This window comes from Bacillus sp. CPT56D-587-MTF (assembly GCF_058792335.1).
In genome coordinates, this window is sequence record NZ_JBYTEF010000001.1 from 658,489 (window position 1) to 716,159 (window position 57,671).

57 protein-coding genes, 1 tRNA gene and 8 pseudogenes (2 of these 66 only partly in view) are annotated in these 57,671 nt (G+C 35.1%); 44 read left to right on the plus strand and 22 right to left on the minus strand.

The window, feature by feature from the left end; genetic code table 11:
* On the plus strand, positions 1-203 hold the end of the coding sequence (gene yhaM / locus AC3WVZ_RS03475; RefSeq protein WP_000726636.1) for a 3'-5' exoribonuclease YhaM. The gene continues 754 nt to the left of window position 1, outside the view; only the last 203 of its 957 coding nucleotides appear in the window; the start codon falls outside the window, past its left edge; its stop codon occupies positions 201-203.
* A gap of 19 nt (positions 204-222) precedes the next feature.
* Here the strand turns inward: yhaM and AC3WVZ_RS03480 are convergent, their stop codons facing one another.
* From AC3WVZ_RS03480 to AC3WVZ_RS03490, 3 genes are all read right to left on the minus strand, one after another.
* Positions 223-1,380 (minus strand): site-specific integrase, encoded by a 1,158-nt coding sequence (locus AC3WVZ_RS03480; RefSeq protein ID WP_000135923.1) that lies wholly within the window; start codon positions 1,378-1,380, stop codon positions 223-225.
* Between the two features lie 69 nt (positions 1,381-1,449).
* Complete coding sequence (locus tag AC3WVZ_RS03485; protein ID WP_069355118.1) at positions 1,450-1,875, minus strand: ImmA/IrrE family metallo-endopeptidase; 426 nt, start codon at positions 1,873-1,875, stop codon at positions 1,450-1,452.
* A 15-nt stretch (positions 1,876-1,890) separates the two neighbouring features.
* Positions 1,891-2,313, minus strand: a complete 423-nt coding sequence (locus tag AC3WVZ_RS03490) for a helix-turn-helix domain-containing protein (RefSeq protein WP_233936026.1) — start codon at positions 2,311-2,313, stop codon at positions 1,891-1,893.
* A 269-nt stretch (positions 2,314-2,582) separates the two neighbouring features.
* Between AC3WVZ_RS03490 and AC3WVZ_RS03495 the strand changes: the two genes are divergently transcribed.
* From AC3WVZ_RS03495 to AC3WVZ_RS03560, 14 genes and pseudogenes are all read left to right on the plus strand, one after another.
* A complete protein-coding gene (locus tag AC3WVZ_RS03495) occupies positions 2,583-2,765 on the plus strand; it encodes a helix-turn-helix domain-containing protein (protein ID WP_000361154.1) in 183 nt (60 codons plus the stop codon).
* 2 nt (positions 2,766-2,767) lie between these two features.
* Positions 2,768-3,040: a DUF771 domain-containing protein gene (locus tag AC3WVZ_RS03500; protein WP_000127561.1), complete on the plus strand. Its 273-nt coding sequence runs from the start codon at positions 2,768-2,770 to the stop codon at positions 3,038-3,040.
* Positions 3,041-3,054: 14 nt separating this feature from the next.
* A complete protein-coding gene (locus tag AC3WVZ_RS03505) occupies positions 3,055-3,210 on the plus strand; it encodes a DUF6906 family protein (protein ID WP_233936027.1) in 156 nt (51 codons plus the stop codon).
* Positions 3,211-3,224: 14 nt separating this feature from the next.
* Positions 3,225-3,977: a Rha family transcriptional regulator gene (locus AC3WVZ_RS03510; protein ID WP_233936029.1), complete on the plus strand. Its 753-nt coding sequence runs from the start codon at positions 3,225-3,227 to the stop codon at positions 3,975-3,977.
* Positions 3,978-3,988: 11 nt separating this feature from the next.
* The gene (locus tag AC3WVZ_RS03515; RefSeq protein ID WP_001186272.1) at positions 3,989-4,177 is read left to right on the plus strand and encodes a hypothetical protein; all 189 of its coding nucleotides are present in this window, start codon (positions 3,989-3,991) and stop codon (positions 4,175-4,177) included.
* A gap of 26 nt (positions 4,178-4,203) precedes the next feature.
* The gene (locus tag AC3WVZ_RS03520; protein WP_069355121.1) at positions 4,204-4,638 is read left to right on the plus strand and encodes a replication terminator protein; all 435 of its coding nucleotides are present in this window, start codon (positions 4,204-4,206) and stop codon (positions 4,636-4,638) included.
* Between the two features lie 17 nt (positions 4,639-4,655).
* Positions 4,656-5,369 (plus strand): hypothetical protein, encoded by a 714-nt coding sequence (locus AC3WVZ_RS03525; RefSeq protein WP_113732850.1) that lies wholly within the window; start codon positions 4,656-4,658, stop codon positions 5,367-5,369.
* Positions 5,370-5,516: 147 nt separating this feature from the next.
* Entirely contained in the window at positions 5,517-5,855 is a 339-nt protein-coding gene (locus AC3WVZ_RS03530) for a hypothetical protein (RefSeq protein ID WP_233936031.1), read from the plus strand.
* Between the two features lie 93 nt (positions 5,856-5,948).
* Positions 5,949-6,902 (plus strand): DnaD domain protein, encoded by a 954-nt coding sequence (locus AC3WVZ_RS03535; protein ID WP_086387933.1) that lies wholly within the window; start codon positions 5,949-5,951, stop codon positions 6,900-6,902.
* A gap of 11 nt (positions 6,903-6,913) precedes the next feature.
* Positions 6,914-7,393: a hypothetical protein gene (locus AC3WVZ_RS03540; protein WP_196477848.1), complete on the plus strand. Its 480-nt coding sequence runs from the start codon at positions 6,914-6,916 to the stop codon at positions 7,391-7,393.
* Positions 7,386-7,616, plus strand: a complete 231-nt coding sequence (locus AC3WVZ_RS03545; protein WP_065485659.1) for a hypothetical protein — start codon at positions 7,386-7,388, stop codon at positions 7,614-7,616. The genes AC3WVZ_RS03540 and AC3WVZ_RS03545 overlap by 8 nt, the downstream gene beginning before the upstream one ends.
* A 23-nt stretch (positions 7,617-7,639) precedes the next feature.
* A pseudogene (locus tag AC3WVZ_RS03550) lies at positions 7,640-8,193 on the plus strand (hypothetical protein).
* Positions 8,194-8,232: 39 nt separating this feature from the next.
* On the plus strand, positions 8,233-8,667 hold the full coding sequence (locus AC3WVZ_RS03555; protein ID WP_069355125.1) for a hypothetical protein: 435 nt from the start codon (positions 8,233-8,235) through the stop codon (positions 8,665-8,667).
* 124 nt (positions 8,668-8,791) lie between these two features.
* Complete coding sequence (locus AC3WVZ_RS03560) at positions 8,792-9,328, plus strand: dUTP diphosphatase (RefSeq protein ID WP_065485656.1); 537 nt, start codon at positions 8,792-8,794, stop codon at positions 9,326-9,328.
* A 179-nt stretch (positions 9,329-9,507) separates the two neighbouring features.
* Here AC3WVZ_RS03560 and AC3WVZ_RS03565 read toward each other — a convergent pair whose 3' ends face one another.
* Entirely contained in the window at positions 9,508-9,978 is a 471-nt protein-coding gene (locus AC3WVZ_RS03565; protein WP_069355126.1) for a hypothetical protein, read from the minus strand.
* Between the two features lie 582 nt (positions 9,979-10,560).
* Here AC3WVZ_RS03565 and AC3WVZ_RS03570 point away from each other — a divergent pair.
* The 6 genes and pseudogenes from AC3WVZ_RS03570 to AC3WVZ_RS03595 all read left to right on the plus strand — a co-directional run bounded on the left by AC3WVZ_RS03570 (position 10,561) and on the right by AC3WVZ_RS03595 (position 13,671).
* On the plus strand, positions 10,561-10,743 hold the full coding sequence (locus AC3WVZ_RS03570; RefSeq protein ID WP_419762053.1) for an Acb2/Tad1 domain-containing protein: 183 nt from the start codon (positions 10,561-10,563) through the stop codon (positions 10,741-10,743).
* Positions 10,744-11,305: 562 nt separating this feature from the next.
* Positions 11,306-11,518 carry a hypothetical protein gene (locus AC3WVZ_RS03575; RefSeq protein ID WP_065485654.1) on the plus strand — a complete coding sequence of 71 codons (213 nt, stop codon included), beginning with the start codon at positions 11,306-11,308 and terminating at the stop codon, positions 11,516-11,518.
* 304 nt (positions 11,519-11,822) lie between these two features.
* On the plus strand, positions 11,823-11,921 hold the full coding sequence (locus AC3WVZ_RS03580) for a DUF3983 domain-containing protein (RefSeq protein WP_425594301.1): 99 nt from the start codon (positions 11,823-11,825) through the stop codon (positions 11,919-11,921).
* 305 nt (positions 11,922-12,226) lie between these two features.
* Positions 12,227-12,715, plus strand: coding sequence for an ArpU family phage packaging/lysis transcriptional regulator (locus AC3WVZ_RS03585; RefSeq protein WP_065485652.1), 489 nt, complete (start codon positions 12,227-12,229; stop codon positions 12,713-12,715).
* Positions 12,712-13,202: pseudogene (locus AC3WVZ_RS03590) on the plus strand (tyrosine-type recombinase/integrase). The gene AC3WVZ_RS03585 and the pseudogene AC3WVZ_RS03590 overlap by 4 nt, the downstream one beginning before the upstream one ends.
* A 250-nt stretch (positions 13,203-13,452) precedes the next feature.
* Complete coding sequence (locus AC3WVZ_RS03595; protein ID WP_065485648.1) at positions 13,453-13,671, plus strand: hypothetical protein; 219 nt, start codon at positions 13,453-13,455, stop codon at positions 13,669-13,671.
* Positions 13,672-14,063: 392 nt separating this feature from the next.
* On the opposite strand, the gene AC3WVZ_RS03600 is transcribed toward AC3WVZ_RS03595, so the two are convergent.
* On the minus strand, positions 14,064-14,822 hold the full coding sequence (locus AC3WVZ_RS03600; protein WP_233936032.1) for an anthrax toxin lethal factor-related metalloendopeptidase: 759 nt from the start codon (positions 14,820-14,822) through the stop codon (positions 14,064-14,066).
* A gap of 722 nt (positions 14,823-15,544) precedes the next feature.
* Here AC3WVZ_RS03600 and AC3WVZ_RS03605 point away from each other — a divergent pair.
* The 7 genes and pseudogenes from AC3WVZ_RS03605 to AC3WVZ_RS03635 all read left to right on the plus strand — a co-directional run.
* Positions 15,545-16,753: pseudogene (locus AC3WVZ_RS03605) on the plus strand (hypothetical protein); the annotation flags it as partial.
* Positions 16,754-17,010: 257 nt separating this feature from the next.
* Complete coding sequence (locus AC3WVZ_RS03610; RefSeq protein WP_113733255.1) at positions 17,011-17,268, plus strand: hypothetical protein; 258 nt, start codon at positions 17,011-17,013, stop codon at positions 17,266-17,268.
* Between the two features lie 218 nt (positions 17,269-17,486).
* Entirely contained in the window at positions 17,487-19,853 is a 2,367-nt protein-coding gene (locus AC3WVZ_RS03615; RefSeq protein ID WP_233936034.1) for a phage tail family protein, read from the plus strand.
* 41 nt (positions 19,854-19,894) lie between these two features.
* Positions 19,895-21,370 carry a distal tail protein Dit gene (locus AC3WVZ_RS03620; RefSeq protein WP_233936035.1) on the plus strand — a complete coding sequence of 492 codons (1,476 nt, stop codon included), beginning with the start codon at positions 19,895-19,897 and terminating at the stop codon, positions 21,368-21,370.
* The gene (locus AC3WVZ_RS03625) at positions 21,367-26,859 is read left to right on the plus strand and encodes a phage tail spike protein (RefSeq protein WP_233936036.1); all 5,493 of its coding nucleotides are present in this window, start codon (positions 21,367-21,369) and stop codon (positions 26,857-26,859) included. Before AC3WVZ_RS03620 ends, AC3WVZ_RS03625 begins: the two co-directional genes overlap by 4 nt.
* A gap of 39 nt (positions 26,860-26,898) precedes the next feature.
* Positions 26,899-27,324 carry a phage holin family protein gene (locus tag AC3WVZ_RS03630; RefSeq protein WP_069355143.1) on the plus strand — a complete coding sequence of 142 codons (426 nt, stop codon included), beginning with the start codon at positions 26,899-26,901 and terminating at the stop codon, positions 27,322-27,324.
* Entirely contained in the window at positions 27,324-28,259 is a 936-nt protein-coding gene (locus AC3WVZ_RS03635; protein ID WP_233936037.1) for an N-acetylmuramoyl-L-alanine amidase, read from the plus strand. Before AC3WVZ_RS03630 ends, AC3WVZ_RS03635 begins: the two co-directional genes overlap by 1 nt.
* A 137-nt stretch (positions 28,260-28,396) precedes the next feature.
* On the opposite strand, the gene AC3WVZ_RS03640 is transcribed toward AC3WVZ_RS03635, so the two are convergent.
* From AC3WVZ_RS03640 to AC3WVZ_RS03655, 4 genes are all read right to left on the minus strand, one after another.
* A complete protein-coding gene (locus AC3WVZ_RS03640; RefSeq protein WP_233936038.1) occupies positions 28,397-29,119 on the minus strand; it encodes a geobacillin-26 family protein in 723 nt (240 codons plus the stop codon).
* Positions 29,120-30,648: 1,529 nt separating this feature from the next.
* Positions 30,649-30,722, minus strand: a tRNA-Ile gene (locus AC3WVZ_RS03645).
* A gap of 445 nt (positions 30,723-31,167) precedes the next feature.
* Positions 31,168-32,856 carry a S8 family peptidase gene (locus AC3WVZ_RS03650; RefSeq protein WP_233936039.1) on the minus strand — a complete coding sequence of 563 codons (1,689 nt, stop codon included), beginning with the start codon at positions 32,854-32,856 and terminating at the stop codon, positions 31,168-31,170.
* Positions 32,857-32,938: 82 nt separating this feature from the next.
* A complete protein-coding gene (locus AC3WVZ_RS03655) occupies positions 32,939-33,769 on the minus strand; it encodes a helix-turn-helix domain-containing protein (RefSeq protein WP_425594302.1) in 831 nt (276 codons plus the stop codon).
* A 690-nt stretch (positions 33,770-34,459) separates the two neighbouring features.
* Between AC3WVZ_RS03655 and AC3WVZ_RS03660 the strand changes: the two genes are divergently transcribed.
* The 7 genes and pseudogenes from AC3WVZ_RS03660 to AC3WVZ_RS03690 all read left to right on the plus strand — a co-directional run.
* Positions 34,460-35,404, plus strand: coding sequence for a ring-cleaving dioxygenase (locus AC3WVZ_RS03660; RefSeq protein ID WP_063220311.1), 945 nt, complete (start codon positions 34,460-34,462; stop codon positions 35,402-35,404).
* A 55-nt stretch (positions 35,405-35,459) separates the two neighbouring features.
* Positions 35,460-36,437: a ring-cleaving dioxygenase gene (locus AC3WVZ_RS03665; protein WP_001072550.1), complete on the plus strand. Its 978-nt coding sequence runs from the start codon at positions 35,460-35,462 to the stop codon at positions 36,435-36,437.
* Positions 36,438-36,677: 240 nt separating this feature from the next.
* Positions 36,678-37,771, plus strand: a pseudogene (locus AC3WVZ_RS03670) (response regulator aspartate phosphatase).
* A complete protein-coding gene (locus AC3WVZ_RS03675) occupies positions 37,771-37,950 on the plus strand; it encodes a Phr family secreted Rap phosphatase inhibitor (RefSeq protein ID WP_233936040.1) in 180 nt (59 codons plus the stop codon). The pseudogene AC3WVZ_RS03670 and the gene AC3WVZ_RS03675 overlap by 1 nt, the downstream one beginning before the upstream one ends.
* 249 nt (positions 37,951-38,199) lie before the next feature.
* A complete protein-coding gene (locus AC3WVZ_RS03680) occupies positions 38,200-39,072 on the plus strand; it encodes an alpha/beta fold hydrolase (protein WP_144640219.1) in 873 nt (290 codons plus the stop codon).
* Positions 39,073-39,150: 78 nt separating this feature from the next.
* The gene (locus tag AC3WVZ_RS03685; RefSeq protein ID WP_000449223.1) at positions 39,151-39,351 is read left to right on the plus strand and encodes a sporulation YhaL family protein; all 201 of its coding nucleotides are present in this window, start codon (positions 39,151-39,153) and stop codon (positions 39,349-39,351) included.
* Positions 39,352-39,565: 214 nt separating this feature from the next.
* Positions 39,566-39,778, plus strand: a pseudogene (locus tag AC3WVZ_RS03690) (DUF2935 domain-containing protein); the annotation flags it as partial.
* Here AC3WVZ_RS03690 and AC3WVZ_RS03695 read toward each other — a convergent pair.
* The 7 genes and pseudogenes from AC3WVZ_RS03695 to helD form a co-directional block, all read right to left on the minus strand.
* Complete coding sequence (locus AC3WVZ_RS03695) at positions 39,719-40,045, minus strand: PadR family transcriptional regulator (RefSeq protein ID WP_233936041.1); 327 nt, start codon at positions 40,043-40,045, stop codon at positions 39,719-39,721. The pseudogene AC3WVZ_RS03690 and the gene AC3WVZ_RS03695 sit on opposite strands and share 60 nt — an antisense overlap.
* 114 nt (positions 40,046-40,159) lie before the next feature.
* Positions 40,160-41,842 (minus strand): aerobic glycerol-3-phosphate dehydrogenase, encoded by a 1,683-nt coding sequence (gene glpD, locus AC3WVZ_RS03700; protein ID WP_098772207.1) that lies wholly within the window; start codon positions 41,840-41,842, stop codon positions 40,160-40,162.
* 133 nt (positions 41,843-41,975) lie between these two features.
* Complete coding sequence (gene glpK, locus AC3WVZ_RS03705; protein ID WP_000760011.1) at positions 41,976-43,466, minus strand: glycerol kinase GlpK; 1,491 nt, start codon at positions 43,464-43,466, stop codon at positions 41,976-41,978.
* A gap of 13 nt (positions 43,467-43,479) precedes the next feature.
* Positions 43,480-44,301, minus strand: coding sequence for a glycerol uptake facilitator protein GlpF (glpF, locus tag AC3WVZ_RS03710; RefSeq protein WP_001272200.1), 822 nt, complete (start codon positions 44,299-44,301; stop codon positions 43,480-43,482).
* A gap of 227 nt (positions 44,302-44,528) precedes the next feature.
* Positions 44,529-45,089 carry a glycerol uptake operon antiterminator GlpP gene (glpP, locus tag AC3WVZ_RS03715; protein WP_000394285.1) on the minus strand — a complete coding sequence of 187 codons (561 nt, stop codon included), beginning with the start codon at positions 45,087-45,089 and terminating at the stop codon, positions 44,529-44,531.
* Between the two features lie 97 nt (positions 45,090-45,186).
* A pseudogene (locus tag AC3WVZ_RS03720) lies at positions 45,187-45,387 on the minus strand (helix-turn-helix domain-containing protein); the annotation flags it as partial.
* A 60-nt stretch (positions 45,388-45,447) separates the two neighbouring features.
* Entirely contained in the window at positions 45,448-47,784 is a 2,337-nt protein-coding gene (helD, locus tag AC3WVZ_RS03725; protein WP_167316577.1) for an RNA polymerase recycling motor HelD, read from the minus strand.
* Positions 47,785-48,064: 280 nt separating this feature from the next.
* On the opposite strand from helD, the gene AC3WVZ_RS03730 reads away from it, so the two are divergent.
* On the plus strand, positions 48,065-48,310 hold the full coding sequence (locus AC3WVZ_RS03730) for a hypothetical protein (RefSeq protein ID WP_001174905.1): 246 nt from the start codon (positions 48,065-48,067) through the stop codon (positions 48,308-48,310).
* A gap of 85 nt (positions 48,311-48,395) precedes the next feature.
* On the opposite strand, the gene prsA is transcribed toward AC3WVZ_RS03730, so the two are convergent.
* The gene (gene prsA, locus AC3WVZ_RS03735; RefSeq protein WP_233936042.1) at positions 48,396-49,259 is read right to left on the minus strand and encodes a peptidylprolyl isomerase PrsA; all 864 of its coding nucleotides are present in this window, start codon (positions 49,257-49,259) and stop codon (positions 48,396-48,398) included.
* Positions 49,260-49,682: 423 nt separating this feature from the next.
* Positions 49,683-49,877, minus strand: a complete 195-nt coding sequence (locus AC3WVZ_RS03740; protein WP_000172690.1) for a hypothetical protein — start codon at positions 49,875-49,877, stop codon at positions 49,683-49,685.
* A 115-nt stretch (positions 49,878-49,992) separates the two neighbouring features.
* On the opposite strand from AC3WVZ_RS03740, the gene AC3WVZ_RS03745 reads away from it, so the two are divergent.
* Entirely contained in the window at positions 49,993-50,328 is a 336-nt protein-coding gene (locus tag AC3WVZ_RS03745) for a DUF1878 family protein (protein WP_000383655.1), read from the plus strand.
* A 5-nt stretch (positions 50,329-50,333) separates the two neighbouring features.
* Here the strand turns inward: AC3WVZ_RS03745 and AC3WVZ_RS03750 are convergent, their stop codons facing one another.
* The 3 genes from AC3WVZ_RS03750 to AC3WVZ_RS03760 form a co-directional block, all read right to left on the minus strand.
* The gene (locus AC3WVZ_RS03750) at positions 50,334-50,891 is read right to left on the minus strand and encodes an HTH-type transcriptional regulator Hpr (protein WP_000834924.1); all 558 of its coding nucleotides are present in this window, start codon (positions 50,889-50,891) and stop codon (positions 50,334-50,336) included.
* A gap of 298 nt (positions 50,892-51,189) precedes the next feature.
* A complete protein-coding gene (locus AC3WVZ_RS03755) occupies positions 51,190-51,552 on the minus strand; it encodes a YtxH domain-containing protein (protein WP_000030300.1) in 363 nt (120 codons plus the stop codon).
* Positions 51,553-51,732: 180 nt separating this feature from the next.
* Positions 51,733-52,167 (minus strand): HIT family protein, encoded by a 435-nt coding sequence (locus tag AC3WVZ_RS03760; RefSeq protein WP_001016841.1) that lies wholly within the window; start codon positions 52,165-52,167, stop codon positions 51,733-51,735.
* Positions 52,168-52,729: 562 nt separating this feature from the next.
* On the opposite strand from AC3WVZ_RS03760, the gene ecsA reads away from it, so the two are divergent.
* From ecsA to ecsC, 3 genes and pseudogenes are all read left to right on the plus strand, one after another.
* Positions 52,730-53,473: an ABC transporter ATP-binding protein EcsA gene (gene ecsA / locus AC3WVZ_RS03765; RefSeq protein ID WP_001292603.1), complete on the plus strand. Its 744-nt coding sequence runs from the start codon at positions 52,730-52,732 to the stop codon at positions 53,471-53,473.
* Positions 53,466-54,677, plus strand: a complete 1,212-nt coding sequence (gene ecsB / locus AC3WVZ_RS03770) for an ABC transporter permease EcsB (protein WP_233936044.1) — start codon at positions 53,466-53,468, stop codon at positions 54,675-54,677. Before ecsA ends, ecsB begins: the two co-directional genes overlap by 8 nt.
* 13 nt (positions 54,678-54,690) lie before the next feature.
* Positions 54,691-55,399: pseudogene (ecsC, locus tag AC3WVZ_RS03775) on the plus strand (ecs operon protein EcsC).
* A 40-nt stretch (positions 55,400-55,439) separates the two neighbouring features.
* Here the strand turns inward: ecsC and AC3WVZ_RS03780 are convergent.
* A complete protein-coding gene (locus AC3WVZ_RS03780) occupies positions 55,440-55,583 on the minus strand; it encodes a YjcZ family sporulation protein (protein WP_072769936.1) in 144 nt (47 codons plus the stop codon).
* Positions 55,584-55,738: 155 nt separating this feature from the next.
* On the opposite strand from AC3WVZ_RS03780, the gene AC3WVZ_RS03785 reads away from it, so the two are divergent.
* The 4 genes and pseudogenes from AC3WVZ_RS03785 to AC3WVZ_RS03800 all read left to right on the plus strand — a co-directional run.
* The gene (locus AC3WVZ_RS03785) at positions 55,739-56,320 is read left to right on the plus strand and encodes a TetR/AcrR family transcriptional regulator (RefSeq protein ID WP_000164838.1); all 582 of its coding nucleotides are present in this window, start codon (positions 55,739-55,741) and stop codon (positions 56,318-56,320) included.
* Between the two features lie 2 nt (positions 56,321-56,322).
* Entirely contained in the window at positions 56,323-56,490 is a 168-nt protein-coding gene (locus tag AC3WVZ_RS03790; RefSeq protein ID WP_000783813.1) for a hypothetical protein, read from the plus strand.
* A gap of 79 nt (positions 56,491-56,569) precedes the next feature.
* The gene (locus tag AC3WVZ_RS03795) at positions 56,570-57,046 is read left to right on the plus strand and encodes a PH domain-containing protein (RefSeq protein ID WP_000377670.1); all 477 of its coding nucleotides are present in this window, start codon (positions 56,570-56,572) and stop codon (positions 57,044-57,046) included.
* Positions 57,039-57,671, plus strand: a pseudogene (locus AC3WVZ_RS03800) (PH domain-containing protein) (it continues 807 nt past the right edge of the window). Before AC3WVZ_RS03795 ends, AC3WVZ_RS03800 begins: the two are co-directional and overlap by 8 nt.

Genomic DNA, 57,671 nt, shown 5'->3' on the forward strand with positions numbered 1-57,671 from the left:
GAAAAGCAGAATGGGGTAGTCCAAAACCACCATTAGTAAAAGAAGCAGAAATTCTGCATTACATCGATAACTTAGATGCAAAAATGAACATGATGGACCGCGCATTAGGACGCACAAAACCAGGCGAATATACAGAGCGTGTCTTTGCGCTTGATAATCGTTCGTTCTATAAACCTAAGTTTGAAACCTATCGTGACAAGTGAATTTAGCGTATTGTTAAAGTTACTTGCCCACAATTTGCCCACGAGATTTTAAAAACTCGTCATATTGGTTTACGGCAGTTTCCTCTATAGATTTTGTTATATGAAGATACACATTTGCAGTCATGTCTATAGAGGAATGCCCTAAACGTTCTGAAACATATTTAAGGTTTGCCCCACTTTGTAATAAGTGAACGGCATGTGTATGTCTAAATCCGTGTAAGGTAATGTACTTTAAATTTCCTTTCTTACAAGCTTGCTGTAAGAATTTTAGGGTTGCTGGGTGTAGCATACAAGAATTATCTTCATGTGTAAATACAAAATTATACTCTTTATAATATTTACCGTTCTTCAAAGTGTTTTTATTTTGCTCCATTTTCATTTTTCTTAAATGAGATATGGTAGAAGAATCTAAAGAGATAGTTCGTTTACTACTTCTATTTTTAGGTGGGCCGAATAAGATTTTTTCATTTCTCTTGGTAGTGATTAATGTTTTGTTGATGAATAATTTTTGTTCTTCAAAATCAATATCTTCCCATTGAAGGGCTAAGCATTCACCAATGCGGAGACCTGTGCGAGATAGAAACATGAATAAAGAAAAGTATTTAAAGCCTCCTTTCTCATTAAGGATGTAAGTTAAGAATTGGTGTAGTTCATCTATATCGTAGCATTTTATATCATCATTTTTTGAGGAAACACGAGTTGTTCTTAATTTAATTTTTGTAGTTGGGTTTTTTTCTAAAATCCCAAGTTCGTTAACAGCTGTATCTAACGCATGGTGCATTGTGACATTAATTGTTTCTACCGTTTTTTTACTGTACTTTTCTAATAGGTTATTTATAAATTTTTGATATTTAATTCTTGTTAAATCTTTTAACTTTAATTCTCCAAACACAGGTAAGATGTGAAGTCTAATGTTTTTTTCGTAGACCATGTAAGTTCTTGGAGCTACATTTCCTTTTTTGAAGACATTTAACCATTCGTAAAGGTATTCATTAAAAGTTATTTTACCGTCCTGTATATTGCTCCCATTTACTAATTTTTCTTCTATTTTAGCAGCAGCTAATTGAGCTTCTTTTTTTGTTTTAAATCCACCTTTGGAGGTTTCTTTGTATTTCCCCATTTCTTTATACCTGATCCGATATTCCCACTTATCATTACGTTTTCTAAAACTAGCCATTTTAATCACTCCATTCTATATATAATGAGAATGTTTGTTCTGTTTTTGTGTAAAAATATATAATAGATTTTAAATAAATCTATCCATTTGTTTAGGGATTCCATAATGCTGTAATAATTCTTGCTTTGTTTGTATGTAGTAATCATGATGACTTCCATCGATAAGAAATCTCGTTGCAAAATAGTTTGCTTCAGCTTCTATACGAATTTCAGAACAAAGAGACACCTTGGATAATTTAGGTGTATTTTCATCTGGATGAAATAAAGCATGACCTAATTCATGAAAACAAGTGAAGATTTGATTTTGATATGAAAGTCGTTCGTTAATATGTATAAAAGGGATACGAGACACTTTGTGGTAGTATCCGTAAATATCCCCTAAGGCTTCTGTGATAATGACTATACCTTTTGCTTCAGCGATAAGGAAAGGATCTCTGGTGTTATATCGTCTAAGTAGTTCGTCTATTTTTAAATTGATTTGTTGTTTTGAAACCAACTAGATCCACTCCAATCACTCTTCGTTTCTGTATTTTTTTGGTGTAAATTTCTTTTTAGCCATTTGTTTTCCTAATCTAAGAGAGTTTTCTAATGAGACAATTAATAATTGTTTAGTTTCCTCTGACATAGGTTCAGAGTCTTTAGAAAAAGCAAGAGCATCAGCTTTACTCATATCTTCTATTAACTCTTCTAACTTTTTTTGTATATCTTTTTCATCTTTCTCTGTAAGTTCCCAGTACCCTTTGTTAGTTCTACCTAGTAGGTAATCAACACTTACCTCAAAATAATCTGCTACCAATTGCAGCTTATCAACAGCAGGTTTTTGTGTCTTCCACTTATATAGAGAATTTTCCCCCATGTTTAGTTGTTTTGCTAAATCAGATAACGATATTCCTTTTTTATCCGCAAGACTTTTAATTATGTTGAATGTAGACATTTGAGCCACCCTTAATAAAGCTAAGAACATTTATTATCTGAATGGATAGAAAATTATTGACTTTTATCCGTTTGGATATTAAACTATGTTCATAAGCTAATTATTTAGCCGCAAAACCATTACAAATTAAACCTCTATAGCACGTCCCTCAACGTTTAAAAGGTAATTTAATTTGGTTTATTTAGCTATGCCTTAATTTTATCTAATCGGATAGAAATAGTCAATAGAAAGCTAAAAAATTAGCTGAATGTATAGAAGGAGGTGTGGATATGGATAAAAGGTTTGGTAAGAAAGTGAAAATGTGGCTATTTGTTAATGGGATGAAGCAAGGAGAATTAGCAAAGATGCTTAACGTTTCTGGTCCATATCTCTCTGATATTTTACACGGTAAAAGAGAAGGTAAAAAAGTGAAAGAAAAAATAAATCGAATATTGGAAAGTGAGGAGATCTAGTAATGACGGCAACAGTGCAAGTCATTATCGATGATAACTACTTGCAAAAAGAAGTTTCTCGTCAAGTTAATGAACGTTTAGCTGATATGGGAATTGGTACTTGGTGGGATATGAAAAGACTTCAATATGAAACAAGTAGAAGTTATGACTGGTTAATGGAATATGTTGTTTGTGATCCTAGAGTACAGATCTTTGCTAAACAAAAAAATAATCGTTGGTTATTTAAAGCGAAGGAAATGAAAGAATTTCTTAATAAGTATTTTGATGAATTATAAGGAGGTTAGTATTAATGAAAAATGGTAAAAAGCCGGCAAAAAAAGAAAAAATGCATATTAAATTATACAATCTAAATCCTGATAATTGGTTGATTTTTAAAAAAGTAAATCATGAATTGCATTTGGTACATCGTAATATAAATAAAACTAAAATTATTCCGAGTTTGTAGAGGGGGGAAGTAACATGAATCAATTAACAGTAGCAAACGAACAAGCACTAGTATTTGAAAACAACGGAAAAGTTGTTACAGATAGCTTGAAGATTGCGGAAGTATTCAATAAACGTCATGACAATGTTATGGCTGATATCAGAACTCAAATGGAGTATGCAGGTTATGAATTTTCACTCCTAAATTTTAAGGAGCGAACTTATGAAAATAGAGGGCGTCGTTATCCTAAAATCGATCTGACAGAAGAAGCTTTTACATTAGTTGTAATGAGTTATAACACAAAAGAAGCTGTTCAAATGAAAATCAAGTTTATTGAAGAGTTTAAACGAATGAAGCAACATATACAAAATCAACAAAAAATACCTACAGATCCAATGGGAGTTTTAAAGTTAACGTTTCAAGCTTTAGAAGGACATACCCAGGAAATTCAGGAGATTAAATCCGATGTGAAGGATTTACGAGAAAACGCCCCTTTATATGCTATCGAATGTGATGAGGTATCAAAGGTTGTAAGAAAATTAGGTGTTCTTCTATTAGGTGGTAAGGAATCTAATGCTTATCGGGATGTTAGCCTTAGAAAAAAAGTATATAGCGATATTTATAGTCAATTACATAGAGAGTTTGGGATTAGTAGTTATAAAGCTATTAAACGTCATCATTTAGATAGAGCGATTCAAATCATTAATGAAGAATATTCACTTCCAATCATTTTAGAAGAAGAAATTACAGCTACAAATACACAAATAAATATGGTGGAAGTTCAGTAGGAGGAGCAAGCATGCAACAAAAGATTTTAGTGATTACTAGTAATTTCGCAGGTTTTCCAGGTATCAGTGAGTTTCACACAAAAGAAGCTGCAAAAGAAGAAGTTAAAAAGTTGATTCAAAAAGGTGTAAGTCCAAAATCAATTCGTGTAACGCAAGAAATACCTATGAACATTGATATTCAAGTAGATGTTGAATTTTAAGAAGGAAGGATTAGGTGAGAGAAATAATGGAAGTCATGATTGATTTAAATACATTTGCTGATGGAGCACTTGCTGAAAGATTTCATCAAGAGTTTGAGCGCGTAATGGAAAATATGGCAGATTTAAATACTGATCCTAAAAAAGCAAGAAAGATTGTTTTAACCCTTTCGTTTGCTGGTGATAAAAAGCGTGATGTGTGGAATTGTCAAGTTCAAGCCACTTCGAAACTAGCGCCAACAGAAGCGGTAGAGTCTAAGATTCTATTAGATATGGATCAAAACGGAAATTTAGTTGGTCAAGAGTTAGCTTCCGGGATCCAGGGACAGTTTTATATGGATCTACAGGGTGATGTGAAAACAGATGTTGGACAACCTGTAGAAGAAGTAGAAGAAAAGGAACAAAATCAGGGTGCTGATAAACAAACAGTAGTAATCGATTATATGAAAAGTAAATCTAATTAAGAAAAGGGGAAATAAAAATGACTATGACAAGAGAAGCAATTGAAAAGGTATTAGAGATTGGAACGATTGAAACACATAAAATCGGGGAACAAACTTATTCAACACAAAGATTACATCTTGTGCAAGAACCGACACCAGCAGAGATTACTGTTCGTAGTTTATCTGGTTTAGTAGGTTACGTGAAATCAGAATTTGACACAACAGAAGCTGTAATGATTCATATTGTAAACCCAACAACGGTAAGATGCTTTACTGCGGTTAATGGAGATAAGGCTAGAAGTACTTATATCGAAGCACAAGCATCCATTCCACGTTTTAATTTTGGAAGCTTTTATGACAGAGAAGAATTTAATATTGCATTGCAATCAGGTTTTGTACAAAACAATCATCGAGACATTGTTTTACAGGTAGTAGGTACGGTTGTAGAAAATGATGTTAAGGAAATTGGAGATGATGGTGTATCGCAAGCTGTAACAGTGAAAACAGGAGTTGCGAGTAGAGGGAATGCAAAAGTACCTAATCCAGTGCAATTAAGCCCGCATAGAACATTTGTTGAAGTGGAACAACCAGAAAGTAAGTTTGTGTTCAGAATGCGTGAAGGTGCACGTTGTGGTTTGTTTGAAGCTGATGGTGGGGCTTGGAAGTTAGAAGCGATGAATAACATTAAAGAGTATTTAAACGAAGCGTTGGCGCAAGAAATTGAGTCTAAAAAGGTGTTTGTTTTAGCCTAATGGATATTACAACGGTAGAAAGTACAACGAATGTCTGTATCTTTGGATTAGGGATTGTGATACTTGCGTATGGAGTTTATAAAGGTGGTACTTTCATTGAACAAAAGTTTGATGAAAGTGATCGCTTAGAAAGGGAGGCTTTAGATAATGGGAATAGAAAGCCGAGTTCTTTCGGAACATCTAGAAAAGGCTTTGGAATTAGAAGAGGAGCGTAGAGAGTGTATACAAAATCTGCATCTGTTATATAAACAAATGAACCAGGCAAATAAGGAAAGGAATAAAACTTTGTATCTTGAATTGCATAACGCTTATCAGAAGCAAAGTATAAGAGATTTAGAGATATCAAAGCAGTTATCAGCTATGTTTTTTAAGAAACAGAAAAGTGATTGTGAAGCAGAAAGAGCAGAGGTTTTTCGTGTAGCAGATCGTCTTGAAAAGGTTGGTGGCAGAAAAGAAGTAGTTGAAAGAATTCGCAAGAATGCATAAGAGAAGAACCCGCTGCAACGGGTCCTAAAGAAAAAATAATAATACGTATTATAACAATTAATTGATGTTTTGGAAATAGGAGAGGTAGGAAATATGGGTATTTTTCGAGTGAAAAAGGATACAAATTATTCGGTTATACACAATACGCCTTTGCGCGATGAAAATTTAAGTTGGAGGGCAAAGGGGTTATTGGCTTACATGCTTTCTTTACCGGATGATTGGACATTTCATGCTACTGAATTAAGTCAACATGCCAAGGATAGCGAGAAAACAACAACAAGTACCCTAAAAGAGTTGAAAAAGGCAGGGTATTTGAAGAGATATCCAATCCAAAATTCAGAAACAGGGAAAATTTCACATTGGGAAACCATTGTTTATGAGTTACCAACCATAGATACCAAAAACCATAGGGTGGATAAACCACCTAGTGGTGAAACCACTGAGTGGAAAAGCCACCCTATGGATGAACCACATGATGGTGAAACCACCGAGTGGACGAACCACCCTATGGAAAAATGCCGACTACTAAATACTAATTCTTTACTAAGTACTAATAATATACAAAATACTAATTATTATCATGATGATAATAAAGAATCGAAATCACATGTATTAGTCGATGAAGAATTTAAGGTCAGTTATAACTTTTTAAAAAATGAAGGCATTCCATTAAGTGAAATTGCCATTACGGAATTAGGAGAGTTTTGTGATTCATTTGGTAGCGAATTAATTAAACATGCTGCTCACAAAGCCATTGATGAAAATAAACCAAAATGGAATTATATTAAGGCTATTTTGAAAAGCTGGGAAAAACAAAAAGTAAAAACACTAGATGATGTTGCTGCATTAGATAGACGCTTTGAAATGAGTAAGAACAAGCGATTGAATAGTTCGGGACCAGGTCGTTCAAATAGAAAAGAAATTGTTCCAGATTGGTTACGTGAAGATGTTGAGCCAACTAAAAAAGAAATTGAAAAGCAAAACTCGCAATCTATTGATGAAGAGCGTGAGAGATTGCAAGAAGTGCTAAACAAATATAAATCATAGGAGCGATTTACATGTTAAATCCATTTGAAGATGTAATTGGAGAAGAGTGTTATAAATGCGAAAATCCTTTTCCTGAGTCTGATATGAGTAAAATATATATTTCTGGTTTGGAAAGGACTTTATGCAAGCGGTGTAGAGAGCAGCTTGAACAGAAAGTAAAAGTGTTAGATTTTCGTGTCATTCATGACGTACTAAAGGAATTAATAACAGGATTCGGCCGCGAGAAAGTCCGTCAATTCGATTTAGTAACTGCAAAAAGATACATGATTGACAACGAAGTAGCTCTAACGATTGAAAAACGAGGAGGCAAGTTCAATCAAGAACCTTTAGGCGAATTTGTTTTCTTATCTACCGAAGAGTTAATTACAATCATCGAATTTTTAATGAGAAAAATGAATCCTACCCTATGGATGAATGCTGTGATAGGGAATGTGTTAGATCAACAAATGATTATTACGCTTTCACCGATAGAAGGTGAATCAAATGACTGAACAAATCACAATAGATCATGATTTTATTTACGAGCCACTCATAGATACATACATGGTGGATATTGTTACAGAATCAGGATTTAAATTAGAATTTTGTGAAGCTGAAACGAAAGAAGAAGCGGCGTTAAAAACTCGTGAAAAATATCGTAAGAATTATAGTTTTAAGATTCGTAGTATTGAAGTTTCGAATAGATCGTTAAAAGAAATTCAAGAACTTAACTAACAATTGAATAGGAGAAGATACTCATGCAGAATCCATATGATTATTATATAACTCCAGAAGAATATGAGGCGGCTGCAAAGAATGGAATTAGTAATGAATTACTGACACGTAGGATTAGAAATTTGGGATGGGACAAAGAAATTGCAATGACAAAACCATCAAGATATAACGCAAATAGATGGAAAAACATTAAAGAAATAGCTTTGAAAAATGGTATCTCTCATTCAACTTATACAGCAAGAATAAAAAAAGGTTGGAGATTGATGCAATCAGTAAGCCACCTATAGATAAGTATCAAGCATTAAAATTGGCGGAACAAGCCAATTCAAAATGTAAAAACAAAGTGTTAACTGATGGACAAGCGGAACAAGCTGAATTAAATGGTATTAGTTATAGTACGGCACGTGACAGAGTTAAACGTTTGAAGTGGACTGTAGAAGAAGTCATAACAACTCCAGTGTTAACACGATCAGAATGTGGAAAGAAGGCAAAAGAAGCTTCACTTTGGTCAAAGTTGGTTATTCCATCAAGAGAAGAAATGATGCAGCGCAGGAAGTTAACTTATATAGCTGATTAGTTTGGATTCATAAATCTTTAATTAGAGGAGAGATAGAAAATGAATTTACAGATTGATGAAAAGAAAGTAACTGCTGGTCAATGGGTTATATGCGAATTGAAGGATAACAAAGTTATTGCACAAGTGAAACGAGTGATTAAAGATACATTTAACAACAAAGTAGAGTTATGGGGAACATGGGGATGTGAAGGAGCGATACATGGTGATTGGGGCTACAATCATGCAAATAAATGTAGATACGCAACAGTAGAAGAGATCAACAAAGAAAGTTTAAGACGTGTATTTGCTCAAAAGGGACGGAGGCCGAATGAGTATCGTTCTGGTGATGTGGTAACTGATGATGTGTATACATCTCGTGTTTTACACGTAATAGCCGATAGAGCGACTGTACAAATCATGAACTCGCATCAAATATATGAGGTTGCGATAGAAAATTTAGAAATTCTATTCTTTGCTGAAGATATGGCTGGTTAAATCATGGGATTTGTAGTTTCAATATTATGTGTATTGGTGGTTATGATTGTCTTCAGATTGGTAGATAAGGTTAACAAAAGAAAGCGTTCAAATAAATAAGTTTCAAGAGTAGGAGAGAAATTACATGAAAAATCGATTTATTGATTTAACGGAACTATTCCAAATGCAAAGGGTTTTAGATAAGGATATCATAGCAAAACATAAAGAAAATTATGTTCGCTATGACATGCTGTATAACAAGGTTTATGCGCTAAAAAATGAAGTGAATGAAGCTTGGAATGCAACAAATTCTTTTAAAATGTGGTCCACAAAATTTGAGCAACCTAACGATACATTTTTAGAAGAAATGGTTGATATTTTACATTTTTGGTTGTCGGTTGCTATGGACTTTAAAATCAAAAATCTGCTTCGAACAATTTATATTACAGAAACTAAAATAAACGGTTTTAATAAAGCGTTCTTCCATATGGACAAGAACGTAAATCATCTTATTGGAAAAGCCGAATACAAGGACTCTATTGGTGCAAAAAGACCTTTAATAATGATGATGGATTCATTCTATAAAATTATTGAATTTGCAGGTTTTACATGGGATGACGTTGTGAGAGCGTATAAAGAAAAAAATCAAGAAAACTTTAATCGTCTTGTTGGTGGTTATTAACCCAATTTGAATTTTATACAAAAAAAGATGAATCAGCAATTGTTCTAGCTAATTCACTAGTTCTATCAATTCAAGTAATTTTCTTTTTATATGTAGTTATATCAAAGTTCTAAGAGACGAGTTAAAAAGATTCCAACAAGAATACAAAGAAAAATTAATATAGAGAGAATAAGGTTTTATTAGGTTAATGCTACAACAGCAAGAGTTAACCCCCAAGTATTTAATGAATCAGAATAAGGTCCTACATGAACAGTCAGTGTACTTGTTATACCTGAAGGTGTAGTAAAAATGGCGGGTGCTGATACAGAGGTATATCCTGCAGTGTATCCTAAAGAAGTGCCTGAGCCAATTAGGGCATTATTATTAAGATACATAGTGATACCTGCGAAATTGCCTCCGGGTTGAATCATTACTTGCACTTCATAGATTGCTAAATAGGTTCTTCCGCCTTCTAGCAAAACAGTTGTTGGTGGTGTGAATGAGATTGCCGTGCCATTAGAATGTACCACGGTATCTAGTGGAATTGCAGAATTTACAGAAACGATTGTTGGAGTAGTCTGAACAACGTTTAAACTGTTAGCTGTGGGAGATGGACAAGAGCAAGGACACGGTTTGTGAATTTTTGAGTTCTTATTATGTTGATCATTCACAAAGAATCAAACTCCTTTTTGTGTATCTATTTTATTTTTAATGCATTTGTAAAGATAAACTGAATTGTGTTGGTGAGTCAGTTCTTAAAAATATTTGATATATGAGGGATCTCAAATTGCATTCAATACATATATATGAATGTTTTTTGAGAGCAGTACTGTAAATTAAAAACACAATAAAAGAGTGATTTTATACAGAAAAATAAAAGAACCCGCTGATGCTAAACGGATTCTTTTGTAACAGGAACACAAGGAACACCAGGAGGCTGGTCCAGAGCAATCTAGGTATTCACTTGGATGATGTTACTATATGTAAATGGGATAAAACGGTTCATGGAAATTAAACAAAATTCTTATTTAACAACAAATAAAAGGCGCATGTTATATGCACCCTTAGTACGGTAGATGAATGTCTTATGAGATGTAGAAATCTAAAAGATCGTAATCAGATTTTTACGAGTAAATTTTTAATATAGTATGCCTTACTTGGAATTATGGAGCCTGTCATCAAAGAATAAAGGTAAGTAGGAATTTTAATTTTGGAAAAGGAGCTAAAAAATCATGAAAGAACAAATTTAAAAAATTTTTACTTATCATCCACCGAAAGAGGGACAAACAGAGAAGTTTGTAGATATTAGAAATGAAGCTTTGCAATTCGCAAATTTGATAGATGGATCATACCCGAATAGTCGTGAAAAATCATTAGCTTTAACAAAACTTGAAGAAGCTGTTTTTTTGGCTAATGCAAACATTGCAAGAAATTAATTTTTAACAAAATCCTTATTTAGGTACAAAAAAGAGCACAATATATGTGCTCTTGAACAAGAAAGGTAGATTTCTATGAGTGGATGCCTCCATACAATAATATATGCTTGTCCAGTTAAAAGGTGAAAAGTTTTAATAAAATTTTTATTTGAACATTACAGAAAGCCTTTTGAGAAAAGCGCTCTGAAGGTGAATGTACTGTAACGACTATTCAGATTAGTATATGTATGTTTTTTAACGTATGTGCAGTTTTATATAGGGTCTTTATTAGTGCATTTAAATGCTAAAAGAGCGCTCCTTATACCTAATTATAACGAAAGTGACGAACTCACATTATACAGAAAGGCACTATTATTGTATGTCAAAGTATAAGGTTAGTGAATGAATTTAGATAAAATTTTTATTTGAAAGTAAATAAAAAAAGAGCACACATATAAGTGTGCTCTTAGACTAAAAGGTTTGAACGTATGGACTGTGGAGTGCCCTACACAATAAGATATGCTTGTCTGATTAAAAGGTGAAAAGTTTTTATAAAAACGTTATTTTTGGGTGGATGGAGAGAATGAGACATACAAGAAATAGCCGAATGTTTACAGTGGATCACAAGAACTTTAAGTATTTAGCTAATAATAAAATTTCATTAATGCGTAAAATCGGCTATAGAGGATTAGACCCAATTTTCCAGTGGCACAGAGATTATCATGGTATAAATATTGTATCTTTTAACCGTAACGGTGATACATTTAAAACTTATGTGATAAAAGGGAGAAATTAAACAAAAACGCTATTTTGCACTTTGTAAATGATAAAGCAGCTAGCTCAATGAACTAACTGCTCGGCTCCTATATTAAAAAATGATGCTAAGTGTAAGGTTGATTCGTGACAAATGGAGCCTATGTCTATTATTAACGAAATATTGAATTTTATTCATTGGATATAAGAGAGTTTAAAAATAATCCTTGTGTAAGCATTAATGAATAGATACAATTCACATATTATATTTTTGAATGAATAGTATTAAATTAATTAAAACGATCCAAAATAGCTGTTAAGGGTATTTAAAGAGAAGGGTGGAAAATTTGGCTAGTTTGAAGAAAAAGCAATTAAAAAAAGCAATTGCTCGTCGTATAAAGGCTATACAAAAGGAAGAGAAAGTTAGACTAGATAAAGCTTGGTAAAACCTTTTTACATAGCCTAGCATCATGAAATGAATATAGTCCGGCTCGAAAACTAGAGGACACCGATTTTTAGAACAGCAATCAAGCTGCTTTAAGAAATGGTGTCCTCTTTCTTTTGTAAGTGGGATGGAAAAAATTCAAGAACTAAGAGGTCAATGACGTGAATGGGAAAAACAAACTAAACAAAAGAGAATTTTAGCACTTGTGAAATGGAGAGTTTAATGGGGATGTATAGACCTTGTTATGAACGAAGACGTGGAGCAATCAGACAAAAGTAATTTAAAAATAAAAGGGAGTGGTCTTACGTGACTATACAATTATCTTTTTTACCAAAAATCGATAGAGCAGCAACACAAGAGAAATTAGAAGGTATTTTGGAAAGTGTACGTATATATAAGCAGTTTGGAATGATGCGTAAGGAAATGAAAGTCACTCCTTCTTATGAAAGGAGAGAGCATGGTCCTACACATACAGTTGGCAAGCAGTTAGAGGATGTAGCGATTTCTAATATTCAACAAAGAAAACGTGAAGAATGGTTAGAAAAAATGGCATTTCGAGTTGAACAAGCATTAAGTCGATTCGGAAACAGTTCAGTTGGAAACAATCAGAGGGACATTATAGTTAAACGATATTTAGAAGATGAAGATGTATGCGATTATATGGTGTATAACGAAATTGGCATGAGTGAGCGTACGTATCGACGTATGAAAGCGAAAGCTTTCTATAAGCTTGCTTTTGCTCTTAGATTAGAAGTTTATGAGACAGAGAAGCAATACGCGGGGGATGACTTATGAATTTTGTCCAGTTTATACGTAATCCAGAGCAAATACAACAAATCAAAGAATATTTAAAGAAAAAGAATGCATGTAACTATATTTTGTTTGTAATGGGAATTAATACGGGTTTACGTATAAGTGATATTTTAAAACTAAAGGTTGGAGATTTAAAAGGTAATCATATCTCAATGTGTGAAATGAAGACCGGTATGCAGAAACGTATACAGATTACAGCGATGCTAAAGAGAGAGCTTCGATATTTCAATGAAAACAGAGAAGATGATAGTTTCTATTAAAAAGTAAGTAGGGGGGATCGTCTAATCGGCCGTAGTAAGGCATATAAGATACTAAGTGAAAAGGCAGCAGAATTGGGATTAGATGAAATAGGATCCTATACGTTAAGAAAGACGTCCAAGTATCACATTGACATGCAAACGAAAAACATGGCATTCTCATGTAGCTATTCAATCACTTGTCTACACTACGTTACATAGGTGCAAACTAAGATGCAATGGATAAAGTGATGACTAGGTTTAAAATCTAATCATTGCTTTTTTCTATTTAAATCTATACAGTTACTCAGAAATTTTGTACTGTGTAACCCAAAAGAAAAAGTAGAATGAAATCAATGATACCAAGGGATTTGGTGAAAGGGTCAGTTACACACAATATAAGATATGGGTAACTGCAGGTATCGAGAAATCGAATGGTGTATATACATAAATATAAACTGTAAGGGGAGGTAATTGTGATTCATGTTAAATGAAGAACTATTAGAAGTAATCATTAAATATAAAAGGAATACGGGGAGAAATCCTGATATGTTAAAGTTGAACCCAACTTATTTTAGAAATATTTTAGAAGAATTGAATTATCCACATTGGATTATTAAAAAGAAAATGACAGAAATGAAAAAAAGTATATTTGGTGTACCAGTAGAAGTAACAGATACAGTGGAAAAATTTGAACTATGAAAAACAATGGCATAGTTGTGGCCGCTTTTTGGCAGAAAATGTGTCGGTTATTTTGGAAGTAATGTGTTATATTTGTATGGTGGGAAGTGTCGGAAAACACAACTCACGATGTTGGTATTAAAATTCTAAACGGTTCATAATGACGGTATCTAAAATCCGAAACCAGTTTTCGATGGTGCGAGATTGAATGTAGCCGTTGAATGGAAAGAGCATCTTGAAAGATGCTCTTTATTTTGTATATAGAAAAATACTAATTCGTGTAGTAATTATGTTTACAAAAAGAATGTTACTCAGTCATCTGATTTCTTTATTTAGAGTAAACAGGGAATCTTTGATGTGGGAGGAATGACTTGGAAAAGAGTTGTATCGCTAATACATGTGCATGGATACAATTATAAACGAAGAGGTAGTTTTTGTATGAACTCGTAGGTATAAGGAGCGCGTGTTTTTAAAGTTTCATGGGTAGAACTATTCAAGTAATAGTAGGCATAGGCTTCAGCAAAATATTCCTCTGGATAGTAGTAATAGGAACTGTTGGAAAAGGAATTATATTCACGACTATGAATTCTTAAGAATTCTTGTGAATAGCTAATGTTTTGGAATACATAACGATCAATAGCGTGAGCTGTTTCGTGTAATTCAAGATTGATTGAAGTATGCATATTACCGTAATTACTATATCCTATACGAGCAACAACAGGATTCCCGCCAATACCTGGAACAGAGTCCCAGGTATAGCCTGTACCTTCCCAGCCTCTAGGGATTTGTCCTCTTAAATAAGAATATTCGGGTAAATAAGTGATTGGAAAGTTAATGAGTTTAATACGAATATTTTTATGGTAAAGAGCATATAGAGTTTTGCTATCAATGTTGCTAATACGCTGTATCATATTGGTGGCTTCTTGTTGATTATAGTTGCCGGAAGTTTGGACGATGATAAGTTGTTGAGGAAGATTCGCCGGTGATGGTGTGTGCAGTTTTAGGAAACCCGGAAGGGTGGATGGAAAGAAAGGAGAGGTAGAGACAGAGGGATTCGTTGTATTTTTACCAGAAATGATAGGTTGTCCTTTTTGAGCGCTCACACTAATCGAGGGTATAATTAGGAATAATGAGAAACATAAGACAGTTAAGAGCAATTTTTTGAATTTCATAGTTATTCATCCTTTGAAAGTAATTTATATCCATAGTATTATATTATGAAGTTTAGATAATGGTGATAGGAATGTAATCGTTATTTTTATATGTAAAGAGGAAAAGAAAAAATAGGGATGAAGTTATTGGAGAATTATAGTTTTTTCGTATGTTCTCACACAATGCTAATGTGCAAGATAAGTCTATAGCTTGCTATAAAAAAGAGAGCTACATGGTCTGTATAAGACAAGTCATGTAGCTCTGGAAGTGAGTAGGAGGACAAGTGAGTTTTTACGTCCTCGCAGAAATTTAATTAGGGTATATGTATTTTAACATGCAGGGCTTGTAGTGAGGAGAGAAAAGTGTTCTGTAATAAAGGACAAAAAATAGATAGTTGAATATAGGATTGTATGGTATTTTAAATTAGGTAAATGATGGCGGAAACCACTTTTACAATATATGTATAAGCAGATTTACGGGCATCCATTGTAATTCGGAAGAGCTTTTGCTCTTCTTTCAGCCGCTAAGTTTTAGACATGAATGTATAACCGGGAAAGTTAAACATATATGCTTAGCGGTTGAAAGAGGGGCTAAATAATACATAATGTTAGATTAAGTTTTTAGGGTAATTTTTTAATAATAAGTACATGCAGTACAAGTTGTACTAGAAGAGAGCGCTTTTATTATTGAGGTGCTTTTTTTTATAGGATTTATAATGAGGTGATGGATGAGAGGTGAGAAAATGGCAGGAAAAATTAAAGGAATTACGATAGAAATTGGCGGGAATACAGAGCCGTTACAAAATGCTTTAAAAGATGTAAATAAACGAAGTAATGATTTAACCAAAGAATTAAAAGATGTTGAGCGTCTTTTAAAATTCAACCCTGGTAATGTCGAAGCGTTGGCTCAAAAGCAACAATTACTTACACAAGCAATTGAAAATACAACCCAAAAGCTAGATAAATTGAAAGCAGCAGAACAACAAGTGCAAGCTCAGTTTCAAAATGGAAAGATTTCTGAGGAACAATATCGTGCGTTTAGGCGTGAAATTGAATTTACAGAAGGGTCACTTAATGGTCTGAAAAATAAGCTTGGAAATATGAAGGCTGAACAAGACAGCGTAGCAAGTTCAACAAGGCAATTAGAAACATTATTTAGAGCTACAGGTAAAAGTGTTGATGATTTTGCAGGAGCGTTAGGAAATCGTCTTGTGAATGCAATTAAAAGTGGTACGGCTACCAGTAGACAGTTAGATCAAGCGATTGGTCTTATTGGTCGTGAGGCATTGGGAGCAGAAGCTGATATTGAAAAGTTACAACGTGCGCTTCGTTCTGTTGATGATGGTAATTCAATACAACAAGTTCGAAATGATTTAAGGGACCTTTCACGAGAAGCTGAAAGAGCAGGTAAAAGCTTCAAAGAGTTAGATATCGGTTTAGAAAATATGTTAGGTGGAGCGATGGCGGCTGGTGGTATTTCAGGTGTAATTGAAAAAGCGCTTGATACTTCGAAATTAAAAACGAAAATTGATGTAACTTTTGAAGTCCCAGCATCATCTAAGAAATCAGTTGAACAAGCTGTTCGTGGTGTTGAAGCCTATGGTGTAGATGTGGAAGAAGCTCTTGAAGGAACACGTAGACAGTGGGCTTTGAATAAGACTGTAAGTGATGAAGCGAATGCAGCTGTTGTAAAGGGTGCATCAGCAATCGCAACTTCATATGCTGGTATTGATTTTACCGAATTAATTCAAGAAACTAATGAAATTGGTAACGAATTAGGGATAACAAATGATAGTGCTTTAGCTTTAACAAATGCCTTGTTAAAAATGGGATTTCCTTCTGAACAATTAGATATTATCGCTGAATATGGCGGACAGCTGACACGAGCTGGATACAACGCAAGGGAAGTTCAAGCGATTATGGAAGCTGGCGTTGAAATAGGAACATGGAATTAGATTATAGTTCCCTTGTATGGCGACATACACTGAAAAACTCCTTTAATTCAGTGAAACTCTCAAATGAGACAATACTGAGCGAAGCCTTTTAATTAAGGAACGTGCAACGACTAGTCGAAAGACGTAGGGTGTAAGCAAATGACACTCGAAACGGGGAGCAACTCAAGTAGTTGAAGATATAGTCTAATCTATACGGTGACGTATAGCAGTTCATAAGAGAACGGGCGTGACGTTGCGAATCACGCTGAATATAAATGATCGATAATCTCTTAGACGGATTGAAAGAAGGACGAATTAGAGCGGCTGAATTCGGAAACGAAGTTCCAAAGGCGCTTCAAGATTTACTTAAAGGAACAAAAATTTCTACTGAGCAAATGCAAAAGTGGGGTAAAGCAGTTGCTGAAGGCGGTAGGGGCGGTTCTCAAGCCATGACGGAAATTGCAAAGGCTCTAGATGGTGTTGAAGATGCAACGCAGAAAAATTTAATAGGTGCTCAAATTTTCGGTAGATGATAAATTGTGCCGAAATAAAATCGCGGTATGAAGCAAAGAGGGTGCGAATCCTAATTTGAACCGAAGGCTATACGAAGTATAGTCAGGGGCAGAGCATAGAAGGTGAAAAGATATAATCCTTCCAAGAGACCGCGACACTTTATAAGTGAAAACGTATGCCGATCTTACAGGAAATGAACTGTAAGAAGTAGAGGATAAAAAGCCTTTACGATAACAAAATGACAATGTACGAAGATCAAGGTCAGAATATCACTAATACATTAATTGGTGCTTCTGAGAAAGTTATAGATTTTGATAAGAACCAAAAGAACTTAAATGAAACTATCAAAAAAATGGATGCAAGCCCAGCGATAAAGTTCCAAAAGGCAATGGGTGATTTAAAAATGGCACTCGAACCACTTTTGGGTGTAGTAGCTAACATTATTGGAGCTTTTGCAAGTTGGGTTTCAGCGCATCCAGCATTAGCCGCAGCATTAACAACGATTGCTGTTGCATTAGGAATATTAATTGGATCTTGCATGGCTCTAGCCCCGGTATTTGTCACCTTATCCAGTATAGCTGGAATAGTAGGTGTAAGTATTGGGGCTGTTGCTGGTCCAGTTGCATTAGTGGTAGGAGGATTTATAGCCGCCACCGCAGCTATAGCAGGAGTAGTCGTGTGGATGAAACATTTATGGCAGGCAAATGACGGTTTCAATAATAGTCTATCTGGTGTGATTACTGGTATACAGAACTTTATTGGGATTCTTATCGCTTTAGGTAAGTATCTATTTACCACAGCGGCTGAAGGGGATCATATGAATCAATGGGTAGGTTATCTACCTGAGAGTTTTCAAGCCGCAGCGGAGAAAATTGGCTTAGCTGTTGTTAAAATACGTGAAGCGTGTCTACATCTTTTTGATGCTATAAAAGCAGTATTTTCAGGAGATTTTAGCCAATTAGGAGAGATTTTTAAGACAATTGGTCCTTCTATAGCAGGGGCGATTATTGGTGGGCTTCCTGGTGTTCTCATCTCGGTATCTCGTTATTTGCCAGCTATAGCAGAGTATTTGAATGCAAACTCCGGAATTATTCTTGAAACCATAACAAATATTTTTACCAATATAGCTAATTTTGTAACGACAGCACTACCACAATTTCTTGAAGCTGGATCTCAAATGATTTCAAGTCTTGTGAATGGCTTGGTTGTAGCGGCTCCAATAATCCTTGAAGCCATTGTTGGAATCATTAATACAATTTCGCAAATAATTGCTACTTATCTTCCTATGATTGTTCAAACGGGAATCCAAATTATTCAAACCTTAATTTCCGGAATTGTACAGGTATTACCTACGCTTATAGAGACAGGGCTTCAATTGATCATGACTTTAATTAATGGGATTATGCAGATGATTCCACAATTAATTCCAATAGCTGTAACGATTATTGAGACCATTATTAATGGGATCATGTCATTTTTACCTCAGTTAATTGAAATAGGAATAAATTTATTAGTTTCGTTAATCACAGGTATTACACAAGCTTTACCTATGATCGCTTTAGCAATTATTACTGTCATTACAACTTTGATTGAAGCAATTACATCAAATCTACCAAAGATTATTGAAGCTGGTGTTAAGGTTTTAATTAGCTTAATAGATGGAATCATTAAAATGCTACCGCAATTAATAGATTTAGCAATAAACCTTATAACGAAAATAGCAGATACATTACTAGCAAATTTACCTAAAATAATTGAATCCGGTATAAAAATTCTAATGGCTATTATCGATGGGGTTGTAAAAGTTTTACCGCAACTTATCAATGCAGCCTTAGATTTAATTGTTAAAATAGCATCCACATTAATCGCTAACTTGCCAAAGATACTTGAAGCTGGTATCAAAATTTTACTTATGTTAATTGTGGGTATTGTACAAGTGTTACCACAATTAATAGCAGCAGCACTAAAGCTTATTGTCACTTTGGCAGGAGAATTAATTAAGAATTTACCTAAAATACTTGAAGCTGGTGTTCAATTAATTTGGGCATTAATAAAAGGTATCGTAAGTATGGTTGGACAACTAGGATCTACAATAGTAACAGACATTGTACCTAAAATCGTAGATACATTAAGGAAAATTGACCTCTTTAAAATTGGTAAAAATATTATAAGTGGTTTAATTGATGGTCTTGGCAGCATGGCTGGAAAGGTTATAGATAAAGTAAAATCTATTGGGAGTAGTATTCTAGATGGTTTTACTGGATTCTTTGACATTCACAGTCCATCAAGATTAATGAGAGACCAAGTTGGTAAGCATATTGGAGCTGGTCTTGCGATTGGTATGGAAAATTCAATTGGAATAATAAACCGTGCATCTCAAGCAATGAGTGAAGCAGCAGTACCAACAGTTAATGTTGGCAATATAGGACTACAAGCCAACGGATTATACCAAGGTCAAGGTGTAAATGGTGAATTTGCAGTCCCAGGTGGTGGACTAGCAATTGAAGTGCCTGTAATTTTAGAAGGAAGAGAAGTTGCACGGGGTACTTATCGATATACAACCGAGTATCAAGATAGAGAAGCAAAAAGAAACTCAGACTTTTAGGTTTGGGTTTCTTTTATTTTATAAAGAAATGAGGTGTCAAAATGAGCTCTTTCAAATTTAACAATGAACGTAAAAATTATATCCAAATTGCAAAAGGTTGGAAAAGACCAACTTGGGCACCATTGAAACGGAATTTCCTAAGTACTCCAGGATATCCAGGGGCAAGATTATTAAATACACAAACAGAAATGCGTGTTTTATCAATTCCTGTAGGGATCATAGTTCCTGATAATTCGGATTTGGAAATGTTAAAAGAAGAAATTGCAAGTTGGTTAATAACAGATCAACCAGTAGAGCTTATTTTTGATGTAGAACCCAATAGAACATATTTAGCAGTTGTGGATGAAAGTTTTGATCCAGATGAGTTTGTAACACTTGGAATAGGTACACTTAAGTTCATTTGTCCAATGCCATACAAATTAGGTCCTGTACAAAGTAAAACTCTTGCTATTGAGAACAGTGATTTAAAGTCTAACTTTATTAACAAAGGATCTGTAGAGTCTAATCCAATTATTGATATAACTGTAGGGGCAAAGAGTCCTTTTCTTGATGTATGGAATGGTGACGAATACTTTAGGCTAGGTTATCCAGTTTCAGTACAGACGGTTGTGGTATCTAGAGAGGAACGTATTTTATGGGATGAAATGACTGACTTAACTAAATGGACACCGTATACTCAAAAAATCGGTTATATTCAGCCCGCAGGTAGTTTTAAAGTATGGCAAGGTTACGCATTCTATGCTGAAGATTATGGTAATGGTACCGCATGGCATGGACCTGTAATGACTAGAGCAATCCCTCAAGATGCTACTGATTTTATTTTGGATTGTCAATTCACACTACGTTCTAATAGAGTTGGTCAGATGGGTTCTGTAGCTGTATTCCTTCTAGGAGACAATGATGAAGTTATGACTATGCTGGATTTAACAGATTACTACAATACTATGCAAAATATTAACGCTAGAGTTGGTGTAGGTTGGATGGAATCCGAAGTCAATAAAGATAACTATAGAATTATCGAATCTACAGGTGGTATTCGTGAAGGATCGTTCAATGACTTTAGAGGTCATTTGTCAATGAAGCGTGAGGGAAACAAGTGGTTTGCTAAAGCATCTAAATATAGAACGAATACAGAGATTGATAACGATACTGAATTAGATTATTGGATAGACATAAGCAATACATCTAAATACACAAGTATGAAGCCCAAAAAAATTGCTGTAGCAGTTACTAAATACGGAAATAATGATGCGATGGAAGTCGCATTTATTGAAGATGTTAAGTTTTACAAGATTAATCATTTTGATAAAGATGTAACACCTTATATTTTTGATATAGGAGATAAAATTCAAATAGACACAGAAAGATCATTAGTAACAATCAATGGAACAAATGCGATTGCACTAAAAGATATATTCAGTTCATTTCCTGTTATAAAGCGTGGGAAAAATGAAGTTATAATACGTCCAGCAAATGTAGGAATAGCAAAATTGACGTATAGGGAGCGATTTAGATGAGTGCACCAAGTGGAGACTTACATGTTGTTGATTTTAAAACAAATCAAATCGTCTCAGCTGTACAACCTAAAGACTATTGGGATGACAAACGACATTGGGAAATCAAAAATAATATCGATACTCTAGAGTTTAGGGTATTTGAAAATACAGATCATGCAGCAACACTTGTACAACAAAATTTAGTACTAAAAGAAGTACGCGGTGGTAGAATCGTTCCTTACGTCATTACAGAAACGGAAAAGGATTCTAAAGATAGATCATTAATGGTTTATGCATCTGGTGAATGGATTCAGCTTGCTAAAGCAGGAATTATTGAGCCACAAAAAATAGAAAGTAAAACATTGAAACAATGTATGGAAATAGCCCTTAAAGGGATGAAGTGGAAAATAGGTAAAGCGGAACATGACGGAGCACATTCAATGGTAATTGAAGAATTTACCGATCCATTGGATTTACTTAAGAAAATTGCCGCTTCATTTGAATTAGAAATTCAATATCGTGCTGAAGTTGTTGGTTCTAAAATTGTTGGTCGTTACGTGGATATGGTTAAGAGACGAGGACGAGATACAAGAAAAGAAGTAACCTTTGGTAAAGATTTAATAGGAATTAAGCGTATTGAGAACTCTCAAAACATTTGTACAGCCTTATTAGGTTTTGTAAAAAAAGAAAATGGAGAATTTATTACAATCTCATCCATAAATAAGGGTATTCCTTATCTTGTGGATGATGCAGCTTACCAGCGTTGGAATGAGAACGGAAAACACAAATTCGCTTTCTATACTCCCCAAACAGACGACCAAAATATGTTTCCAGAGAGACTTTTGATTCTAATGAAAACGGAAATGAGTAAGATTGTGAATGCTTCTGTTTCTTACGGAGTCGATGCACAAAATATAGCAAGAGTACCTGGTTTATCACATGAAGAAATCAATGAAGGAGATACAATCCGAATTATAGATGAAGGGTTTACACCTAAGTTATATCTTGAAGCGCGAGCTATTGCTGGTGATGAATCTTTTAAAGATCCTACACAAGATAACTATGTGTTTGGTGATTATCGTGAAATCGTTGATCAAAATGATGAGTTGCGAAGATTGTATCAAAAGATACTAAGTTCATTGTATGACAAGGTTCCACAGGAGTTATTTGACCAATTAAATAATAAAGTAAAAGAACAAAACAAAGACATCATTGATGCTAAAGATAAAGCTGATCAAGCTCAAAAAGAAAGTCAAACAGCAAAAGATTTGGCAGAAACAACACAGAAATATATGGAGCAAAACATGGTTGATATTATCGAACAACCAACGGCTCCTACTGAGAATTTACGTGATGGAAAAACTTTGTGGATAGATAGTTCTGATCCTGAAAATAAGGTGCAGAAACTTTGGAAAGGTGGTCAATGGCAAAGGGTTACTCCAGATACAGGACCATTAAAGCAAAGTATTAAAGAGGTTAAGGAAGATATTGAAACAGCTAAAACAGAATTGAATCAAAAGGTTCAAAGTGTGGAAGGTAAAGCGCAAGAAATAGCTGGACAAATAGTGGATGTTCAAAAGCAAGTTAATGGAAAAGTGGATCAAACATGGATTAATACACAGTTAAAAGATAAAGCTGATAAATCTGGAGTGTTTACAAAAGAGGAAATTAACAATGGATTTATTGGTAAACAAATCTATGAAACTGATAAGAATGGTAACGTTAAAAAGTTCCAAGATATTAATACATCTATGGATCAAACGAATGAAGCTCTTAGACAGAAAGCGGAGAAGTCAGAGCTAACGAAAACAAACGACGATTTAACTAAACTACAAAACAAAACAAATGAAATTGAAACAACAGCAAGTGGCACAAAACAAAAGTTAAGCGAACTAGAAACCGCTGTTGAAAATACGGAAATCAGTATACGTAACCTAGTTCCAAACAGCGCAATCAAACAAACATCAAGTGATTACGGTTTCGGATTAAGAATTACAACTATTGATTTAGTTGCAGGTGAAACATATATCTTAATGGGAAATGGTCGAGTAGACCAACAAACACTAGATGATGGGAAATACCTAGTTATTTACATCTATGAACCTACTTGGAAGTATGTCAGTAAAAACTTTACGATAAAAACATTAACTGATTCCACAGGATACACATTGTTCACCCCTACGTGGACTGGGAAATATACGGTTGCAAGTTATTTATCGCCTACTGGTGGAAACCGTTTAGGTAAAGTTACAACAAATTGGGTCGCTTTATACAAAGGTAACGTTCCAATGGGGTGGTCGCCTGCTCCCGAAGACCAAGTTACGACAACTGATTTTACTAAAAAGACAGTAGAAATTGAGACGACTATTAAAGGGATTAATACCTCTGTTTCTAGCATACACAGCGAACAAGGAAAGCTTACAGAACGTCTGACGAAATCAGAGCAAACCGCAGATGGATTTAAAACTTCTATTGAATCGTTAACTAAAAAAGATACTGAAATTAGTAATAAATTAAATACGGTTGAATCGACTGTGGAAGGTACGAAACAGACGATTTCTGATGTACAACGAACAACAAGTGAGCTTAAGAAAACAACAACTGAAATTAAAGAAGAAGCAGGAAAAGTCACCGAGAAGTTGAGTAGTGTGGAGAAAAAGTTTGATGATATGAAATTTAGTGGACGTAACCTTCTGTTAAGTACAAGTGGCACACTTAAATCTGACACTGGAACGACCATTTCAAATACTGATTTAAAATCTTTTAAATTTGCTCCTGATACTTTCGAAATGATTAGAGGTCAAGAAGTTGCTCTTTCTATTACGGCTAGAACGCAAGCTTTTTCGAAGGGAACACCTAGCCCTTGGATGGGTATGGAATTATCAGTGACATATGAAGATAATGAGCAAGTTTGGCTACCTATTCGTATAGAAGACAAAGTTGCTATCTCTCAAGGTTGGGTTCGTTATTCTGCTGTTGTTACAATAAAAAATAAAGCAGTTAAAACTGGTTATCTAAATAGTTTAATTCGAAATGTAAAAGGTATGGTTGAACTTAAAGAATGGCAAATTGAAATTGGAAATAAAGCAACTGAATATAGACCAGCGGCAGAAGATCAAGTAACAACCGATGAATTCACCAAGAAAACAACCGAAATTGAAAAAAGTGTGGATGGTGTGAAAACTACTGTATCAACTGTTCAAAAAGATCAAGGTACAATGCAAACTACCTTGAATCAAGTTAAACAAGCAACAGATTCTAATGCACAAACCATTACAACTCTATCGCAAACACAGGGCAAACAAGGGGAAATTATTCAACAAAACACGAGTGATATCACACAGTTGAATAATCAAATCAAATCCAAAGTAACAGATACTCAAATGCAAGAGTATGTGGGTAGAGTAGGAAGTACGAACTTACTATTTAATGCTGCATTTGAAGACCGAGTAATAAACTCTACTACAGGAGTTGTAACGAGTAGAAAACCGAGTATTTCTAAATGGAGTTTCGGTCCAAACGGCAGTAACTTTACAGCTGTACCAGAAACAGCGAGAAACCATGACGGTATGAATTCCGTTAAATTAGAATCGTCCGGGCAGACAGTAGACAGAAATGCAGCGTTCTATCAATCATTACCTGTATCTCCTAACTCCGGTGATTATGTGTTATCTGCATGGTTCTACACAGATGCAGTTGCTACCATAGATAATACAGCATTTGTAATGATTGAATTTTACAATGGTTCTACTTGGGTTACGAATAAAGTTGTACAACTTGTACCGTTACTGACTAATGGATCATGGAAATTTATTAATGTAACTATGCCGGCTCCTGCATCAGGTGTTACTATGATACGTTTCATGGTAGTTATTAGAAAAAACGGTAGACTGTGGGTATCGCAACCGCAACTACAACAAGGTATTACACCTTCTAGTTTCATGGAGAATCCGAAAGACTATGCTAACTATGACCAACTTGTAGGCGAAATCGGAAAGAAAGTGGCTACTTCTGATTTTGATAGTAAAGTTTCTAAAATGGAAACAACTATCAATCAGCAATCTAATCGTATTGACTTAAAGGCTGAGAAAAATGATGTTTATACGAAAACAGAAGCAAACGGTCAATTTGGAAGTAAGGCTTTAGTGGATTCGCATACTTCTCAGTTATCTGTAATGAGTAATGAAATTAATTCTACAGTCAAAAAGGGCAATATTATCTCATCTATCAATCAAACTGCAGAACAAATTCAAGTCCAGGCTAATAAAATCAACCTTGTAGGATACGTTACAGCCGAACATCTTAAAGGGGATGTTTTGGAAGGGATGAATATTAGGACTTCCCGGCAATCGAATGACCCTAGATGGGTAGAGATAATGAAATCTAATGTTCGATTAAAAGAGGATGGACTTGTAAGAAGTTATTGGGGATTTTATACGCGTAATGATGGTGGGGTTCAGCCTTCTTTATTTTTGGGGAAAGATTCAACAGATACTGTAGGTTCTATAGCAATTACACAAGTGACGCCGAATAAAACAGATTTTGCAAATGCTTGGGGAACAATTGGTATGGTTAATGAAATTAGTAATAATATGTTTAAAACAAATGCTACTGTAGGGTTCTTTAGAGATAGTGGTGGTAGGTTAGAGTTGAGTGCGGGTGGACATGTTCTCATAGATTCTAAGGGATTAATTAACGTAAGAAGCGATGATTTTCTGTTATTAAGAGCTAAGAGAACAATGAGGTTGGAAACTACATGGGATAATGGCGGTACTAATATTAACATGGAAGCAACAAAAAGTTTTAATGTTATGGCTCATTCTCAAATTTGGCTAGCTTCTAATGAGGAACATTTTTACGATAATAATGCAGGTAAGTTTTATTTTAGAAATAGAAATAAACCATCTGATCAGAATAGTGTCTTAATTGATGATGATAATGCTAATGCTGATATAAGACTAGCATATATACGAGTGAGAGCATCTCATGTTTCGGGATATCAAAATTCTCTTCAAGTTAAGAATTATAACGGTACTGAATTTAGGGATTTGGAATGCCGAAGTCTAACTGTTAATGGGAACTTTTACAATAAATCAACTAAGAATATTAAAGCTAATATTAGGGATTTGCCGTTTGATCCTGTAGAAAAAATTATGGCTTTGCAACCAAGGAGTTACAACTTAAAAACGGAAGCAGAAAAGTTGTATAAGATGAGAGAAGGAAAAGAAGAAGGAGAAGAGCCGTTCACAACAAAAGATATTGTAGCGAATTATGGTTTTATAGCAGAAGAGACCGATGAAATATTCAAATCAGAAGATGGTAAGGCTGTTAATATATATGGAACTTTGGCAATTCATATCGCAGCCACTCAAAAGATGCATATTGAATTGAAAGAAGTAAAGGAAGAAAATAAACAATTAAAAGAGCAAGTTTCAATGCTTATAAATGAAGTATCCACATTAAAAGATTTAGTTCGAAAATTAATAGACGAGAAACCAGAGCAGCCATAAGTTGGTCTATTTTTATTATCTAAAAAAGGAGAGGAAAAGATGGGTCGTATTGATGTATTATTAAAAACTTTTATTGCCACTTTTGGTGGCTTCTGTGGGTATTTTTTGGGAGGATGGGATGCAACATTGAAAATCTTATTGACGATGGCAGTTATTGATTATTTAACTGGCATGATTGCAGCAGGATATAACGGAGAATTAAAAAGTAAAGTTGGTTTCAAAGGCATCGCCAAAAAGGTGGTGCTTTTTCTTTTGGTCGGAGCGGCCGCTCAACTAGATTCAGCACTGGGAAGTAACAGTGCAATTCGTGAAGCGACTATTTTCTTCTTCATGGGTAATGAGTTACTTTCACTTTTAGAAAACGCTGGTCGTATGGGAATCCCCTTACCTTCAGCATTAACAAATGCAGTTGAAGTTTTGGGGGGAAAACAAAAACAAGAAGAGAAAAAGGGAGATGTCCAATAATGGAAATTAGAAAAAAATTAGTTGACTCAAGTAAATATGGTACAAAGTGTCCGTATACAATGAATCCAGAATTCATTACAGTCCACAATACGTACAACGACGCTACAGCAGAAAATGAAGTCTCTTATATGATTCGCAATGATAATCAAGTATCGTTTCATATCGCGGTAGATGATAAGGAGGCTGTACAAGGAATTCCTTTAGAGCGTAACGCCTGGCATACTGGCGACGGTAACGGGAATGGTAATCGTAAATCTATTGGGGTTGAAATTTGCTACTCTTTAAGCGGTGGAGATAGATATTATAAAGCGGAACACAATGCAGCTATCGTTGTAGCTCAACTAATGAAACAGTACAATGTTCCAATTAATAAAGTCCGTACACATCAATCGTGGAGTGGGAAGTACTGTCCTCATCGTATGTTGGCAGAAGGACGTTGGAATAACTTTATTGAAAGAGTCCAAAATGCATACAATGGAGAAGGCAAAGAAAATCCTACGCTTATTTCAACGTCATCAACTAACGGGACAGGTATTGCGTATATTGAGGGCAATGGCATTAACCTTCGTAAAGGCCCAGGCACTGGATACGGGATTATTCGTCAATTAGGTAAAGGTGAGTCCTACGAAGTATGGGGACAATCAAATGGATGGTTAAATCTTGGTGGGGATCAGTGGATTTATAATGATTCATCTTACATTCGTTATACTGGAGAGAGCACATCAATAAGTTCGCAATCAGTCAATAATGGTGTAGGAATAGTTACTGTTACAGCAGATGTATTACGTGTTCGTAAAGGTCCAGGAACTAATTATGGCATTGTAAAAAATGTGTACCAAGGAGAACAGTATCAATCGTGGGGATATCAAGATGGATGGTATAACGTTGGTACCGATCAGTCGGTTTCAGGTAGATATGTGAAATTGGAAAGGTAAAACATATTATGTAACAGCAAATGTGAAGCCCATGTATATGCTAAATAAATGAAAAGAAGGTCTACTCATGGATAGGGAGGACCTTCTTTTCGAACTATGTTTACTTTTTTTCCTTGTAATTAAACAAATAAGCTGCTTTATATTCTATTAAAGTGGTATCTACAATTATCAGCTTCTTGAAATACTTTATATAAATCTGGAACTGCCCATGCTGCAAGTCCTATAGTAGCTGCTGCTCCAGAAACTACTGTCCAAGGAGTTGGAGTCGATAATAAAGCTATACAAGCTATAGCTACATCTCCTGAAACTTTAGAAAGAAAAGCAATTTCATGAGTCATCAAATTATTTACTGAATTTCTAAAACCATTTAAATCAGCTTTATTATCACTATTTTCAACAGGATTTTTAGCATTTTCTCCAGGAACTCGAAGTAACCATACGTTTTTATTGTAATAAGTATATTCAAACTTACCATCTAAAGAAGAAGCGTGATCTAAAACTTCAATGCCCCAACTTTCACGTTTTTTTCTAATATTTAAAAGGGAATTAGCATGTTGTAAATTAACAGTTTTAGTAGATATAGTATTATCAGCTAAATTTTTAGTTACGATATTTAATGTTTTATTTTTTTTATCATATGTAGAAGTAGAAACTATACGATTATCACTTGCTTCTACTATTTTTTCATTCGTGTCATCCTTTAAAACTTTTAAGTTAGGTTGCTGAGTTTGAATGAGTTGGGTAGGCTTGTTAGAAGATATAGAATTCTTTTCTTCTGCCAATGATAATGTTGGAAGTGAAGTTGTTAATAAGCCTAAAGCCATAGCTGAACTAGCTATTTTTCTGTTTGTTGTATTCATTTAAAATTCCCCTCGTATTTAATTGTTATTTTTTGTGTTGCCATATATAGGTAACTGACAATTGAGATTTTATCATAGAAATTTTAGAAGAAAACCTCATAAAAAGTCCTTTAGTAAAAGACTTTTTATGGTATATTTTATTTGCAAGAATGTGATAGACTGTATATTTGAATGCATGTTGGGATATCAATCAACCTATATCAGTGATTCTTAAAGCTCAGCTATTTTTATAGTAATTAATTTTTCAGGGGTGAGTATATGAATAAAATATTTGGTATAATGGCATTAATTTGTTTGCTTATAGCAATATGTTCTTTTCAATTATATGTATCAGGAGTTGACCTCAAATTTAATTCACATATTTTATTAGGAATTATGGGTGTAACATTATGTTGTACTGCGATATTCGCAATATTTAACAGAGAAAAATTCTTAAAAAAAACACTCCTTACAAGTTCAATATTCCTTATAATTCTTATTTGTTATCATGTTGGATTATATGCAAAATAAGAAGTAACAAGTGAAGCTTATGTGTATGTGAAGTAAACTAAAAAGAACATTCCCCTGGCGAGTGTGAGGAATGCTCTTTTTTACATTACAAAGAAATATATATCTAAATTGATTTGCCATGGTATTATATGTAACACGTGGAAGTAATATGAACATGAAAAATAAAAAAACAGCGGATTCTTGACAGGAGTACACTGTTGTGTGATAGAACCATCTATGTGAAGCGATGCTGAATCACTTTTAGTATATGTGACCAAATCTTTGGTGTGATAATTTATTAAAAATAAAAATTAGCGTAAATTTATGCTTATATTTCGGTTTAAATAACCATAAAGGAAAAACATTCAAATGAAGCGTTTGTGTACGTGGGACAGTAGGAAAAGAAAAAGCAAGGATAGTAAACACCTTGCTTTTTTCTAAAAGAATGTCTTCTTGAGGGAACCCTCCTTTAATCATCCACAGAAGGATATCAGGCAACCACATGATGAGCACACTAAAGATAATTCCTAGACCTAGCCCGAATAGTAAGGAAGAGCGTATAAAGTAGCTAACGACAATCAAAGTGAATCCTAGTATGAATAGTAATGTGATCAAGCATAATTTATATAACAACCTAGTCCCTCCGATATAGATGCTTATACATTGGAGTATATCGATTTTCAGAAAAGAAGTATATAGTATTTCCGTTCAAATAGCGAAGCGGTAGGAAAAATAACAAAAATTAGTGAGGAAAATAAGCATTAAAAAAGATGAATGTCTGAATAGCATGGAGGTATAGAGGAATATACAGAAAAGAGCATCTCGGATTGAGTGGAGGATGCTCTTCGGGATGAAGAAATGTTGATGTTTCCTCATGTAATATGAGTCTATGTAGTGAAACGGTGTAATATGCCAGAAAGCAATCTAAGGTGGGTGAACTGGGATGTTTTTTTGTGCCTCAATTCTGGAGGCTTTTTGGCAAGTAGGGATAGAAAAAGCACCTAGTACAGATTTGAATGTGATAGGTGCTTTTTATTAGATGGACCTTGTAGGACTTGAACCTACGACCGGACGGTTATGAGCCGCCTACTCTAACCAACTGAGCTAAAGGTCCAATTTGGAACAACACCCTTTCGAGTGTGTGTTCCTTAGCTAGAGCTGGTAGGAAGTTTTGTTGTCATCTAATACATATTGCGTACACATATAGGATAAACAACATCTTCTAAGCAATTATACCATGCGTATTAAAATGCAAAATGGGCATTTTGTATTTTTTTAAAGGTAAAAATAATTTTTTGTAAAAACCTCTTCTGGTAGGGTATACATTTCCAACATGGTATTTTTTAAGATATTTTAGATAATGTCTTTAATATAGGATTAATCATTTTGTTCAATAAATGGAAGTCTCTAACATATAGATTCAACAACCTTTATACAATCGCCCTGTAAATTAAGTAAATATACCAATTTAAGGAGGAAATTGTAAGCGTTTCTCTGATTACATCCAGAAGTCAGTTTCATCTATATTTTTTGATGTTTTTGTCATAATTTAGAAAAGTTTATTTGATTAGAGTTTCATATTGTCCAGGTCGAGAATCATAATTATAAATAATGAGATAATACGTTCCTTTTTCAGCGGTGTAGGTACTTGCAAGGATATTGTTATTACTAGTAGATGGATAGGATACATATACGGAGGGAGAAGAAGCATGAACAAGAATCCAACTTAATCCAATGTTGTTTTTGTTTTGTACAGAAATTGAAAGATCCATTTTTGAAGGAACATCTATTTTAAATATGTCCTGTGCATCATTTTGATTTAAAGAACCATTAAGAGACCTATTGAAAGGTAGAGAGTTTGCACTGGCAATATCATTATTAGGCTCGGATTCATAAGAGATAGGTTGGTATGTTTGAAGAGCTTTTCCAGCATTAATTAAACCGCCTGTTAAGACTTTATTCGTTAATGTTGAAAGAGGCGAGGTATTATTCATTATTTTGTTTTTAATTTCGGTAGGGCTATAGGAAGGGTAGGCAGATTGAATCAATGCTGCTACACCAGACACATGAGGAGTTGCCATGGAAGTTCCAGAATAAAATCCATAGGAGTTATTTGGAAGTGTGCTTAAGATATCAGTGCCTGGTGCTGTCACATCTACGGAAGTTTTTCCGTAATTTGAAAAAGAAGATAAAGAGCCTTTGTTGGTAATGGAAGCGACAGAGAGAATGTTGGAAAGGCTGTATGCGGCAGGGTACATAGGTGTTTGATCTGCGTTGGTTCCATTATTTCCTGAAGCTGCAATGAAGAGTGAGTTGGATTGTTGAATGGCATCGTAGAGGGTTTGACTAAATCCGCCACCTCCCCAGGAGTTATTGGTGATTTTAACACCCTTATTTTTAGCATATTCAATGGCTTTAATAGCATTTGAAATAGTCCCACCATTGGTACCTAAAAATTTCAGTGACATTACTTTGACTTGTGGTGCGACACCCGCAACACCAATGGTATTATTTTTTACAGCTGCGATTGTCCCAGCGACATGTGTACCATGGGAATCTCCTGTTCCGTCATATACACTATTATTGTTATTTACAAAATCCCAGCCGTAGATATCATCAATATAACCATTATTGTCATTATCAATGCCATCACCAGGTATCTCATCTGGATTTTTCCAAATGTTATTTTTTAAATCAGGGTGATTAATATCAATCCCTGTGTCGATAATACCGATAGTTATATTTGAGGATCCTTCTGTTTTAGTCCAAGCCTCTTCTACATTAATGTCGATATTAGGTGACCCCACACTACCTTGGATATTTTGACCAATATTTTTTAATCCCCACAAAGAGTTATAATAACCATCATTAGAACTGGCTGCAGGAGATACGATATAATTAGGTTCAGCATATTCAATATTAGGTGATTTATTTAGTGTTTGTATAAGTTCTTTCATGTTAATGTCTGTATGAAATTTGATTAATTGTATTTGAGTTAGCGGAAAAGTATTTTGCACCTCAAATGAAAAATGATTTTGTAGTTGTTTTAAGTTTTCGAGGTTATTAAAATCTTTGAACTTTACAAGAACTTCGTTTTGTTTAAAATTAGTATTTCGCTCAAGTGAATGCATGATGGAATCTTTGACAGATGACTTAGTAGCAGCTTGAACATGTAGAGAAGAGCCAAATGAAAAAATTGATAACCCCAGTGATAGTGTTATGGCAATAAGTCTTTTAATTGTAATCACTTCCTTTTTTGTAGATAGTGCAATGTATGCTTGTTCGCATTAGAAGGTTACAATATCTGGTTATACGGAGTTAGATTTAATGTTAAATTGTCATGAAAGTATGATCAAAATAAAACTTATCCATTAAGTTATTTACAATTCCATTGAAATAAGCGAATTTACCCTTCTTCATTTTTACTCCAGATTTAATTTTCATAACAAACTCTTTAATAGCTTTTAAGCCAATAGTAAGTTCCTGGTCTTTAGTAAATGCTTTATCACCTGTAGAGAAGTTTGTAACTTTATTACACTGTCTTACGACCTTCCACAGTTCTTGAATTGTTTTAGATTCACTGTAAAAAGAGTTGACTAAAGAAATAAAACGTTCTGGCACCCAATGTGCTACGAAATTAGCGTCTTTAATGTTTTCTTCTGAAATATTGCTATTCTCATTACTATTACGTTTGTTTATATTTTTTATATTTTGTTTTAAGGAAACAGGTTTTGTTTTAATGGCAGGACACTTTGTAGGACGTTCACCTTGTGTCTTGTTGGCCACTTCTTCCACAATAGGTTGAATAATAATAGCGTTAGAAGTTTGAAGCATATCTTTTTTACGTTTCATTGCCACCTGTTTAATCATCTCTAGATTCACAAGTTTCTTCATTAAACGTTGTACAGTTTTATATGAAACTTCCATTTTTTCAGCTATTCTGTTTTTGCACAGGAAACTAACACCTACATATTTGCAGCTATAGCGCTTTAAAATTTCAAGTAATGTAATGAGTTTAGATTTTACATCTGTACGCTTAATAGACATACGGATAGTGTCTCTGTATGCACGTACAGTTTTGTTTAGTTCTTCTAATTCTATAAATGGTGATAAGTTACGAAATGACTCTTCACGTGCTATAACATCAATACGGTTTTTCATTATAACGGCTCCTTTGATGAACAAAAAAGCAACGTCACCAATTTGGCAAACGTTGCTTAAGAAACCCTACATGATGTACAATATGTCATGAGAGTATAGCAAGTGTTTACCTGGCCTAATCAGGTGGACGGTATATACAGTGTTGGTAGCACTGTATATACACGCTGTGCTCTTTTGTCGTATTTATTATTTTTGCCCACATTTCGCCCACAAATTTTTCTTTTTCTAACGGTTTTTATCAATAAAGAAAAAATGTGAACGAAACGTAAAGCTTGCTGTTTAAACGTTTTAATCTTTTTATCGTTTATTATCTGGAACTAGATTAAAATCGTTCGTTCTATAAGCCGTCGTTCCATAATTAAAAGTGTGAATAAAGTGGCCTCATTAAGTTTTAATATGCTTAGTGAGGCTGTTTTTATAGGAAGTAAATAATATGATACAAAAAATATCTCGAATTTGAGATAAATCACTTGCTTTTTAATCACTTGAGGTGTAAAGTGATAGTAACGAAAGCGATTGAGTCATATGAAAAACATACACTCAGTTGTTTTCGATTAAAAAACAAAGTAACTTATACAGTAAAAACTAAGATGAATTTACAAAAACATAATGAGAATAAATTGAAAAGCTTAAAAGTATATTATTTTTTAACCATCACTTGACTAGTAAAACGAAACGGAGGAATAACCAATGTATGAAATTAAAGGGCATCATCACATTTCAATGGTTACGAAAAATGCAAATGAAAATAATCAATTTTATAAAAACGTGCTTGGCTTACGTCGTGTGAAAATGACAGTAAACCAAGATGATCCGTCAATGTACCACTTATTTTATGGAGATAAAACAGGAAGTCCAGGCACGGAATTATCATTTTTTGAAATTCCATTAGTAGGAAGAACATATCGCGGTACGAATGCGATTACTCGAATTGGATTACTCGTTCCTTCAGAGGAAAGCTTACATTACTGGAAAGAACGATTTGAGAAATTTGATGTGAAACATAGTGAAATAACAACATATGCAAATCGTCCTGCTTTGCAATTTGAGGATGCTGAAGGTCTTCGCTTAGTACTACTCGTTTCAAACGGAGAAAAAGTAGAGCACTGGGAAACTTGGGAGAAATCAGAAGTTCCTGCAAAGCATCAAATTCAAGGAATGGGTTCTGTGGAAATGACAGTTCGTAGACTTGATAAAATGGCGAGTACACTTACAGACATGTTTGGTTATACAGAGGTTAGCCGAAATGATCAAGAAGCAATTTTCCAGTCCATTAAAGGAGAGGTTTTTGGAGAAATCGTTGTGAAATATTTAGATGGTCCTACTGAAAAGCCGGGCCGAGGGAGCATTCACCATTTAGCAATTCGCGTGAAAAACGATGCAGAGCTTGCTTATTGGGAAGAACAGGTGAAACAAAGAGGCTTCCATTCTTCAGGAATCATCGACCGTTTCTATTTTAAAAGCTTATATTTCCGCGAATCAAACGGAATCCTATTTGAAATTGCGACAGATGGACCAGGATTTACAGTTGATGGAGATGTGGAACATTTAGGAGAAAAACTTGATTTACCACCATTCTTAGAAGGTCAGCGTGCAGAAATTGAAGCGAATTTAGCACCGATTGAAGAGAAGTAATAGAAGAAAATATATAACTTTAACATATAAATGAAACCCATTGGAGGAATATAAAATGAACCAATTAAAAGGAATTCACCACGTTACAGCGATTACAAGTAGTGCAGAAAAAAACTATGAGTTTTTCACTCATGTTTTAGGAATGCGTTTAGTTAAAAAAACAGTAAACCAAGATGACATTCAAACGTATCATTTATTCTTTGCAGATGATAAAGGTAGTGCAGGAACAGATATGACATTCTTTGACTTCCCAGGTATTCCAAAAGGAGTACACGGTACGAATGAAATTTCAAAAACTTCATTTCGCGTTCCGACCGATGCAGCATTAGAGTATTGGGTGAAACGTTTTGACCGTCTTGAAGTAGAACATACAGGAATTAAAGAGCAATTTGGTAAGAAAACTCTTTCTTTCGTTGACTTTGATGATCAACACTATCAATTAATCTCAGATGAACTTGATAAAGGAATCGAATCAGGTACACCATGGCAAAACGGACCAGTTCCATTAGAATATGCAATTACTGGTTTAGGGCCTGTATTCATCCGTATTGCAAACTTTAGTTTCTTCAAAGAAGTGTTAGAAAAAGTTTTATTATTTAAAGAGGTTGCGCAAGAAGGAGAATTCTATTTATTTGAAGTGAACGAAGGTGGAAACGGTGCATCTGTCATTGTAGAACATAATACGGTTCTTCCAGAAGCACGACAAGGTTTTGGTACGGTTCACCATGCTGCATTCCGCGTAGAAGATCGCGCTGTATTAGAAGAATGGATTGAGAGAATCAGTAGCGTTGGACTTCCTTCATCTGGTTATGTAGACCGTCATTTCTTTGAATCATTATATGCAAGAGTTGCACCACAAATTTTATTTGAATTTGCAACAGATGGCCCAGGATTTATGGGAGATGAGCCATACGAAACACTTGGCGAAAAATTATCTTTACCTCCATTCCTAGAGCCAAAACGTGAAGAAATTGAAAAATTAGTTCGTCCAATTGATACAGTAAGAAGCACGAAGGAATTTATTAAAGAGTAAAAATAGAGCAAGTAGTTTTAGCGGAGTGCTGGAACTGCTTGCTTTTTTATTTATTCTAGTAAGTTTTCTGACAATTGTTTCTCAAGTTATTAAAAAGGAAAACTTTGGTATAATTAATTGAAATATTTAATTTTCTGATAATTATTTTTCAATACATAGAAAAGGAGTGGTAATATACAATTTTGATAATTGTATAAAAATCCTAATTTTGTAATTTTGGAGAAAAGGGGATGCGAGTGTATGGGAGCAGATGTAGTAACGCGGGAGCAAATGAAACATTCTTTAGATGATTGGTATCGTGTAATGTTGCAGCAAAACATAGAGAAGGCCACAGAAATGAAAGAGGAGATTGAAAGTAAGATTAGTGGGTTGGATGTGGATCAGGAGTTATCTTTGTATTTTACTTTATTAGATTTTAGATATAAAATGCTGACGGATTGGTTGAATATAAAAGAAAATAGTTTTGAGAGAATAGAATCTTTTGAAATTCCAACTGAAGGGTTTTTAGCATATTATTATCATTTCTTTAAAGGGATATATTGCACTTCAATGTCTAGATATGGCGATGCAAAGGAAAATTATGAAAAAGCAAATGAACTAATGAAATATGTTTCGCACTCTTTAGAAAATGCAGAATTTGATTATCGTATAGGTAATTTTTACTATCAGACATATCAACAAGTCAATGCAATTGATTATTTGAGAAAAGCGAAAGAAGAGTTTAAAAAACATATAGGTTGCGAAATAAATATAGCGCTATGTGAAAATGCTTTTGGTCTGTGTTGTGTAGATTTGAAAAATTACGAACTCGCGGAAGAAAGCTTTAATGCTGCTATGGATATTTTCCAAAAGGTAAATTATGAAAAATATATTTTAATGGTGCGTCATAATTTAGCCTTTTTGTATGCTAGTCAAGATTTATCGGAACTTGCAGTTCGCCATGCATCCGAAGTTACAAAAAACAGCCGAAATTTTTTAAAGCGCTATTTGTTGAAGCGCGTGAATGTTATAAATTAGGGCAATATCAATTGGCAGCAGATCTGGTTGAAAAAGGTTTGGATATTTGTAAAGAATTAAATAAGGAAGAGTTTCAATATCGTTTTATGATTTTGAAAAGCGTGAATGAAAAATCACCTACATTAAGTTTAGAGCAAGTAGTTTTAGAAGGTATTACTTATTTTGAAAAAGAAGAGCTATGGGAGTGTATACAGGAATACGCTGAAATGTTGGCCTTAAGGTTTTATAAGGAAGAGAATCACGATAAAGCTAGTCATTATTTTTACATGAGTCATAAAGCTCAAAAAAAATTGTTAAAAAAAGGAGCGCTAAAATAATGAAAAAGATTCACTTTGGAATGTTAGGGATTGCGTTAGTAGGTGTGTTATCAATTGGAGCTAATAGTTCATTTACAAATCAAGCCTTAAATATAGGAGAGACAGGAGGAGCACCAGCAGATAATAGAGGTGACGGTGGCGGTATTAGCAAACAAGACTCACACGCTGATCATTTTTAAATTAAATAATAACAAAGAAAGGGATCTCACAACGAGGTCCTTTTCTTTGTTATTAGGCCATGTAGAGAAAAGAATTGACTTACTTTAAATACGTAACTATAATAGTTACGGAATAACCATTAGTAATAGAAATGAGTTATATTTTTTTAGTATTATTGTAACTGAATCAGTTACAATTAAAAAGAGAACATAAAATAACTAAAAAATGTAAAAACTTTAAATAGCAACAAGAGAAAGGAGACGGGAACTTTGAAAAGGTTTAAGTTTTATATGATTAGCGGTATTGTGCTCGTTTTGTTAATTGTTTGTAACTTCGTTGAGAAGCCGATTGCGAAGGTTGGCGAAGTGAAAGATACTGTTATGATGAAGCTGAATACGAAAGAGAGTATGGCGCAAATTGACGGGCAGACGATTTATTTTAAGCAAATTGGTGAGGGAAAACCCCCGTTACTCATGTTGCATGGGTTTGGTGGTTCTTCTGATGGGTTTAGTGATATTTATCCGGAACTAGTGCGAGACCATACGATTATTGCGGTTGATATTTTAGGGTTTGGGCGTTCTTCTAAGCCAGTTGATTTTCAGTATTCGTTTCCTGCGCAAGTGAATTTATATTATAAGTTAATGAAGAAGCTCGGATACGATCAGTTTGCGGTGCTCGGCCATTCAATGGGCGGAGAGATGTCCCTTAATTTAGCGTATTTATATCCGGATGCAGTGACGCATCTCATCTTGGCGGATTCTACAGGGATAGAGTCTTTCCAGCAAAAAGAAAGTTATGAAGTACCACCGCTATCGACGGACTTACAAACTGTAACTGAGATTGCGAAGTATAATAAAAATGAAGTGAAAAATAGTCGTGAGGATAAAGAGCATTATGATCAGCTTACGAAAATGAGAGAGCGCCGCATTGCGATGGAAGCTGATAAAATTAAGGTGCCGACTTTAATTATATGGGGACGACATGATAAAAGTGTTTCTTGGAAAAATGGTGAACTGTATCATGGGCTATTTGCGAATAGTACGTTTCATATTATTGAAAAAGGATACCACGCACCGTTTCGTCAGGAACCAACTGAGTTTATGGAATATGTACAAGCATTTTTCGCGAAGCATCCACAATAAAAATTTTAAGCATAAATCCACTTCTTTCCTCATAAAGTGAAACTAATAAGGCTTGTCTAAGGAAAGGAATGAAGTGATTTGGAAACTTTACCATGGTGGGTTTATCTTGTAATTGTTGGGATTGTACTAAGTGGCTACATGGTTTTATATACTTCGAAAAAAGAGCAAGATATGGATAATGAGTTTATTGAAAAAGAAGGCGAAGTATATATGAAGCGTTTAGAAGAAGAACGTGAGAAACGTAATCAGGATAGTGATAAGGATTCTGTATTGCTTTAATAGAAATTTTGAAAGGTTACCACTTAGTAGAGATTTTTGGCTAGGTGGTAGCTTTTTTTCTTCTGGGGGAGCAGTATATGTTCATCAAGCTAAGGTTATATTAGTTTAATTTTACATGTATAAGAGAGTCATCATAAACTTTTATTGATGGCATTTATATATATTTTTCTTCATAAGAATGGAACTAGCGGGGATTTTACTGGGGGGATTAACAATGCATAGGGATGAAACTTCATTACATCCTGATACAGGTGTTACGTCTGTAATGTTTGTTGAACGTTCATTAAATGAAATTCGTTTTTGGTCTAGAATCATGAAGGAGCATTCTTTTTTTCTTCGATTGGGATTTAGATGTGAGGATACTCAATTAATTGAAGAGGCGAATCAATTTTATCGGTTGTTTGAACATATTGAACAAATAGCGCACTTTCTTCTGCAATTCTTTTTTCCCTTTATCTGTAATAGTATAGAATTTCCTTTTCATCCCATTCTCAGATTCATTCCAATAAGATTCAAGAAACTCCTTTTTCTCTAATCTCTTTAAAGCAGGATACAAAGTTCCCTGTCCCATACTATACAAATCTTCACTTGCATCCTTTAAACTTTGAGCTATTTCGTATCCGTATGTATCACGTTTTGCAATGATAGAAAGTAATAAAATATCTATACTTCCCTTCAAGATTTCTTTGTCCAACAATACCACCACCTTATATACATAGTATAACAACATATGTCGTTATACAACATAGTTAGAAAAATAACCCCCAAAAAAACCACCTAAAGGCTCCCCTTCAGGTGGTTCTCTATTTTATGCTAACGCAGCTGCCTGTTCTTGTTGATCTACAGGAATTACAGCGTCTGTTAATGCTTTTTCTAGTTCAGCTGTATATTTCATTTGTTCTTCTTTGCTCCAGCCTAGTTTCGCAGCCATGTAGTTGATTACTGCTTCTTTCCACTCGTATACCCAGTGGATATTGAAGAATACAGCGCCTCTACGGCGTACGAAGAAGTCAACTGGTTTTGCTGTCATTTCGTAATCCATTGCGTATACAAGCGGGATTAGAACATCTAGTGGCATGTTGTATTCTTTCGCTTCGTCTTTATGTTTTTTCGCTAAATCAAATAGTACGTCAACGTTAGAGCCGTAGAATTTCGCGAATTCTTCTGCTTGTGCTGTTGTTAAACCATATTTCGTACCTTCGCCAGCTTTTTTCGCAACGAATGCTGGGAATCCGTGTGAACCATCTACATGTCCACCAGAGATTGGCATATGTTTCGTGTCGCTCTTCGGATATGCGCTATGACCTTCTTTTTGTAGTAAGTTCGTTACGTAGTCTACTACCATTTCAGCCATTTTGCGGTATCCAGTTAATTTACCACCTGCGATTGTAATTAAACCAGATTCAGAAGTCCAAATTTCGTCTTTACGAGAAATTTCAGATGCACTCTTACCTTCTTCGTAAATTAACGGACGTACACCAGCCCAGCTTGATTCGATGTCTTTCTCTGTAATTTTCACGCTTGGGAACATGTAGTTAATCGCATTAATAATATACGTGCGATCTTCTGTTGTCATTTGTGGTACAGCTGCGTCTTTATCATAGAACGTATCTGTTGTACCTACATATGTTTTTCCGCCGCGTGGAATCGCGAACACCATACGTTTATCTGGTGTATCGAAGTAAATCGCTTGACCTAATGGGAAACGTTTTTGATCAATTACTAAGTGAACACCTTTTGATAACTGAAGTACTTTTCCTTTTTTCGAGTTATCTTTTTCACGAAGTGTATCTACCCAAGGGCCAGCTGCGTTTACAATTTTCTTACCGTAAACTTCGTACACTTCACCGTCTAGTAAATCCATTACACGTACACCGCATACTTTTCCATCTTTATATAAGAAACTGTCTACTTTTGCGTAGTTAACAGCTTTCGCACCATGCTCAATTGCTTCTTTCATTACTTCAATTGTAAGACGCGCATCGTCTGTACGATATTCTACGTAGTAACCGCCGCCTTTTAATCCTTCTTTTTTTACAAGAGGCTCTTTGTTTAGCGTTTCTTCACGGTTAAACATCTTTCTGCGCTCGCTTCGTTTTACACCTGCTAAGAAGTCGTATACACGAAGACCAATTGATGTACTAAATGATCCGAACGTACCGCCTGTATGGAACGGAAGTAACATCCACTCTGGTGTTGTTACATGGGGACCGTTCTCATATACGATCGCACGCTCTTTCCCCACCTCTGCTACCATTTTCACTTCAAGTTGTTTTAAATAACGTAGACCACCGTGTACAAGCTTCGTTGAACGACTTGATGTACCTGCTGCAAAGTCCTGCATTTCAAACACAATTGTTGATAACCCGCGTGTTGCTCCATCTAATGCAATACCAGAACCAGTAATACCTCCACCAATTACGATCACATCTAACTCTTGTTTATTTACTCCGTTTAATACGTCTTTACGTTGTTTACTTGAAAATTTCATGGTAATTCCTCCCTTTGATAACGAAAAAAGAGACCACAAACTCCGCTATAGATTTCGCCTCTATAGCGCGTTGTGGTCTCTCCAAATCTCCTACCGAATTATTAACTTGTCACCATTATAACACTGTTTATGATTATTTGAAAGCTTTTGTTGCTTCAATTGCTTTTTTCCATCCAGCATATAGCTCTTCGCTTGTTTTCGCTTCCATCGTTGGTTCAAAGCGTTTGTCCATATGCCACTGTTCTTTAATTTCATCTTGGTTTTTCCAATATCCAACCGCAAGACCAGCTAAGTATGCTGCACCTAGAGCCGTTGTTTCGTTGATTACTGGACGCTCTACAGGAACATCTAAAATATCACTTTGGAACTTCATTAAGAAGTTATTTTTAACTGCTCCGCCATCAACGCGTAATGTTTTCAGCTCAATACCTGAATCTGCTTCCATTGCGCATAATACGTCTTTCGTTTGGTAAGCTAAAGATTCTAGCGTTGCACGAATGAAATGCTCTTTCGTCGTACCGCGCGTTACACCAAACATAGCGCCGCGTACTTCACTATCCCAATAAGGTGTTCCTAGTCCAACGAATGCTGGTACAACGTATACACCGTCAGTTGATTCAACGCGACTCGCATACACTTCACTCTCACTTGCATCTTTAAACATGCGCATTCCGTCACGTAACCATTGAATTGCAGAACCCGCTACGAAAATACTTCCTTCTAATGCGTAGTTTACTTTACCATCTATTCCCCATGCAATTGTTGTTAATAGACCGTGCTCAGAAGCTACTGCTTTTTCACCAGTGTTCATTAACATGAAACAACCAGTTCCGTAAGTATTTTTCGCCATACCTTCACCGAAACAAGCTTGTCCAAATAATGCTGCTTGTTGGTCACCAGCTACACCTGCAATCGGTACATTTTGGCCGAAGAAGTGATAATCAATTGTTTCTCCGTAAATTTCAGATGATGGACGCACTTCTGGAAGCATGCTCTTTGGTACTGTTAACATTTCTAGAAGCTCATCATCCCACTGTAAGTCGTGAATGTTAAACATTAACGTACGTGATGCGTTTGAGTAATCTGTTACGTGTGCTTTACCACCAGATAGTTTCCATACAAGCCACGAATCAATTGTTCCGAATAATAGATCGCCGTTTTCTGCTTTTTCTCTTGCACCTTCAACGTTATCTAAAATCCATTTTACTTTCGTACCAGAGAAGTATGCATCAATTAAAAGACCTGTTTTTTCGCGAACCATTTCGCTATAACCTTTTTCTTTTAACTCATCACAAATTTCAGCTGTTTGGCGAGATTGCCATACGATTGCGTTGTAAATTGGTTTACTAGTTGTTTTATCCCATACAACCGTTGTTTCACGTTGGTTCGTAATACCGATACCAGCGATTTGTTCTGGTTTTACATCCGCTTCGCTTAAGCAAGTTGCGATAACTGCTAAAATAGATCCCCAAATTTCTTGTGCATTATGCTCTACCCAGCCTGGCTTTGGAAAATGTTGTGTAAACTCTTTTTGAGCTGAATGAACAATTTCACCTTTTTTATTGAAAAGAATTGCGCGTGAGCTTGTTGTTCCTTGGTCTAATGAAAGAATATATTTTTTCATATCGGTTTCCCCCTTATGCTACTTTTCTACTATTTGTATTGCTTCCGCTTTTTTTACTTGTCATATAAGAGATTGCTAGTACAATCACAGTTGCGATAATCACATAAATAAGTGCTGAATTTTGTTTTCCTTCAAATACAACTTGATGGAATAAACCTGCAAGTGATCCACCTAAAATTGGACCAACTACTGGAATCCATGCATACTTCCAGTTTGAACCGCCTTTTCCTGCAATCGGAAGGAAGAAGTGTGCGATACGCGGACCTAAATCACGCGCTGGGTTAATTGCGTATCCTGTTGTCCCACCTAATGATAAACCAATACTTACAATTAAGAAACCTACGATAAATGGATTTAATCCATCTGCAAATTTATTTGCACCAATTGCTAATATACCAAATACTAAAACGAATGTTCCAATCATTTCACTTAAAAGGTTTGCAAATGTGTTCGGAATTGCTGGACCTGTTGCAAATACACCTAACTTTGTTCCTGGATCTTCTGTTTCTTTCCAGTGTGGTAAGTAATGTAAATATACGATAACTGCACCAATAATTGCCCCAATCATTTGTGCTACGATATAACCTGGTACGTCACTCCATGGGAACGCTCCCTTAAATGCTAATCCTATCGTTAAAGCTGGATTCAAATGTGCCCCACTAATTGATCCAACCGCATACGCTGCAACCGCTACTGCTAAGCCCCAGCCCATTGTAATAACAATCCAGCCTGAATCTTTCGCAAACGATTTCTTTAAACTTACACCAGCACAAACGCCGCCACCAAGTACGATTAACAACGCAGTCCCTATTAACTCTCCTAAAAATGCTGACATAGTATCCCTCCACAATCAATTTAAACGCTTCCAAATGTGATAGAGGTAAAATGAATGGCCATTCGTTTTTGTCAAAAGAAAAAGACCCACAGCTTGCACGCTTCTATATAAATTTATATAGAAACAATGAAATGTGGATCTCTACTTTTCTCCGTCACGTTTATTAACTTGTCTATAATGTTAACCTCTTATGTAAGCGGTGTCAACAGAATTTTTTCACATTTTCGTCACTTTTTTTGGTAATGTTTCCATAGTTCACGTTTTGATGTCGTAATTGCTGTCGCACCAGCATTTAATGCTCTTTCCACATCTTCTACAGTACGAATAAAACCACCTGCTAAAATCGGTACACCAGTACGCTCTTTCACTTCAGCGATAACATCCGTTAATGCTCCAGGAAGTACCTCAATATAATCCGGTTTCGTCTTATCTAAAAGATTGCAGCTCTTCTCCATCGCACTCGAATCGATTAAAAAGATGCGTTGTATTGCCACAACACCTTTTTGCTTCGCCTTCATAATAACGCTCGCTTTTGTTGAAAGTAACCCGTACGGTCTAAACTCCTGACATAAATATTCCGTCGCATGCCCATCACTCTGCAAACCATGAATTAAATCCACATGTAAAAACACCTTTTTACAATATTGCTTCGCAAGTGATATAACACTCTTCAATTGACCGACATGAATATCTAAAATAACGATATATTCATACGAACTATGTAATAGCTTTTCCAAATCTTTAATTTGCCTCACTGCCGGCAAAATCTTCTGTTCATGAAATTCCATTCTAAATGTCCCCTTCTTTATGTCATCCTATCCTTTATAGTACACAATTTAAGTGAAAAGAACAGCCAGTGTTGGGGATTTCTTTCAAATCTTTCCTCTATTTATATATTTTCTTCAACTTATCGGAACCTATACCACCTATAATCATGAATACAAGGGGCAAAAGATTCATTACATATGGCGCATCTGCTACAATTGTAATACTTGCTCCAGCAAACTTATTTAGCATCCATACAACGATTTTTGCAATAAACAAAAATACTCCTATCATAAATAAACTATCAAAAAACACCTTCCATTAAGTGTATATCGACGTAAAGATATTCCTTTTAGAATGAGAAAAACACCTTGATGATTATCAAGGTGTTTTCGTTATAAGCTCAAAACTATCCGAATCAGCCCCAAGTATAAAAGGACTAACTTCGCCAACGCTATAAAGTTGTAATTCGTGCATTGCGCGCGTACAAGCAGTGTAGAACAATCTACGAACGCTCTCATCGCTGTACACATCTTTAGAAGCATCGTAAATAATAACAGCATCAAATTCAATACCCTTCGCTAAATAAGCAGGGATCACGACGACGCCTTGCTCATACTCGGTTGAGTTACTCTTCACGAGTTTAATATTCTCGATATGATTAAGTGCTTCGTAAGCAGCGGCGCTTTCAGCCGCAGATTTACATATAATTGCGATCGTATTGTGCTGTTGTTTTTGTAATTCAGCAACTTTAGCAGTAATATGTTCGTGTAGTTCGTTGTGATTAGCTACTTTCGTCACTGTAGGTTTCGCGCCGTCACGTTCAAAGGCGTGAATGTTCTTCCCTTCCGGTACGAGAGCACGTGTAAATTCAATAATCGGTTTTGTTGAGCGATAGCTACGAGTTAAGTTAATGCCGTTTGTTTCGTCTGGCCCGTATAAATTCGTAAGTGTATCGAAATTCACCGTTTCACTCGCATGGGCAAATATCGCTTGGTTAAAGTCTCCGAGTACCGTCATTCTTGCAGCAGGGAAGAGACGTTTTAAAAACTCGAACTGGAACGGAGAGTAATCTTGCGCTTCATCTACGAGTACGTGTTTAATCGATCTGTTCGTTTGGAAGCCTTCAATTAATTCTTTTAAAAGTAAAAATGGAGTCGCATCCTCGTAATATAGCTTTCCTTCATCAAGCATGTTTACTGTTAATGAGCAAATGTCATCCCACTCTTTCGGTTTTTCCCCAGGAACCCATGATGCATCTGTGAAGAGCTGTTTATATATGCCTGTGAAATTGATGAAACGCAATGTTTGAACGCCTTTACGAAGCGGCTTCATTTTTTTACGGACAATCATACGCCCAAGTACTCTTGTTTCTTTCTCAAAGTCTTGAAAGGAGTTGTCGTCAAACTCGCCTTTTTTCTGTAAATATTTATAAGCTTTTTGGTATTCATCTTTACTAAGTAATTCAATTTCCTCTTCTACCCAAGGTTTTTTCAGTTCTGCTTTTTCAAGTGCATCTATTTGCTTATTTAGCCAATCCGTTAACTTCTCAATTCGACTATGGAAGCGGAGGGAGGAGTCAGTATTATAAAATTGCTCTGTAATTTCTTTAGCTGAGGCAATCAGTTTTCCTCTAAATTTCATTCCTCTAAATAGCATACCTGAAGATTCAAGAGATTGTCTGTACGCTCTAATCATCTCGAAAAATTGAGTGGATGCTTTAAATCGGATGCTCGCATTTCTCGTTTTATAGGTAGGGCTATTTGTTTCAGTTAGCATATATTCTAATTGCTCATAAGGGTCTTCAACGTCAAATGACTTACTCAGTCTATGATTTAAATATTCTTGGAATGTCACTTGCTGCATATTTTCTTCACCGAGTTCAGGTAGTACGTTAGAAACGTAGCTATTGAACATAGAGTTAGGGGAGAAGAGAATAATTTGATCCGCTTTTAGCCATTCGCGATATTTATATAGTAAGTAGGCGATTCGCTGCAGGGCAGCTGACGTTTTACCACTACCAGCAGCTCCTTGCACGATAAGGAGTCGGCCTTCATCGTGACGAATAATTTCATTTTGTTCACGCTGAATTGTAGCGACGATACTTTGCATATGTTTGTTCGTACCTTTTCCGAGCGCTTGTTGCAAGATTTCATCGCCAATTGTAAGGCTCGTATCGAACATAGAATCAATCTCGCCATTTTGAATAATGTATTGTAATTTTTTCTCCACATTGCCGTGAATTACGCCTTCTGGTGTACTGTATTCAGCCGGTCCTGGTGGATAATCGTAGTATACACTCGAAATGGGTGCGCGCCAGTCATATATAAGAAAGTTTTCTCCGCTAGCATCAGTAAGTGTAGCAACACCGATATAAATTTGATCCGCAGCAGATTCTCCTTCTTCTTTGAAATCAATTCGTCCAAAATAAGGTGCTTTATGCATGCGTTTTAGTGCGGCAAGTCGATTAAAGGTGTGCTTATGAGTAATTTGTGTGACAGCTAGTGACTGAGCTTGTTGTCTTAAGTTGATAACTGTTTCAAGATAATCATCAAAAGTATCCGTGTTCACTTTCACATCATCCCAAAAGTGTTTACGAATATTGATTACTTCTGCCCGGCGTCTGCCAGTTTCGTTCTCCAGTTTATCAATTTGCTCCGTAATTGTCTCGATTACGGTATCCAATCTTTTTTGCTCTAAATCAAGTTTTTTGTTCATACGGTAAGCACTCCTTTAAAAGTGAAAAATAGAGGTTGACTGAAGATGTGTTTTGGTGTACAATTAATATACGGATAAATACGTTCCTTTCGTTTTAGAAAACGTGTTTCTGTACTAATTTAACATAGTTTTTGAATTTAATCAATGATAATAAGATAAACCTTGGTTCTGCGTGGCGTGGATCAAGGTTTTTTTGTGTTTTTCTTTAAGGAAGAATTGCAATTTTATTGAGGAGAATGTAAGTAAAGCAAAGAAGAAAATCAGGAATAGGGGGATACTGATGCAAAAATATTTTGAGGAAGCGCATCGTTTTTGTTCTCGTAATAGAAAGCACTTAGAAAAGGATGTTATATGTGGTTGTTTCTATTGTTTAGAAATTTTTCATCCAGAAAAAATTACAGAGTGGTGGGATGATGATAACACAGCAGTTTGTCCGCATTGCGGGATTGACTCTATTATAGGAGAAAATTCTGGATTTAAAATTACAGAAATGTTTTTAAGTGAAATGCATAAAAGATGGTTTTAGTTAAACGAATGAAAAAATAAACTTTCATTAACGAAGAGGATACATAAAAAAGCTCGGGCCGAAGCTCAAGCTTTTTTTTACTTCATTATTTCTTTTCTTCTTTTTTATCGTCAGCTTTTTTCTCTTCGAAAAGATCTTTTAAATCTTTATCGTCAACTTTTACGTCAGCTTTTTTGATTTCTTTCATCATAAGATCGTTCATGAATGCGCCATCTTGCACTTTCTTCGCAACAAGTTCTTTTTTGATGTCAGCTTTAGATTGTTCGAATGATTTTTCTGGCTCTTTAATGTCTGTAACTTTAATGATGTGGTAACCGAATTGTGATTTTACAGGCTCACTTACTTCATCTTTTTTCAGTTTATAAGCAGCATCTTCGAATTCTCTAACCATTTTACCAGGTCCGAAGAATCCTAAGTCTCCACCTTTTTCTTTTGAGCCAGTATCTTCAGAGTATTGTTTCGCTAACTCTTCGAAAGATTTACCTTGTCCAAGTTCTTCTTTTACCTTTTTCGCAGTAGCTTCATCTTTTACAAGAATGTGGCTTGCTTTAATTTCAGGCTTGTAGTTGTCTTTTAATTCTTTATCAGTGATTGTTTTTTCAATTGCTTTTTCTTGAGCTAATTGAGCACGTAACATATTTTTAAATGTTTCTTCTTTCAGACCTTGTTGTTTTAACAGTGTATCGAATTGATCACCAACTTGTTTTTTCGTTTGATCGAACTTTTTATCTACTTCTTTGTCGTCTACTTTGTAGTTTTTAATAAGTACTTTTTCCATAACCATGTTGTTTAGTACTTGTTTACCAGCTTGTGTCTTCATTTGATTGTAAAATTCTTCTTTTGTAATGTCACCAGCTTTAGATGTAACAATTTTGTCTGATGATGATGTTCCACATGCTGATAATGCGATTACACTTGTTGCGGCTAAGGCAAGCATAGCTTTCTTCATTCGATAAACACTCCTACTATTATGTATTTTTAATTTATCCTACACCAATGAATTTTGATTCATAAGAGCCCGATTAAGTCTCACTGATACTTTTGCTTTTTTATATTGGTAAAGCGCGCTTAACAGGGCTTACCGAGGCTGAGGATAAAGTTTTGATGAATGTTTTGTTCTATAGTATAAGCAATATGTACAAAATTTAATATATCATATTTCGAACCGTTTTCATATTGATAAAGAAAAATTAACCAGCACGTGTCAGATTTTGAAAGTGTGCCATATTGGGCGTATGCCGCATATACAGAATAGAGGAGGGGATGGGGATGAATTCTCAACTTATTTTATTACTTGTACTGTTTATTTTATTGGTTATTGTAGGTATAATTTGCTTATAGAGGAAAAAAGTGAGGAAGGGGCTTTCCTTCCTCACTTTCCATGAAATATAATTTCTATATAACTAGAAATTAATAAAATTGTTATACATACATTAATAACCCGAAAGACACCGGGCTGGCGGCTCGCAGCTATTTGTTTTCGTTCACACAGTGTATGTGTCATGAAATTCGTGTAAAATATAACAAGAAGTGCAAATGCGACAAAAACAACTGTTATAAGTGTCATGAGGCGAGACCTCCTTTTGGCTAAAATACATATACATATATTGTATCACACGATATTTTGTTCGTGTTACAAAATTCAGAAATAGAAGACTTTGTGTTAGAAAGTGAGGGAGAAAATGGACGTTGTTAGAAGATTAGAACAAGCTGAATACTATGTAGACCTACTATTTAAAATGATTGATGAAGAGAAGTGTCCATTTTATTCTTTGATCATAAAGAAAAAAGCTCGTAAAAAAGATATTGAACGTATACTAAATCTTTGTGAAAAACTGAACGAGCAATATGTAGTGGAGAAAGCAGAAGGGCTTCTTTTGTTCGATGCGCTGTTAGATCAATTTGAAAAAGCGCTTCCACATCAGCTCGAAGTACACGAAACTGCGGAAGCGCTAGCAAAACAAGGTTTATTTAAGCCGCTTATGAATGAATTCTTAAGCATGATTGCGAAAAAATAAATAGATTATTTCTTAACTAACTTTTGATCGGATTCTGTAAAGTTCTCTTCAATATCTTCTAATGATTTCTCAAAAATATCGATAAAGTCTTGTCCGTAAATATTACGCAGGATTGCAATCAGTTCGATATTTTCTGGGAACTTCCCATAAAAATTACGAAGTGCAAGAGCCCCATTAAACACTGAATTATTTTCAGGATCATACTCCTCCATTAAGCGAAGTAGTAATTCTTCCCCTTTGTCTGTAATTTCAATGTACGTATTTCGTTTATCATCTTCCTTTTTTGAGAATACAAGATAGCCGCGTTCTTCTAGCTTTTTAGAGAAGTTAAATGCCGTTGATACGTGCATAACTCCAAACTTAGCAATCTCAGAAATAGAAGCCCCTTTTAAATGATAAGCGATTGTTAAAATATGATGTTCATTAATATTTAAATCGTAAGGTTTAATCCACTGCTGCCAATCTTTCTCTACACATTTCCATAACGCTTTCGATAATTGAGCAATGCGTTGGCTGAAAATCATCGCTTCTTTTACCGAGTAATCTTTTTCTCCACTTTTCATTTACTCACCCACTTTAACATTCTTTTTCATTACTATCTATTATGCCAGTAAAATAAAAATTAATAAAGTCTTTTTGTAAGAATTGTGAAAATTTTTTAACAAAATGACATTCTATACAAATCATGCATAACTATGGAAGCGTTTTATGAGTCGTGAATACATGCGTTGTCCTTACATGTTAATTGATAACATATATTGTAAATGCATAAAAACACGGCATATCTATACGATATGCCGTGTCAAGGTCAATTTATATAAAAAATATTTGTTATATGCAAAAAACTAAGCAGGAATTTGTTTACGCTTTTTCTGGAACAGCTTCTTGCAGTTTCTCAATTGACTTTTGGATGTCCAAAATTTCTTTCTCAATATGGCGCTTGTTTTGAGAAATATCTTGCTTCCAGTTAGAAAGTGTATCGTGCATATCGTCTTTTAATTCTTGGAACACTTCTTTACCTTCTGAAGCAGTTTCAACGATTTGACGTTTTAATAATTTCGTATCAGCTGTAATATCAGCTAAAGTCTTTTTAATATCATTTCCTTTTTCTTTTAACTTGCCGCGCATGTCTTTACCAGAAGAAGGAGTTGAGAAAAGAACGGCTAGTCCAGCAACTGCTCCGCCGCAAATAACACCTGTAATAAAGGATTTAGCTTTTGACATAAAAGGAGACCTCCTTATTTTTTGTTCGTATTCATGATGTGAAAAAATATGCATATCTTTCTTATATGTGCTATGCACAAACAATCATCCCTGAGCATTTTAGGTGAAGAAACAAGCCATGCGGAATTTGATGACTTCAGGGAAGTGGCTTGTTATGTATTACGCCTTCTTATAGTGTCATTATTTCACACTATTTGCAATTGTACTTGCGATGTTTTGTAAATTTTCCATAGTGTATTCATTTTGGTGTGATTTCCAAACAGCACCGAAACCATCTTTTTCACCGTAGCGTGGAATTAAATGAAGGTGGAAGTGGAACACAGTTTGTCCAGCTTTTTCACCGTTATTGTTAAGTAGGTTAAAGCCAACTGGATTAAACTCTGTTTTAATCGCATTTGCGATTTTTGGAACGACAGAAAAAATATGTGATGCGATTTCTGGCGTTAACGCAAAAATGTCTTGTTTGTGAACTTTCGGAATAACAAGAGTATGTCCTTTTGTTACTTGACTAATATCTAAAAATGCAAGCACATGTTCATCTTCGTATACTTTTGAGCAAGGGATTTGCCCGTCAATGATTTTACAAAAAATACAATTGTCTGCTGTATGATTCATTGATCTCATCCTTTCAAATATCCTTAGCCGTATTTTACCATAATTACATAAGAGAACAAACACGAAAAACAGGAAGCTGACTCAGCTTCCTGTTTTCTGAAGAGGGATTGAAAAAGCATTATCGTAATTTACGTTTCGCAGACACCTCATTTATTTAAGAAATGCACGGTAAATCGGCTAAAGTTTCTGCCGTAGACACCCCATTTTCAAGTGAAATGAATTGCAATCTTTTTTAAAATGAAATTGTTTATTTTTTAAAACAGTATATGCTCTTTCAGAGACACCCCGTTTCGAAAATGAAACAAATGATCTGGTTATGTGTAAATTTCATTGTCCAACTTGGACACCCCATTTCATGATGACTTCACTATGTTGTTGTACTCATCAATTGGTGGTTGCTTTTTCAATGTGTTCCTTTTTCAATAATTATGATGTCCGCTTTCGGGAAATTATATGCTAATAAATTTAAAAATTTTTTTTGAGTACATGGATACTATGTAGTACAGCATAATTTTTGGTAAGATGAATATAGAATGAATACTAATGAAGAAAGTGGTGTCGTATGAGCGAGTTATTGCGTGTAGAAAATGTTACAGGAGGATATACGAAACGACCTGTATTAAAAGACGTTTCGTTCTCTGTTAATAAAGGCGAACTTGTCGGCTTAATCGGTTTAAATGGAGCTGGTAAAAGTACGACGATTAAACATATTATCGGTTTAATGGAACCGAAAAAAGGAACTGTCACAATTAATGGGAAAACAATTCGTGATGATATGACAGCGTACCGTTCTAGCTTTTCATTTATTCCGGAAACGCCGGTATTATATGATGAATTAACGTTAGAAGAGCATTTGAAATTAACAGCTATGGCGTATGGCGTGGATGAAAAACAATATGAAGAACGTGTAGGACAACTACTACAAGAGTTTCGTATGAAAAATCGTTTAAAATGGTTTCCATCTCATTTCTCAAAAGGGATGAAACAAAAAGTAATGATTATGAGCGCATTTTTAGTGGAGCCATCTCTTTACATAGTAGATGAACCTTTCGTTGGATTAGATCCGTTAGCGATTCAATCCCTTCTTCAAATGATGGACCAAATGAAAAAGAGTGGTGCCGGTATTTTAATGAGCACACATATTTTAGCGACGGCAGAGCGTTATTGTGATTCGTTCATTATTTTGCATCAAGGTGAAGTAAGAGCGAAGGGAACGCTATCTGAACTGCAATCACAGTTTAATATGCCAGGTGCAACGTTAGATGATATTTACATCGCGCTAACAAAGGAAGAAGATTATGAATAGCACAGCGTTATGGAAAGAACGATTTCGTCACTTTCTAAAAGAAGTTCGTACATATAGTAAATACGTATTTAATGATCATTTGAAATTTATTTTCGTGTTCATCATCGGTGCGGGAGCGTATTATTACCAGCAATGGTTACAAACGTTAACAACTTCGTTTCCAACTGCGCTCGTAATGGCAGTATTAATTGGACTCGTGTTAACGGCTGGATCCATTCAAACATTATTAAAAGAAGCGGATCTCGTTTACTTACTGCCAGTTGAAGAAAAGTTAAAACCTTACTTCACAAAGGCATTTCTTTTTACATTTATGATTCAGTTATACATAATCGCAATCGTAGCAGCCGCGCTTGCTCCGTTATACTTCCAACAAATGAAGCAAACAGGAGCTGGCTACATATGGATCGTACTCGCATTTGTCATTGTAAAAGCGTGGAATTTATTTGTAGCGTGGGAAAAGTCATTTTTAACAGGTCAAAATATACAAAGGGCTGATTGGTTTATTCGTTTTATCCTAAACGGTTTATTTGTATATTTCCTTGTAGAACGTACTTCAGTTCTTTTCATTGGTGGAATCGTCCTTCTCATGGTGTTATACCTTGCTATCATGCATCAAATGGTCAAAGGAAAGCCACTAAACTGGGAGTATTTAATTTCCGAAGAAGGTAAGAAGATGATGCTGCTGTACCGCATCGCGAATATGTTCGTTGATGTACCAGCATTAAAAGAAAGAGTATCTCGCCGAAAATGGCTGGATTTCATTCTTTCGATAATCGGCGAAAAGCGTACATATTTATACTTATATACGAGAACATTTTTAAGATCAGGTAACTATTTTGGATTATATGTGCGCCTGCTCGCTCTAGGCGGAGTTATTCTTTACTTCATTCCATTTTTATATGGACGATTTATCGTAAGCCTTATCTTCCTATACTTAATCGGTTATCAGCTATTAACTTTATGGAAACATCACCGCATGAAAATTTGGCTTGATTTGTACCCAGTAGGCGGAGAAGAGAAGAAGAAAGATTTTCTTACTTTATTAAATGCAATTCTTATTACAGGTAGCGTTATATTTACAATTATATTTGCACTAGCAACGAAAGATTTCATGATGACAGGAATTTTACTTATCGTAAGCATATTATTTAGTATCGGTTTCGTTTACCAATACGGGGCGAAGCGCATTGAGCGTTTAAATTGAAAGGAATGAACCTATGATTACATACGAAGAGAAGGTTATAAAAGAATTGGAGCAGTGGAAAGCTACATTCATGAAAGATTCTTCTATGATGACACGGTTCTCCAAAAAAGTGCAGACGAAGGTGCAACAGCTCATTCCGGCGAAAGTACAAAAGGTACTAACAGAGACGATTCGTATGATGGTGCAAACGATTAGCGCCGGGTCAAACTTTATAAAGCCGAAGCTAAAAGAGACGACATGGTCACTGCAAAGACGTGACGATGAAGTTCGTAAAAAAAATGGATGAGTACAAAAAAATAGCAGCGGCAGAAGGAGCAGGGACTGGAGCTGGTGGTATTCTCCTCGGTCTTGCTGACTTTCCGCTTTTACTTACAATTAAAATTAAATTTTTATTCGATGCAGCGACATTGTACGGATTTGATACGAGTAAACAAGAAGAGCGTCTTTTTATCCTTCACGTTTTCCAACTTGCCTTTTCAAGTGATGATCACAGAAAAGAAATATGGAAAGCAATCGAAACGTGGGATACAGAAAAAGAAAATCATATGGACTGGGAAAAGTTCCAAACAGAGTACCGAGACTATATTGATTTAGCGAAAATGCTTCAGCTCGTACCAGTAATCGGTGCCCCAGTCGGCGCATATGCGAACTATCAATTACTGCAAAGGCTTGGAGAAGTGACGATGAATTGCTATCGTATGCGATTGCTGAATAGGGATTAAAAACAAGGCGTCCTACATATGTAATGTAGGACGCCTTTTCTTAGAAGCTAAGTCCGATATAGCTAATTCCAACTATAATCAATACGATAAAAAGTACAATGATTAATGAAAATCCGCTCTTACCAGCTTGTCCCGCTTCACCGCCGCCATTACCACCACTACCGCCATTACCACCAAGTCTCATATGATATCCTCCTTATTGTTATATGTTGCTTTTACTTTATAACTTTCTGTATTTTCCAATAAATACCTTCTGTAGTGCTAACTAAATTGAAAATCATTTCGTTTTGTTTTATAATTTACTTACCGAACGGTAAGTAAAAATAAGTGAGGTACAGTATGACGAAGAATTTACAAACATCGCAGAACATTGTAGAGGCATCATTTAAACTTATGGCAGAACACGGCATTGAGAAGATGAGTCTTTCCATGATTGCGAAAGAGGTAGGTATTTCAAAACCGGCTATTTACTATCATTTTTCTTCTAAAGAAGCGTTAGTTGATTTTTTATTTGAAGAGATTTTTTCTGATTATCATTTTACAAAGTACTTTAATGAAGAGCGGTATACGAAAGAAAACTTTGCAGAAAAGCTAATCGCAGATGGTTTACATATGCTCTCTGAGTATGAAGGGCAAGAAGGAATACTACGCGTTATCAATGAATTTATCGTAACTGCATCACGAAATGAAAAGTATCAGAAACGTTTATTTGAAATACAAGAGGATTTTTTGCATGGTTTCCACGATTTATTGAAGAAAGGCGCGAGACTGGGCGTTGTGTCACAACATGAAACGGAAGAAAATGCTCATACGCTAGCGCTTGTGATCGATAATATGAGCAACTATATGCTCATGGGATTCCAGTTAAAGTATAAAGAAATTTGGATTCGAAATGTGAAAAACGTAATGAAGGAGGAGTAAAAATGAAAATGCAAAAAAACTGGTGGCTCGGTTTTCTTGGATTTATTGGGGTTTATAAAATACCAGGTATGATTGAAGCTTTTCAAGCGGATGGAAATTGGATGAAGTTAATCGGTTTCATTTGGCTACTTTGGTTCGGATATTTTATTCCTGAGAAGAAAGAAGATTAAATTTCAATTTTCTGTAAAGTTATGTAAAATGTAGATTAAGAGTATTCATATATTAGATTACTAGATTTGGAGTGGTTACATGGATTCATTGAAAAATGAAATTCACCCTGACATGGTCAAGGTGTGGAAAGCGCGTTCTTTAATTGAGCTAGGAATCAGTATTATAGTCATTTTTGCATATCTTTTCTTTATGATTAAGTTTAATTGGTGGGCTTGGATTTTCTATGTGCTCATCGGATTAACAATCGTATATACACCGTTTGATTACTTTACGTTTCCGAAACTACGTCAACGTTATTACAGCTACCAACTAAATGAAGAAGAACTTGAAATTCAGCATGGCCTTTTCGTTGTTAAGCGCGTATTAGTGCCGATGATTCGTGTACAGCACGTAACGATTGAACAAGGGCCAATTATGAGAAAATACGGATTAGCAGAATTACACATTTCAACAGCAGCAACTTCTCATAGCATCCCAGGTTTAACGATGTATGAAGCTGAAATGTTGAAAACGAAAATCGCAGAATTAGCGAAAGTGAGTGATGAGGATGTATAAAAGGCAGCATCCAATCACGATGTTATTAGAGTTAAAAATAACAGACTTTATACCACTCATTATTTTCATGTTTAGCTTAAACGGAAAGTTCCCGTTTTGGTATTTAATTCCCGCTGCATTCGGTTTACTCACCGTCTTTTCAGCGTTTGAAAAATGGTATTACACAACATACTGGGTTGAAAATAACGTATTACATGTGAAACAAGGTCTCTTTGTGAAAAAGGAGAGCTACTTAAATAAAGAACGTGTTCAAACGATTAATACAAGTTCTAACGTACTATATCAAATGCTCGGTTTGAAAAAAATTCAGATTGAAACAGCTGGCGGAGGCGATGAAGCAGAAGTTAGCTTAGCTGGAATTACGGTAGAAGAAGCGACAGAGCTTATCGCAATGTTAAATGAGTCGGCTTCAGAATTGAAAGTAGAAAAAACATTAGAAGAAGTAGAAGTAAAAGAAATTATTACAGAGGAAAAACAAGCGAGAGAATACAAATTAACGTGGAAAGAGATTTTAATAGCCTCTGTTACATCTGGTCAATTTGGATTGTTATTCTCATTAATCTTTTTTGTGTATCACCAAGTAGATGAGTACATTCCGAAATGGATAGAGAATAGCGTAAAGTCG

Excerpts from the sequence above, each read along its gene's own strand:
- AC3WVZ_RS03520 (WP_069355121.1), top strand. The coding sequence starts at position 4,204 with ATGGAAGTCATGATTGATTTAAATACATTTGCTGATGGAGCACTTGCT.
- AC3WVZ_RS03785 (WP_000164838.1), top strand. The coding sequence starts at position 55,739 with ATGACGAAGAATTTACAAACATCGCAGAACATTGTAGAGGCATCATTT.
- AC3WVZ_RS03665 (WP_001072550.1), top strand. The coding sequence starts at position 35,460 with ATGAACCAATTAAAAGGAATTCACCACGTTACAGCGATTACAAGTAGT.
- AC3WVZ_RS03505 (WP_233936027.1), top strand. The coding sequence starts at position 3,055 with ATGAAAAATGGTAAAAAGCCGGCAAAAAAAGAAAAAATGCATATTAAA.
- glpP (WP_000394285.1), bottom strand. The coding sequence starts at position 45,089 with ATGGAATTTCATGAACAGAAGATTTTGCCGGCAGTGAGGCAAATTAAA.
- AC3WVZ_RS03780 (WP_072769936.1), bottom strand. The coding sequence starts at position 55,583 with ATGAGACTTGGTGGTAATGGCGGTAGTGGTGGTAATGGCGGCGGTGAA.
- AC3WVZ_RS03490 (WP_233936026.1), bottom strand. The coding sequence starts at position 2,313 with ATGTCTACATTCAACATAATTAAAAGTCTTGCGGATAAAAAAGGAATA.
- AC3WVZ_RS03740 (WP_000172690.1), bottom strand. The coding sequence starts at position 49,877 with ATGACACTTATAACAGTTGTTTTTGTCGCATTTGCACTTCTTGTTATA.
- AC3WVZ_RS03660 (WP_063220311.1), top strand. The coding sequence starts at position 34,460 with ATGTATGAAATTAAAGGGCATCATCACATTTCAATGGTTACGAAAAAT.
- AC3WVZ_RS03655 (WP_425594302.1), bottom strand. The coding sequence starts at position 33,769 with ATGAAAAACCGTATTGATGTTATAGCACGTGAAGAGTCATTTCGTAAC.
- AC3WVZ_RS03730 (WP_001174905.1), top strand. The coding sequence starts at position 48,065 with ATGCAAAAATATTTTGAGGAAGCGCATCGTTTTTGTTCTCGTAATAGA.
- AC3WVZ_RS03755 (WP_000030300.1), bottom strand. The coding sequence starts at position 51,552 with ATGTCAAAAGCTAAATCCTTTATTACAGGTGTTATTTGCGGCGGAGCA.
- glpK (WP_000760011.1), bottom strand. The coding sequence starts at position 43,466 with ATGAAAAAATATATTCTTTCATTAGACCAAGGAACAACAAGCTCACGC.
- AC3WVZ_RS03795 (WP_000377670.1), top strand. The coding sequence starts at position 56,570 with ATGGATTCATTGAAAAATGAAATTCACCCTGACATGGTCAAGGTGTGG.
- AC3WVZ_RS03675 (WP_233936040.1), top strand. The coding sequence starts at position 37,771 with ATGAAAAAGATTCACTTTGGAATGTTAGGGATTGCGTTAGTAGGTGTG.
- AC3WVZ_RS03535 (WP_086387933.1), top strand. The coding sequence starts at position 5,949 with ATGGGTATTTTTCGAGTGAAAAAGGATACAAATTATTCGGTTATACAC.
- AC3WVZ_RS03750 (WP_000834924.1), bottom strand. The coding sequence starts at position 50,891 with ATGAAAAGTGGAGAAAAAGATTACTCGGTAAAAGAAGCGATGATTTTC.
- ecsB (WP_233936044.1), top strand. The coding sequence starts at position 53,466 with ATGAATAGCACAGCGTTATGGAAAGAACGATTTCGTCACTTTCTAAAA.
- AC3WVZ_RS03615 (WP_233936034.1), top strand. The coding sequence starts at position 17,487 with ATGACAATGTACGAAGATCAAGGTCAGAATATCACTAATACATTAATT.
- AC3WVZ_RS03790 (WP_000783813.1), top strand. The coding sequence starts at position 56,323 with ATGAAAATGCAAAAAAACTGGTGGCTCGGTTTTCTTGGATTTATTGGG.
- prsA (WP_233936042.1), bottom strand. The coding sequence starts at position 49,259 with ATGAAGAAAGCTATGCTTGCCTTAGCCGCAACAAGTGTAATCGCATTA.
- AC3WVZ_RS03620 (WP_233936035.1), top strand. The coding sequence starts at position 19,895 with ATGAGCTCTTTCAAATTTAACAATGAACGTAAAAATTATATCCAAATT.
- AC3WVZ_RS03540 (WP_196477848.1), top strand. The coding sequence starts at position 6,914 with ATGTTAAATCCATTTGAAGATGTAATTGGAGAAGAGTGTTATAAATGC.
- AC3WVZ_RS03515 (WP_001186272.1), top strand. The coding sequence starts at position 3,989 with ATGCAACAAAAGATTTTAGTGATTACTAGTAATTTCGCAGGTTTTCCA.
- AC3WVZ_RS03635 (WP_233936037.1), top strand. The coding sequence starts at position 27,324 with ATGGAAATTAGAAAAAAATTAGTTGACTCAAGTAAATATGGTACAAAG.
- helD (WP_167316577.1), bottom strand. The coding sequence starts at position 47,784 with ATGAACAAAAAACTTGATTTAGAGCAAAAAAGATTGGATACCGTAATC.
- glpF (WP_001272200.1), bottom strand. The coding sequence starts at position 44,301 with ATGTCAGCATTTTTAGGAGAGTTAATAGGGACTGCGTTGTTAATCGTA.
- AC3WVZ_RS03560 (WP_065485656.1), top strand. The coding sequence starts at position 8,792 with ATGAAAAATCGATTTATTGATTTAACGGAACTATTCCAAATGCAAAGG.
- AC3WVZ_RS03510 (WP_233936029.1), top strand. The coding sequence starts at position 3,225 with ATGAATCAATTAACAGTAGCAAACGAACAAGCACTAGTATTTGAAAAC.
- AC3WVZ_RS03745 (WP_000383655.1), top strand. The coding sequence starts at position 49,993 with ATGGACGTTGTTAGAAGATTAGAACAAGCTGAATACTATGTAGACCTA.
- AC3WVZ_RS03595 (WP_065485648.1), top strand. The coding sequence starts at position 13,453 with ATGTTAAATGAAGAACTATTAGAAGTAATCATTAAATATAAAAGGAAT.
- AC3WVZ_RS03625 (WP_233936036.1), top strand. The coding sequence starts at position 21,367 with ATGAGTGCACCAAGTGGAGACTTACATGTTGTTGATTTTAAAACAAAT.
- AC3WVZ_RS03525 (WP_113732850.1), top strand. The coding sequence starts at position 4,656 with ATGACTATGACAAGAGAAGCAATTGAAAAGGTATTAGAGATTGGAACG.
- AC3WVZ_RS03480 (WP_000135923.1), bottom strand. The coding sequence starts at position 1,380 with ATGGCTAGTTTTAGAAAACGTAATGATAAGTGGGAATATCGGATCAGG.
- ecsA (WP_001292603.1), top strand. The coding sequence starts at position 52,730 with ATGAGCGAGTTATTGCGTGTAGAAAATGTTACAGGAGGATATACGAAA.
- AC3WVZ_RS03630 (WP_069355143.1), top strand. The coding sequence starts at position 26,899 with ATGGGTCGTATTGATGTATTATTAAAAACTTTTATTGCCACTTTTGGT.
- AC3WVZ_RS03530 (WP_233936031.1), top strand. The coding sequence starts at position 5,517 with ATGGGAATAGAAAGCCGAGTTCTTTCGGAACATCTAGAAAAGGCTTTG.
- AC3WVZ_RS03640 (WP_233936038.1), bottom strand. The coding sequence starts at position 29,119 with ATGAATACAACAAACAGAAAAATAGCTAGTTCAGCTATGGCTTTAGGC.
- AC3WVZ_RS03575 (WP_065485654.1), top strand. The coding sequence starts at position 11,306 with ATGAGACATACAAGAAATAGCCGAATGTTTACAGTGGATCACAAGAAC.
- AC3WVZ_RS03600 (WP_233936032.1), bottom strand. The coding sequence starts at position 14,822 with ATGAAATTCAAAAAATTGCTCTTAACTGTCTTATGTTTCTCATTATTC.
- AC3WVZ_RS03545 (WP_065485659.1), top strand. The coding sequence starts at position 7,386 with ATGACTGAACAAATCACAATAGATCATGATTTTATTTACGAGCCACTC.
- glpD (WP_098772207.1), bottom strand. The coding sequence starts at position 41,842 with ATGAAATTTTCAAGTAAACAACGTAAAGACGTATTAAACGGAGTAAAT.
- AC3WVZ_RS03555 (WP_069355125.1), top strand. The coding sequence starts at position 8,233 with ATGAATTTACAGATTGATGAAAAGAAAGTAACTGCTGGTCAATGGGTT.
- AC3WVZ_RS03610 (WP_113733255.1), top strand. The coding sequence starts at position 17,011 with ATGATCGATAATCTCTTAGACGGATTGAAAGAAGGACGAATTAGAGCG.
- AC3WVZ_RS03760 (WP_001016841.1), bottom strand. The coding sequence starts at position 52,167 with ATGAATCATACAGCAGACAATTGTATTTTTTGTAAAATCATTGACGGG.
- AC3WVZ_RS03495 (WP_000361154.1), top strand. The coding sequence starts at position 2,583 with ATGGATAAAAGGTTTGGTAAGAAAGTGAAAATGTGGCTATTTGTTAAT.
- AC3WVZ_RS03500 (WP_000127561.1), top strand. The coding sequence starts at position 2,768 with ATGACGGCAACAGTGCAAGTCATTATCGATGATAACTACTTGCAAAAA.